Below are 57,671 nucleotides of genomic sequence, written 5' to 3' on the forward strand. Positions count from 1 at the left end.
AACAGTACGAGAATGTAGGTGGTTTTTAACGACATAACGCGTTGTCTTTTGGGTTCCATGGGTGAGTCGGCACGAGGAACCTTGCCTGAGACTTTACTCTCCAGGCTCGTGCGCTTTATCCCTGCTCTTCTGCCGTCTCTATGGCGCGTTTAAACCGTTCGGTTGAAAGACGCAGTTGGCAACCAGGGCAGCATGTACCCGGTTTTTTGAACCAACTGACAGGATTGGTGATTTTGATACCGCATTTGGGGCAGGTCACGGTGATTATCTTGTCGTCCATCTTTGTCATCCTCCTTGGCAGAAAGAAAAAACCTGATAACCGCAGTACGCTCCTTGATCGTTCTATTGGCTAGATGCAGCCGGTGGTAAGGCCGTCTGCAGCGATGGAGTATGGTGAACTGTATAAATGGCACATTATCGATCATTTTAAGTTGCGTCAAGTACGATGGTACCGTGGTTTTGTTTCTGATCAGCTACGATATACTTTTCCGCAGACAGGATGCAGATATCAGCTGTCTCTGGTACAAAAATTTCACAACAGCGGTCCTGCCGCCATGGACCGGGAACACGTTTCGTTCTTCATCGGCCTGGATTCAGGCACAGTGACCAGCGCGTATCATGGACTGCGGGTGGCTTTTTGTGCACCGATATGATGAGAAAATCCGGTTATTTTTTTTTGAAGCGGAGCAGCACCTGGTAATTTTTGGTGTCCAGATCCTTTGGCAGGACAGCACTGTCAGCGACCAGCAGCGTCAACACCTTGCCCTTGAACGGATCCTGTCGTGGTTGCCGACGTCGTTCCTGGCCGATGGGGCCGATGACCCGTTGGCGGGGGTTGCGGATATGCAGGAGTTCGGCCGTGATGAAGCTGCTGCCGGTGCCGGGTTTGCCGGCCGGCGGGCCGAGAGGTTCAATGGAGCCGATGATGATATCCACCATGATGTGACCTCCTTACAGGATGTGCATAGAGAGAGGGTTTGTTTGGGAACGCGTTGGAGCTGCCGGACAGTGTCTTGTTGTACAGTTAACGAAAAGGCGGACAGGAGGGGTTCGCTTGACTCGTATCATAGTGGAATACACTTGTTTTGCCCAGCTCCTTCTGCAGACCAGACCGCTTGACTTGACAGCCTTGTTTACGACGTGGCTTCAGCTTTTGGGCAACCCTTTTTGCCGGTGCCGGAAAACAGAAAACGCTGTTCAAGATTAAGCAGGGTCTGTTTCATGGGCAGGCCGCCGCCAAACCCGGTCAACCGGCCTTTGGCACCGATCAGACGGTGACAGGGGATGATGATGCCCAGCGGGTTGGCGTGGGCTGCACCGCCAACAGCCCGAGCCTTGTTCCGGTTCCCGATCCGCTCGGCCAGCTGCCCATAGGTCATGGTATGGCCGTAAGGTATGGCACAGAGCTGCATCCAGACCTGCTGTTGAAAGGGTGTGCCATGAATGGAGAGCGGCAGGTCGAAGGTGTGAAGGCGACCGTCCAGGTATGCCAGAAGCTGCCGGCCGGTTTCCATGAGAAGCGGATGGGTTGTGATATCAACAGGTGATGTCGAGACAGGGGAGGCTGCCTCATCGGGGAACAGAAGTCCACAGAGACCGGTTGTATCAGCCTGCAGGGTGAATTGACCAAGGGAAGTGGAGAGAACGGTGGTGCTCAACATGACTGGGTATACCTTACAACTGTTGAAGTTCCGGAGGTGCTGCAGCCAGAGATCGTGCCCTGTCAGTGCTGTTGCAGCGTATCTTTCTTGATGTGACCATCTTTGATCAGGGTGTGTAATTCGGTAAGCAGGAGGTCTTCTATAATCGCCTGTTGGCGAAGAACAGTGTTTGCCAATTGGTAGAGAAGGGCAAGGGACTGTGGAGATACTCCCCGGAGGATGTGCGTACAGTTGTAGTTGAGACAGAAGATGGGTTTGAGACGAAACTGACAGCCGTATGGACCTAAGAAACCACAATTCTCCGTGCTCTGGTGATCAAATGTCACCGGAATGCCCATGAGCAGGTTCAGCAGAATCTGTATCACATCGCAGTTGTCTGCCATGTACGCGCTGCAGCAGCCACCGCCCGCACCGGCGGCACAGCGGCTGCAGAGCTGCCCGAGCCCCATGGCCTGCATATGCTGTTCCAGAGCCATGACATGGGGATGTACTGTGGTCAACGCTGAGGCTGACTGTGACATCAGTGGTAATTGATCGTCAAAAATCGCTTGCAGCCTGCGGGCAATGATCAGCTTCTCGTCAGGGCTGCCGTCATACAGACTGGAAAGGAATAAAGTGTTCAGAAGAGTCATAATACTGTGTTTAGTGGAGAGCATTGAACATGAACTGTTTCCATACCGGAGCCGCTGTCTGGCCCCCGGTTTCGCCGATACCAAGCGGCATGCCGCGATCGTGACCAAACCAGATGCCGGTGGTGAGATCACCGGCCGAGCCGACAAACCAGGCATCAATATGGTTGTCAGTGGTTCCGGTCTTGCCGCTGGCCCCATGTATTCCAGCCGCATTTCTTCCTGTACCCCGCTGAATCACCTGGGTAAGCGTGGTGTGCAGCCAGTGGGCTGTTTCCGGTGCGAGAACCTGTTTTGCCGGCGGTTGCGGCCAGGGGGTGAACTGCCCTGCCTGTTGACTGACCCGGGTGATACCCACCGGCGCATGGTAGACTCCCTGATTGGCAAAAGCGGTGTACGCGGCGGTGAGTTCGAGCAGGGAAACCGGGGCGGTACCGAGAGCCAGACTGAGGTCAGGGGTCAGGGGGGCACTGATGCCCAGTTGTTGAGCAGTTGTAAGAACCGGCTGTACGCCGATCTTCTGTATGAGACGGACAGCCCCTACATTGCTGGACTGAATGAGTGCTTCGGCAAGTGAGATGGAGCCGCGATATTTTCGGTGGTCATTGTGCGGCTGCCATGATTTACCGTCGCCTCTGTTTAATGTGATGGGTGTATCGCTGACAATGGTTTTGGGCGAAATGCCGTGGATCAGCGCCGCGGCGTAGAGGATCGGTTTGAATGCCGATCCCGGCTGCCGGTTTGCCTGGACTGCCCGGTTGTACTGGTTGTCTGCAAAGTTTATCCCGCCGATCATGGCCCGGATCCGGCCGCTGCCGGTGTCAAGTGTCACCAGTGCACCCTGGGGTATGGGGTCACCGGGGTGTCGCTGGGCAACTGTAACGGCCCCTGCCTGAATCGCCCGGGCAGCCTGTTCCTGCAATTGGTCATCAACGGTGGTGGCCACGTTCAGTCCCTTCTGATAAAGATCGGCTTCCGTATAGGTGTTCAGCAGCTGACTGCGCACATAAAGCCCGAAATAACCGTTCAATGCCTTTCGCCAGTTACCGGCAAGGGGGATTCCCTGTTCATAGGCGCTCCGGGCCGTGTCAGCGGTGATGATACCGTCTTCAGCCATGCGGTTGAGTACGTAGCGTTGCCTTGTTCGGGCAGCCTCAGGTTGTTTTATCGGGGAATAGGTGCTGGGCGATTGCGGCAGGCCCGCTAAAATTGCAATCTCTGTCAGGGTGAGTTGTGCCGCCCGTTTGCCGAAGTAGGTACGGGCCGCCGCTTCAACCCCATAGGCGCCTTCACCCAGGTAGATCTCGTTGAGGTAGATATACAAGATCTCTTCTTTTGTCAGTAGCCTCTCCAGCCGAAAGGAGAGCACTGCTTCGGCCATTTTGCGCAGGAACGTCTTTTCCCGGTTGAGCAACAGGGCCCTTGTCACCTGCTGCGTAATGGTTGAACCGCCCTGACTGCGCCGTCCGGACCGGAGATTGTTAAACGCCGCTCGGGCAATCGACCATCCGTCCAGTCCCTCATGTTCCCAGAAACGACGATCTTCAGCCGCAACAAAGGCCTGAGGGAGCAGGGGCGGGAGGCTGCGGTACGGAACCAGGATCCGGAACTCTTTGGCAAGGGCATCAATGGGACGATTGTTTCTGTCAAGGATGAGCGTTGCCACCAGGGGTTGATAGTCGTCTACCGAACGGATGTCAGGCAGGCCCATGAACCATGCCAGTACCGTACCGATCAGCACTATGATCACTGCGGCAATGGTCAGCAGCAACCCGGCCAGATGATGCTCGTTCAGCTGCCGGCCCTGAAAGATCGGTGGCTGGGCTGGAGGTTCTGTTTGTGCTGAGGGTTTGGTGGACAAGAACACGAAGAAACAGTACTGTAGAATTCATACTCGATACGATCCGGTCTGTGGCCGTTGCTCGGCCACAGGTCAGGGTCGACACTTTCTTGCAGTTGTTACCATGATTTGAGTATTTCAGCATCGCTAAAGCAAAACGAATGGTTGTAGCCCTTGTCACACATACGAATTCTTGCAGATCATATAGCCAATCAGATCGCAGCCGGTGAGGTGGTGGAGCGACCGGCTTCGGTGATCAAAGAACTGGTGGAAAACAGCCTGGATGCCAATGCCGCCTTTGTTGATATTGAGGTGAGGCAGTCGGGAGGTTTTCTGCGAGTCACCGATGACGGTGACGGCATGGGCAGCGATGATGTCCTGTTGTGTATTGAGCGTCATGCCACCTCCAAGATCCGCGATGAGAAGCAGTTGAGCGCTCTGTCCACCCTGGGTTTTCGGGGTGAGGCCCTGCCGAGTATTGCATCGGTCTCATGGATGGTCATTCTTTCCCGGCAGCAGGACCAGGAGCTGGGGACCAGAGCCGAGATCCGCCATGGTGTCCTGCGGAGTGTTCACCAGGATGGATGTCCCCGGGGCACGACAGTTGAAGTGCGACATCTGTTTGGGAATGTGCCGGCTCGCAGGAAGTTTCTCAAGTCTGTGCGCACTGAAATGTATCATGTTGAAGAGGTGGTGCGCAATCTGGCCCTGGCACATCAGCATGTCGGCTTTACGTTGAAGATTGAAGGTCGAACCGTACTCAATCTCCTGCCGGATACCGATGTGGAGCTGCGAGTACGTGAGATCTTTCAGTACCAGGGACCGCTGTTGCCGATACCCCCGCAGCCGGCTGATGCAGAGAGCACCATGGCGGTGGAGGGCTACCTGTTGCTGCCTGAGACAGCCCCTGCCGGCCGTGCCCAGCTCCGACTTCTGGTGAACGGCCGACCCGTGCAGGATGGCATGCTTCGTCATGCTGTCAATGAAGGTCTGCAGGGCTTTCTGATGAAAGGGTATCGACCGGCCGGAGTTTTGTTGCTTACCATTGCACCTGACCAGGTTGACGTGAACGTTCATCCTGCCAAACGGGAGGTCCGTTTTCGTCAGGCAAATGTTGTCCATGGCATGGTTGCCGGTCAGGTGCGCCGTGCGATGAATGACTATCAGCAGCAACTGCGCACCAGTCTGTTTAGCCGTCCGGGTCCATCGTCGGATCAAGAGGCTGTTGAGCGTTCGGAATCTATCAATATCCTGTTGCCGTCATTTTCACAGCTCACCACCGCCGAGCCGGGTACTGCCCCATGTCTTGCCGTTTCGCCGCCACAGGCAAGGGTAGAGCATCAGACCAGCGAAACTGCTGCGCAGGAGACAGTACAGATCAGCTCTGAACCAACGGGTAGCTATGGAGGGCTCACGCTCATCGGGCAGCTGTTTTCGCTCTATCTTCTCTGTGAAAAAGACGGCCGGTTTATAGTGATCGATCAGCACGCTGCCCATGAACGGCTACTCTACGGGAAGTTGTTACAGGAGTTTCTGGCAGCACGTGTCCCGCAACAGAGCCTGCTGTTTCCGGTGACTATTGAGTTAACCCCTGTGCAGGCAGAGACTCTGGAGGAGCATGTGGATGAGGTTGCTGCCCTTGGGGTAGCGGTGGAGCACTTTGGCGGGACCACCTGGCTTGTCAAGGCAGTGCCGGCTTTAACCAGCCATATTGAGCCGCAGGGACTGCTGCGGGAAATCCTTGATGCCCTGCGTGGACCCATGCGGCAGGAGGATGGCCGACCGGTGCCGCCGGCAATTGATGAGCTGCTGGCCTCCATGGCCTGTAAGGCGGCAATCAAGGCGGGTAACCGGCTCCAGCCTGTAGAGATGCTCAAGTTGCTGGCCCAAATGGAAGAGGGGACGATCTTTTCGCATTGTCCCCATGGTCGTCCGGTACTGAAAACGTTTACTGCCCAGGAGGTGGAACGCTGGTTCCATCGTCATGGCGGGTAAGGTGCCTGAATATCGGTATCAGGAGTTCATCCTAGGCTGCTGCCCGCCGCAGGACCGTTAAAAAACGTGAACGGAGACGATCGCTGAGCAGAGCACGTTTGACCGGAGAGAGCCGGAGGAAGCCGCCGACCAGGGCACGCATGAAGGCCTGTGATCGACTGTTCGGATTGTCGAAAAGCAGAGTCTGCAGTGTGTCACGTTCCAGGGCCTGGAGGATGACCCGTTCAAAGGTGTCCTCCGGATGCAGGACCTGCTGGGGCCGTGGGTGGAGACGGAGAGCACCGGTGGGACAGCGCAGGGCACACACACCACAGCCCAGGCAGATGGACCTGATGTGTGCCTTTCGTCTGGGAGCGGATGCGGCAGTCGTCTCTGCAGATTCAATCAGGTCGATGGCCTCCACCGGGCAGGCCTTGGCGCATAGACCACAACCGGTGCAGGTGTCACTGTCCACTGCAGCAATGCAGCTTGATGTCACCAGAATACCCGGGTAACCGGTTTCTCGCACGCCCTGCAGCAGGTTGCAGCAACAGCCGCAGCAGTGGCAGATAAAACCGATATCCCGGCGTACATTGTCTGTGGACAGGGTCAACCCCTGTTCCTGTGATCGTGCCAGAATTTCCCGCATCTCACTCTTGTCGATGGCTCTGGCAAAACCGTTTCTGATCATGAACGCAGCGCCAGACCCCATGGAGGTGCAGGTTGCCATCGGTGTCCGGCAGGGTGCATGGCCGAGATGGTGTTTTTCATGGCGACAGGAACAAAGGCCCAGGGAAAATTCGTTCTGCTCATCGATAATGGCCGAAGCCTTCTCATAATCAAGGATCTCAACATACTCGTCAAGGGCAGCCTCATGGGGTAGGGAGCGCATGATGGAGATCTGTTGCTGGTCGCCGAAGTTGGCGGCAACAAAGGCGGTATCTCCAAACATGTACGCCTGAAACAGCTCGGCCCACTGTTCTCTGGGCAGATCAGGGCCGGTACGCATCATGGTGAATTCAAAAAATCCGATCACCAGGGGGCTGACCAGGTAGCGGTACTCGTGACCGTCCCAGATATCGAGCACCAGTCCTTTTTTGCAGAGCGCCTCCAGTATCTTTTGCAGGGCACGCTCATCTGTTCCGGTGATGGCGGCGATACGGCCAAGGGTGGCAGGCCGGTAAGGGAGACGGATGATCAGTTCAGCCTCAGCCGGTGTGTAGAGCGAACGCAGCAGTTGTGCAAAAACAGGTGTCCACGGGGTACGGATCGGTGCCTGGTCAAGGCGCGCACCCAGACGGCGATACAGATCTTTGCCTGCAAGATGTCCCATACTGTTTTCTCGTCTTTTTTTCTTGTTGGCCGTGCCTGGAGATGGCTTATAATAAAGAGCAGTTACCAGATCCTGTAAAGAATTTTATTGCACTGGTCTTTATCGTTGCCGGGATTTGCAGCAAGTGTTGTCACGTATGTGTTTTTTTAGCCTGAGCGTATCACGTCTGCTGCCGGCAGTTTATGACCTGGTCGCCATGCAGCTCAAGGTGATTCTTTTTAAAGAGATCATGTTAAAGGAGAGGCAGTCTATGTGCCTTTTTTTAGCGATACGATCTGCAGCAGTGCAGATGTTTGTGTTGTGCATCTTCCTGATGCTGATGCTGTTTCTGCAGTCGCCGCTCTCTGCCTCCATTGCCGGTGACCCGGCACAACATGGGCTGAGAGTGGTCATGGACAACAACTATCCTCCTTACAGCTTTGTCAACAGCAACGGGCAGGTTGCAGGCATACTGGTTGATCAGTGGCGGTTGTGGCAGGACAAGACCGGTGTCCGGGTGGAAATAGTTGCAGTGGACCGGCAGGCTGCCCTTAAAGGTATACAGGCAGGCGAGTACGATGTTCTGGATACTGTTTTTACAACCAAGGAACAGAAGACCTGGTATGACCTTGGTCAGGCCCATGCCCGTATAGACGTAGTCGCCTGTTTTACCCCGGAGATACGTACCATCACCACCGTTGAATCGCTCCAGGGATTTGCCGTTGCTCTGAAACAGGACGATGCTGCCGTTAACCTCTTACGCGACCACGATGTCAACAACCTGGTGTTGTTTGACGGGTATGGGAAAATAGTTCAGGCAGCTAAAGATCACAAGATCAATGTCTTTGTCGGTGATGGTCCGCCGCTTCTCTATTACCTGCATAAGTACGGCCTGCAGAACGATTTCAAGGTGTCGGCACCGCTGACTGCCGGTGCATTTCATCGCGCCGTGCGCAAAGGTAACACCGGGGTGCTCAGCACAGTTGAGACAGGGTTTGCTTTGCTCACCTCGGAGGAGCTGGTGCATATCGATAGAAAATGGTCGGAGCCATCCCTTTTTGACAGGTTTTCGCTCTCGTCTTTTCTGATAGGTTTCGGAAGCCTTGGTTTGGTACTGGCTCTGTTTTTCCTTCGAAACCGATCGCTGCTGCCGATCGTGCGTCAACAGAGACCTGAGCCGGAGAAAAGTGGAGAAACGCTGACAGAAAGTGAGGTCCGGTACCGTGAGTTGGCTGAACAGGCCCTGCAACGTGAACAGGGTCGTCTGAACTTTGTTCTTGACGGCTTACGGCTCGGGTTCTGGGAATGGAATGTGCAAACCGATGAAACCGTGTTCAGTCCGCTCTGGGCAGAACTGATCGGCTATGAGCTTGAGGAACTGCTACCGATGGACCATCCTTCCTGGGAAAGGATAGTCCATCCCGATGATGCTGATCGTGTTCGAGAGGCTCTGTCCGCCTATGTGGAGGGACGGGCACCTGCCTATGACTGTGAATATCGGATGCGTCATAAAGACGGGCACTGGGTGTGGATCCTGGATCGTGCCCGGATCTTCACCCGCGACGGCAGCGGCAAGCCGATGTGGCTTTTCGGTGTTCATGCCGATATAACCCCGGCCAGGCGGGCCGGCGAGACCATGCTGGCTGACAGCGGACTGCTGGCACAGTTTATCAGAAATTCACCGATTTATGCCTACATCAATGAGGTGAGCCCCACGGAAAGCCGGTGTCTCAAGGCCAGCGACAACTTTCAGGATCTGCTGGGAATCCCTCTTGCCGACATACCGGGAAAAACCATGACCGAGCTTTTTGAACCTCCGCTGGCAGATCAGATCACGGCGGAAAACTGGCAGGTCATTTCTCTGCGAAAAACCATGCAGTCGACAGATGTGTGGAAAGAGCGAACATACTCGACTATCAAGTTTCCCATTGTTCAAGGAGAACGAAGACTCCTTGGCGGGTATACCATCGATATCACGGATATTATTCAGACCGAAGCAGCTCTGCGGGAGAGTGAGGCCACCTTCCGTAACATTGTCCAGGCATCACCGATAGGTATCCATCTCTACCGGTTAAATGCAGATGAGGGGTTTGTCCTTTTTGGAGCCAATCCGGCGGCGGATCGAATCATCGGGATAAACAGCAGTCAGTATTTCGGCATGACCATGGAAGAGATCTTTCCCATCCTTCGCGGCACTGATTGTCCCGATCACTACCGCAAGGTGGCCCGTTCCGGCGAAACCTGGCAGGGTGAGTACGTGTTGAAGGCTGATGGTCGGATTGACAGAGCTTTTGAAGTACATGTCTTTCAGATTACTCAGGGCAAGGCAGCCGTGCTGTTTAATGAGATCAGTGCCCGTAAACAGGCGGAGGCGGAGCGGGAACGACTGCAGGAACAGTTGATTCAGGCTCAGAAGATGGAGTCAGTGGGACGATTGGCAGGTGGGGTTGCCCATGATTTTAACAACATGCTCAGCGCCATTCTCGGGCACTGTGAACTGGCAATGGGCAAGTTATCTGCACAACACCCACTTTTCAGTAACCTGCAGCACATCCGGACCGCGGCGGAACGTTCTGCCGATCTGACACGGCAGCTTTTAGCCTTTGCCCGAAGACAGCCGATTGCACCAAAGGTGCTTGATATCAACACAACTGTAGCCGGGATGTTGCAGATGCTGGAGCGGCTCATCGGTGAAGATATTCATCTGGTCTGGCAACCGGGCAATGTCGGGCAGGTGCGTATTGATCCCTCGCAGCTTGATCAGATCCTGATCAATCTCTGTGTCAATGCCCGTGACGCTATCCGCGATACAGGTACAGTCACCATTGAGACGAAAACGGTTACCATTGATCAGCAGCAGGACGGCAATCATTGCGAGGCTGTTCCGGGTGCCTACATCATGTTATCCGTCAGTGATGATGGGTACGGTATGGATGCGGCCGCGTTGTCCCACCTGTTTGAGCCCTTTTATACCACCAAGGAGATCGGCAAGGGAACCGGTCTCGGACTGGCGATGGTGTACGGTATTGTTCAGCAGAACAAGGGGTTGATCACCGTTGAGAGCGAGCCCGGACAGGGAACAGCGCTGCAGATTTACCTGCCCTGTCATGAAGCCTGTGCAGGTCAGCCTGTTGAAGATGCCGTCAATCAGGTTGCTGTCACCACTGGTAATGAAACCGTGCTGGTGGTTGAAGATGAGCCCATGATTCTTGAAGTCACCACCACCATGCTGGAGAGCCTTGGCTATACGGTTCTACCGATGCCTGGCCCGGTGGAGGCCATCCGGTGCGTTCATGAGTACTCTGGAACGATCCACCTGATGCTGACGGATGTGATCATGCCGAAGATGAACGGTCGTCTGCTGGCCGAGCGTTTGCAAACCCTGATTCCAGGGCTGCGTTGCGTGTTCATGTCCGGGTATACCGCCGATGTAATCGCCTATCACGGTGTGCTGGATGAGGGCATGCATTTTATCCAGAAGCCGTTCACCGTACAGGTCCTTGCCGGCAAGATCAGAGAGGTTCTGGCACACTAGCAGGCTGTTGAAAAACAGGAAAATACGAGACAAGGGTTGTTTATTTGCCCTTCGATAGCTCTTTTGCAGAGGCCCTTGGCCGTTTGTTTGTCATGATGCGTTGCCGGTTTTCATCTTCCGAGGCACTTCAAGCCGTTCTGATAGGGTTTTCCCTCCTACCCGGAGGCAACTATCCCCAGATTGCGCATGCGGACCATGTTGTAGGCTGCCGCTGAGAGCGTGAACAGCCAGTCAATCTTTTCCACACCTTTGTACCTGGCTTTGCGTAACCAGGCGACGGTTTTCATCCAGCCAAATATCTCTTCCACCCGTTTGCGTTTTTTCCGGCTCACAGCATAGCCTTGATGACGGGTGGTCCGGCCATCGATAGCCGAACCTTTGGCTTTTTGCGCTACATGTGGCGTGACAGTCAGGCTGCGCAGGTCATCGACGAACTCCTTGCAGTCATACCCTTTGTCCGCGCCGATGGTGACCCGATGGACACCTGGAATATCGGAAGCCATGGAAAGGGCGGCCTCGCGCTCCGCCGTCCCGGTTGCCTGGGTCAGGCGAGTATCGACGACCAAACCGTTCCGATTTTCCATCAGCACATGCCCCATGAAGCAGAGCTTGGCCTCCTTGCCTTTTCCTTTTCTGAACAGCCGGGATTCTGGATCGGTGACTGATGCGTGCGTGTCATTGCGGCGCTTCTTCCCGTGGAAATCCACTGCCGGATTGCGGTTGCCGCCGGTAGAGACCGGAGGCTCCTCATCTTTGGGCCGAAAGCTCTTCAGCGATGCCCACGTTTCGATCAACGTGCCGTCAACAGTGAAATGGTCGCCGGACAGGAGTCCGGCTGCCTCGGCTTGGGAACAGATGGATCGCAAGAACATCACCGCAAGATCACTGTGCAGAATGCGCTCCCTGTTTTTGGAATAGACGGAGTGATCCCAAATCGTTTCATCCATGGACAGACCGACAAACCAGCGGAAAAGAAGATTGTAATCAAGCTGTTCCACCAACATCCGCTCGCTACGGATCGAATAGAGAATTTGCAGCAGCAGGGAGCGAAGCAGTTGCTCGGGCGGAATCGATGGACGTCCTGTTCGTGAGTAGAGCTCCCGGAAAACAGGGGAGAGAGTTCCTTCAGCGCTTTATCAGCCATGATTCGGATGGGGCGCAGGGGATGCGTTTGTGGAACCCGGGATTCGGGGGAGAGATAGCTGAACAATTTCTGTTGCTGAATGTCAGGACCGCGCATATTTCCACCTGTTTGTCAGTTATTCCAATTGGTTGAATAATACACGGTATTGTTTTACATGTCCCGTTGTTTATGAGTTTTTCAACAGCCTGATAGATCCTGTTGGTTGATTTTTTATACAATCCGGCTGCTCTAGTCTGTGCTGCTGGTGGAAAGGCGGCGAGTGTGGCCGGTTTTCCTGGTATGAACGACATCACCGTATCAGCATGAGGATACCGAGCCCCATCAGCAGTATATAGACAACCAGCAGATAGGTACGACGGTTGATGCGACCACTGATGGCTGAGCCCAGATAGGTGCCGATAAGTATGAACACCAGGGTGGCGGCGAATACCGACCATGTGATGCGGGTGATAATGCCGGTGGCGGCATGAACCGCAGCGGTGGCATAGCCGTTGAGGAGGAAAAAACCTGTTAAAGCGCCTTTGATCTCGTCTTTTTTCCAGTCTGTCAGGGTTGTGTAGATAATGACCGGTGGACCGCCGGCACCCACGGAGGCCGAGATCGTACCGGAGAAAAAACCGGCGATATATCCCCAGAGGGTTGACGGGTTGATGGGACGTGGCTTAAAGGTCAGGTTGATGACGCTGATAGCGATCAACAACACCCCTATCAGCCGGTTGATCAGCAGCGGATCCGCCGCTTTCAGCAGGAAGGCACCGGCAAAAATGCCCGGCAGTGAACCGATAAGCATGGGGAGGATTTTTCGCCGGTCCATGGCATGGCGAAGTTCCCAGGCCATGACAGTGGTGATGGCCAGACCGCTGAGGATAGAAAGCGGAACAGCCTCCTTGACATCCATGATCAGGCAGAGCAGCGGAATGGCGACCAGGCCGCCGCCAAATCCGGTCAGGCCCTGGATTAAACCGGCAAGGAGAAAGATAAGACAGGAGAGCAGATAAACGGTCATGGGATGATTAGTTGTAGTGTGATCGTGAGTACAGGTCGACTTCCGTGAACAGCAGGCACTTGTAAGGATGCCGAAATGTGGTGGGGCAGAACACCGACTATAGAAGAAAAGTCGAGAACAGTTCAACCTTTATTACAGGTAACGTCGGTCTGCATACACTGTACTGCTGTAGAATCGAGCGGTGGCAGCCGGTGAAAAAATTCCTGTCCACTCGGCAACTGTGTGGCAGTGGAAGGATGAATGCAAAAATAACATGGAGAGGCGGGGTGCATCCACTGCATTTTACCCTTTGCTCCCTGCCAACCGCACGGTAGGATACACAAAAACAGCCTGGAAAACCCTTTGCAGAGATGAGTGAAAGGAGGTCGACCATGGATGCAGCCCGGATCATTGACAGTCATATTCACTGCGGCATACAGTGTTCTCACCTGCCATTTGAGGGTATTGCCCCGCTGCTTGATCAGGCCGGTATTACCGATGCCTGCCTCTTTGCACCGGTTGAGGACATCTACGACCGTGACGATTTCCACTTTGAAGATACCGCTGAATGGCGCCGGATTCGCTGTGCGGCGAATCACTACCTTCTTGACCTGGCCGACCGGGGAGAGTCGATTTTTCCCTATCTTTTTGTCTGGAATGATTTTGCACTTGAGGAGTTGCAGCGCCCCTATCGCGGCATCAAATGGCATCGTCATACGGATGAGCCGGAGTACCATTACGATGATCCCCGCTGTGCAGCCATACTCGCAGAAATTACCAGACGACAACTGCCGGTAGTGCTGGAGGAGAGTTATGCCAACACCCTGCGCTTTATCAGAAAACTGGCACCTGAAGCGGTGATTATTATTCCGCACCTCGGGGCACTCAACGGTTCGTACCGGGCGCTTGAACAGACGGGAATCTGGAAACTGGACAATGTGTATGCAGACTCCGCCCTGGCCACAACCGGCGAGATGCGCCACTTTCTTGAACACTACGGCCCGGACAAGCTGCTGTTTGGCAGTGACTTTCCCTTTGGGGATCCAGGACATGAACTGCGCAAGATCACACGACTGGGACTGTCGCCCGAAGATTTCAACAAGGTGGTCTGCGGAAATATTTTAGGCCTGTTTGATGCTGCCGAAGGCCCCTGATGCCCTGTCATGAGCCATTGTTGCAGACAAAGGCAGCTTGCCGCCATCTGCTCTGCTCCCCTGACACGGCATATGTTCACAGGCAAGACAGTTTTTTGTTTCAACTCTGTTACATTGTGGAATTGCTCTGTCTTCCACCGTCAAGTTGCTGTACTGTAGGTCTTTGTCAATACACTCGCCGGCAGACGCTACAGTGATTGAGTATTGTGTACTGCTACTGCAACACCGCCGGGCAGACCGGATTTTTTAAAAAACAGGTGGAGCCAGCTTACCAGGTGTGTTTTCCAGTTTCTCTGGAGGAAATTCTTGCAAGTCCAGCCTTTTCCAGGCTACATTGACCACCGATTATATGATGATCGGAGACGTTGCTCCGATAGTCGCTGAACAGTTAGAACCAGAAGGTCCATTCACCCCTCAACCATCACAGGAGGTAGTCATGGCATACACCCATCTGATCACCGAAGTCAGCGAACGGTATGTTGGTACCATCACCCTTAATCGTCCGGAACATCTGAACACCTTCAACAGCCTGCTGGCCGAAGAGCTGGCAGCCGCCCTGGAAGCCATGGACAATGATGCCGCGGTGCGGGTGGTGCTGATCAAAGGTGAGGGAAAGGCGTTCTGCGCAGGTATTGATGTCAATGAGCTGGAAGGGAAGACTGCCATGGAGTACCGGCAGTGGATTGAACGCATGGAAAAACCGCTTGTCACTATTTCCAGAATGAACAAGCCGGTCATCGCCCAGGTGCATGGTGCAGCCGTGGCCAACGGGATGGGCGTCGTTGCCGCTGCTGATCTGGCCATTGCCGCCGACAACACAAAAATGGGATTAACAGCAATCAATGTCGGCCTCAACTGTGTTGGCCCTGTTATTCCGGTGGCCCGCTGTGTTGGTCGCAAAAAGGCCCTGGAGCTGTTGTTGTATGGCGACCTGGTTAAGGCGGATGAGGCTCTGGCCCTGGGGCTGGTGAACCGGGTCGTGGCAAAGGATGTTCTGGCGACCGAAGCCATGGCCTGGGCTGAGATCCTGGCCAAAAAGAGTCCGCTGGCTGTCCAGATTGCAAAAACCGGCTACTATGCCTCGGAAGACCTGCCTTACGATCGGCAGTTCGATCTCATGAACGAGGCCTTTGCCCGTCTCTGCACGACTGATGATGCCAAGGAGGGAGTCAAAGCGTTTTTTGAAAAACGTGAGCCCAACTGGCAGGGACGATAAAGAGAGACGGGTTGCATCCGCTTAAACTGTACAGGAGCAGGGTCAGATGACGATAACCGTGACAAAACTTCTCAAGATGGCCAGTGGTTGCTGGAAACCCTGTACCCTCCATGCCGGAGTGAAACTCGATGTCTTCAGTCATCTGACCCGCAGCCCTATGACAGCGGAGGACCTGGCCGGGCTGCTGGAGGTTGATACTCGCGCTCTGGACATGCTGCTCCATGCCCTGACTGCCATGGAGCTGCTGCACAAAGAGGAGAACCGTTTCCGTGTCACTCCATTCACCGGCGAATATCTTGACCGGCAGTCGCCCAACTATCTGGGACACCTTATCTTACACCACCATTTTATAGCGGATGGCTGGAATCGGCTCGATGAGGCTGTTCGACAGGGAGGACCGGTCCGTCACCGGTCGTCCCGCAATACCGGCAATCTCGAACGGGAAAGTTTTATCATGGGGATGTTCAACCAGGCCTTTCGGATAGCCCCGGAGGTGGTGGCAGCGGTCGATCTGAGTAACCGGCGTCGTCTGCTTGACCTGGCCGGCGGTCCAGGTACCTATGCCATCCATTTTTGCCGGCAATATCCGGAGTTGACCGCAACCATATTCGATCTGCCGACCACCCGGCCCTTTGCCGAGCAGACCGTGGCCCGCTATGGTCTTGATGATCGCATTACCTTTGTCGGCGGCGACGTTGTCACAGATCCGATAGGCAGCGATTTTGATGTGATCTGGCTTTCCCATCTTCTGCATAGTGAGGGGCCGGAAGTCTGTGCCGCTGTAGTTGCCAAGGCAGCGGCAGCACTCACTTCGGGCGGAATGCTGCTGATCCAGGAGTTTATTCTTGATAACAGTCGGATTGCACCGATTCATCCGGTCCTTTTTTCCTTGAACATGCTGATAGGTACACCGGAGGGACAGGCCTATACCGAGGGAGAGCTGGCCGACATGATGTCCCGGGCCGGACTGACCAGGATACAACGGTTGCCGCTTGATCTTCCCAATGGTGCCGGTATTATGCTGGCGGTCCGCTGAACATCTGTCACCCTGCAGGAGGCGGTGTTCACCTTCCGAAGGGAGGTATCGCCTCTTGCCGTCCGGAATCTCTGCACATGCTGTCAGGTTTTTACAGACAGTGGCTGTATCCGGGCTACGAGAGAACGGACAGGGTAAAAAAATAGGAAGAAGCACTGCGAGCGGGAAACCCTGTTTTTTAATCCGCTGCCAGCTGGTGCAGATATTGGCTGCTGTTAACGTCGGGATACGGTTGTAAAGAGAAACAATTCGATGCTGAGCGGGGTTTTTTGATGAATGTCAGAAAGTATATGCAGCCGTTACACGAACAGGGGGCATCGATTTTTTTGCTCTTGCTCTTTGTCGGCGATCTACTGTTCATCGGTTTACATTTTGCCAACCTCAAGTTTCCACTTTTCCGAAGTCCTTTTCTTGATATTATCCTCAATCTTGAAGAGGACAGAGGATATGCCGAGATGTTTCAGTATCTGAAGTACTGCTGGGTCCTTATCCTGTTGCTTCTCATGGTGTGGAAAAAGAAGGTGTGGCAGTACAGTGCATGGATGCCTTTATTTGCATACTTCCTTGTTGATGATTTTTTCCAAATTCATGAGTGGGCCGGAAATCTTTTTGCGACTCATTTTACTTTTGTACCACCCTTTGGGTTACGGCTTGAAGATATCGGCGAGTTGACGGCCTCTGTGATCGCGGGCGGCGTTCTTTTTATACCTCTGCTCTTTGCCTATAGGAGCGCTTCTTCAGTCTGTAGAAAGGTGTTTTTTGATATAGCACTCCTCGTTGTGCTGCTGATCTTTTTTGCGGTTGGTGTTGATATGGTGCACGGGGCAATTGATATGGGCTGGAAGGTCAGTTTTATTCTGGGAGTTATAGAAGACGGTGGTGAACTCCTTTCGATGAGCCTTATTGTCTGGTATGTTTTTCTGATGACCGTTCGTTCTGACACGGATAAAGGGCATCTCTGCGATATGCTCTTTGCGATGGTTAAAAAAGATGCGGCCGACCGGTTGTCGGAGCCATCCAACAGCGCCGTGTAAGGACCTTGTAACAGGGGAACAAAGATAGTGTACCCCGGGTCTGATAGGGGCTGGAACAACAGAAGAGGTGAGAACCTGTTTTGTCTTTATCATAGACAGCTCCTGTTAACAGAGCGGTACCTTGTTTATGGCCGGATAGAGTCGCCCGGGGTATTGGCGGTTATCTATCGTACAGCGGTTTATGGCTGACTCCACTGCTCTGCACACACAAGACCACCGGCACTTTTCTGACCGGAACGGTAATTTCCCTGAACAACAGGTCGATCTACCGGAACATCATCCATACTTTTTATTTCAAAACCAGCAACAGGTCATGAGCACTCATCTTACTATTCTTGAAGTTCGTGTTTTGGGCAGCCTGATAGAGAAGGAACTGGCCACCCCGGAATACTACCCTCTTTCACTCAACGCCTTGCGCAATGCCTGTAATCAGAAGAGTAACCGGTTGCCGGTTATGAATGCAGATGAACAGTCGGTGCTTGAGACGGTGCAGGCTCTGAAGGAACAGCGTATTGTCTATCAAAGTGATGCCGGCAGAGTACCAAAATTCTGGCAGGCCTTTACTAAGGATCATGATCTTGACAACAGAGATGCCGCCCTGTTGAGTGCGCTTCTTCTGCGCGGACCGCAGACACCGGGTGAGCTGCGTTCCCGCACGGTTTCACTCCACCCTTTTGAAAGCCTGGAGGAGGTGGCTGCCGCTCTGGAACATCTGCAGGCTCTGGAGTTAGTGGCGCAGGTACCACGCCGGCCCGGTCAGAAAGAACAACGCTATGTTCACCTGCTTGCTGCCGAAGCATCGCCTGTGGACTTGCAACAGACCGAAGTGGTGCAGGTGGAGCATGCAGCCCTGCAGATGGATAAACGCCTGGCAATGTTGGAAGAAAATGTCACTCTTTTGCAGGAGGTACTTGAAGAGCTGCGGAAAGATATACGTTCTCTCCAGCAGAACCGGATCTAGGAGCGGTCTTGCGGATCTCGCTTTTGTTCAGATAAGGTGGTGCATGCACGTTGATATGAACTGTGACATGGGCGAGGGTTACGGCGCCTATACACTGGGCAAAGACAGCGAGATCATAGGTCTGATCTCATCAGTGAACATTGCCTGCGGTTTTCACGCCGGCGACCCGCAGGTGATGGCCGGAACAGTCAGGCTTGCCCGGGACCACGGTGTTGCCGTGGGGGCTCACCCGGGTTTTCCGGATCTCCTGGGATTTGGTCGTCGGAATTTAGCCTGCAGCCCTGAGGAGATTGATGCGTACCTGACCTATCAGATCGGTGCACTGCAGGCGTTTTGTACAGCTCATCAGTGTCGATTGCACCATGTCAAACCACATGGTGCCCTCTACAATATGGCAGTGGGCAATGAGGCGTTGGTACGAGCCATGGCCAAAACCATTGCCCGCCTTGATGCGGGTTTACGTCTGGTGCTGCTGAGTGGCAGTGATAATACCCGCATGGCCGCTCTTACTGAAGCCGAGGGAGTGACAGCGGTTTTTGAGGCCTTTCCGGATCGGGGGTATACTGCCGAGGGCACCCTTGTACCACGCCGACACCCTGCTGCAGTGCTGCATGACCCTGAACAGGTGGCGGCACGGGCAGTGCGCATGGTCACCGCAGGGGCGGTGCAGACCATTGACGGAACCGAGATTTCCCTGAGCGCACAGACACTCTGTGTGCACGGTGACAACCCGAACAGTGTGCAGATTGCACAGGCCATGCGGCAGCACCTGGAAGCGGCCGGGGTGAGCATACGTTCAATGTGATTTTGCATGGAAGCACTCCAGGTACGCGTGAGCGGCGATCGCCTGCTGATCGTTGAGCTCGGCAAGGGTATCGATCCGGTATGTAATGACCGGGTGCATCGCCTGGCCGCCCTGCTTACCGCTGCGCAACACCCGGCTGTTGAAGCGGTGGTTCCTTCCTACTGCACGTTGGCACTGTACTATGATCCGGAAAAGATCACCTGGCACGCCCTGATTGACCTGCTCAGACGGTGTGCGAGGCGGCTGGAAACAGAACCTGTACCGCAAGCGCACGTTGTTGAGATCCCGGTTTGTTACGGGGGCGTGTTCGGGCCGGATCTTGAGGCAGTTGCCGTTCTGGCCGGTCTTGAGGTGGAAGAGGTGATCCGTCTGCACTGTGCAGGGTACTATCGTATCTATGCGATCGGATTTACACCGGGTTTTTGCTATCTGGGTGGGCTTGATCCCCGCATTCATACTCCCCGTCTGAAGACCCCCCGAGTGCTGGTCCCCGCCGGTTCCGTCGGTATTGCAGGTGGACAGACCGGTGTGTACCCACTGGCCGGGCCCGGCGGCTGGCAGTTGATCGGCCGCACACCGCGGCGGCTTTTTACACCGGACAGATCACCGCCTGTGCCCTATCAACCGGGGGATACGATCTGCTTCCGACCGATCTCTGCAGAGCAGTTTGCCCGACTTGGCGGGGAGGAGCAGGGGTGAGACCGGCAATGCGCGTGGTTCGGGCCGGGCTGGCCGCAACGGTGCAGGATCTGGGACGACCGCAACTAAGACATTTCGGGGTGCCGGTTGCCGGGGCGCTGGACGACTATGCCCACCGGATGGCGAACTGGCTGGTGGGGAACAGGGCTGAGTCAGCCACCCTGGAGATACCACTGCTGGGTCCGGGGTTCGAGATGCTGGTTGAGGCGGATATCGCCCTGTGCGGCGCACGGATGGAGTTGCGGATCAACGGGATACTGCAGCGGCAGTGGCAGACCATCCGGGTTCGGGCCGGTGATTTTCTTGATCTGGGCGGGGTTGTTGACGGGTGTCGGTCGTACCTGGCTGTTACCGGTGGTTTTGCTGTTGAGCCGGTGATGGGCAGCCGGTCAACCTATCTCGGCGGCCGTTTGGGCGGCCTGCACGGTCGTGTTATCCGGGTTGATGACATCCTGCCCCAGAAAGCCGGGCCGCTGCTTTCCCGGAGCCGACGTCTCCCCTGGGAACCGATCTATCCACAGACAGCAGTCCTGCGGGCCATTGCCGGGCCGCACGATCATTGGTTTCAGGAACATGGTGCGGATTTCTGGGGTACACCTTTTGCTGTCAGTTCGCAGAGCAACCGGATGGGCTACCGTTTACTGGGCCCGGCCGTGGTGCGTGACAGCGATGCACCGGCAGGCATTGTGTCGGAACCGGTCATTGCCGGTAATGTTCAGGTACCGGCCGATGGCCAGCCGATTATCGTGCTCAACGAACAGACCATGGGCGGATACACTTGTATTGCCACTGTTATCTCCGCTGACCTTTGGCGGATAGCCCAGGTCAGGCCCGGCGACACCGTGGTCTTTGTGCAGGTGTCGCTTGCCCGGGGACAGGATATCAGCCGACAATGGCGGGTCTTTCTTGAAGATTGCCGGCAGCTGTTGACCGGTGATGGCTCCTGTGTGGCGGCTTTTTGATGTTGACAAGTCCGGTGGCAGGGCATATCAGGCTGTCTTTACTGGTCGTCTTTCCATAAAACACAAACGAACAGGTTGAGGAAAGGCCTACCCGCGCCGATCGTTCCCCACAAGGTTCTGTCGTTTTTTACATGAGGTACATTTTATGATATCACCCGTTCTTCTGAAGACCGCAGAAGGTCGTCAGGTTGCGCTGAAGGTCTGTAACCGGTTCAGTGAGGATACCGACGATGGCTGCCAACAGACAGTTGCTGACATACTCACCAGGGTCAGGCAGGAAAAAGATGCCGCCGTCTTAGACTACTGCCGCCGGTTTGATTGTCCGACAATAGAGCTCTCGACCCTGCGTGTCAGTTCCGATGAGCTTGCCCTGGCCCGGGAGCGTGTGGATGAGGCGTTTTATCAGACACTTCGCTTTGCTGCTGAGCGGATTCGTCATTTTCATGAACGGGAGATGGAGGATTCCTGGCTGTTGACCCGGGACGACGGCACGATCACCGGGCGGCTGGTTCGACCGGTGGACTCTGCAGGTCTGTATGTACCGGGCGGCAAAGAGGGCTCGACACCGCTGGTTTCCTCGGTGCTGATGAACGGTATCCCGGCACAGATTGCCGGTGTTGCCCGTCGGGTGATGGTCACCCCGCCCGGTCGTGACGGTGGGGTGAGTCCGGCGTTACTGGTGGCAGCCCAGGAGATCGGTATTGATGAGATCTATAAGGTCGGTTCGGCCTGGGCCATCGCCGCCCTGGCCTATGGTACCGATGTTATTCCCCGCGTTGATGTGATTGTCGGTCCGGGAAATCAGTATGTGGCCGAGGCCAAGCGGCAGGTCATGGGACGGGTGCGCATTGATATGCTCGCCGGGCCCAGCGAGGTGCTCATCGTTGCCGATGAAACCGCTGATCCGGCTTTTGTTGCCGCTGATATGCTCGCTCAGGCCGAGCACGACCCGCAGGCCCTGGCCGTGGTCATCACCACAAGCCCTGCACTTGCCGAGGCGGTGGGCAGGGAGCTGGAGCGTCAGCTGCCTCTTCTGTCCAGGACTGAAATTGCCCGGACAGCCCTGATCGACCGGGGGCTGATCATGGTGGCGGACAGTATGGGCGAGGCTGTTGAGCTTGCCAATGAGATTGCCATTGAACATCTGGAGCTGCAGGTTGCTGATCCCTGGCAGTGGGTTGCTAGGATCCGCCATGCCGGTGCTGTCTTTCTCGGCTCCTGGACACCGGAAGCTGCCGGTGATTATGTTGCCGGTCCGAACCATGTACTGCCGACCATGGGGATGGCCCGGATCTCCTCGGCGCTCGGTGTGGAGACGTTTTTGAAGAAGAGCTCTCTCATCAGCTACAGCAGGGAGGCACTGCAGGCCGATGCGGTTCACATCCAAAGGCTGGCCGAGCTTGAAGGGCTGACAGCCCACGCCAATTCAGTGGTTGTTCGCCTTGAGCGAAAGTAACCGGCGTCTGCTGCTGGACGGAGCCGCACAGCTGGGTATCAACCTGGAGCCGGCTGCCTGTGAGCGGCTGCAGGTATATCTGAACGAGCTTATGAAGTGGAACCAGCGGATCAACCTGATCGCCCGCAACACCGGCGAACAACAGGCCATAGAGATTCATTTTCTTGATTCGCTGGCCCTTCTCCCTCTGCTGACCCGAACGGACGATGCGGTGCATCTGCTGGATGTGGGCAGTGGTGCCGGTTTTCCCGGGCTGGTGTTAGCCTGTGTGCTGCCGGAGGCGCACTTCACCCTGGTGGAACCACGCCAAAAACGGGTGAGTTTTTTACGTCACCTGATCCGCCTGCTGGAGCTGCGCAATGCCGAGGTGGTTGCCGATCGGGTCGAGGCCCATGCTGCGGCCTGGCATGGACGTTTTTCCCATGTCACCAGCCGGGCGGTGGCTGAACCGGGTGTCTTCTTACAGTTGATCCATCCCCTGGTCACACCGGCAACAGGGGTTATCCTCATGCTGGCCCGAAAGGAGCCGTTGACACGTCTGAGCGAGGCCGGTGTCAGTGGTTGGCAGATTGTTGAAACCATCCGCTTTACCCTGCCGTTTTCCGAAGCACCACGTCTGTTGGCTGTTGTTCACTCTGGTTGAGCGTGCAGCCGGACGAAGCCAAACACGAAACACAATGGCTGAGCAGAGCCGGCAGGCAGCCAGGCGGCTGTTTTTCTGCGTGTACTTCGTTCACCGGTTAGTTTGTCAAGGTTGACACCAGGGATGGCAATCTGGTAGAAATTGGTTTCTTTTCCATGAAATTTTAACGGCTATTTCGTTTGCATACAGGGATGAATATGACACACAACATTGCAGTTTTAGACGGTGACGGCATCGGACCGGAGGTGATGGCGGAAACCATCAGGGTGCTGGATGCGGTACAGCAGAAGTTTGGTTTTTCGTTACATTACACCCATGCCGATGTCGGTGGTATTGCCATTGACAACCACGGCGAGGCCCTGCCTGCCTCGACCCTGCAGGTGTGTGAGACCAGTGAGGCGATTCTCTTCGGTTCGGTGGGCGGTCCCAAGTGGGAAGATCTGCCGCCGGAGCAACAGCCGGAACGGGCTGCTCTGCTGCCGCTGCGTAAGCATTTTGACCTGTTTTGTAACCTGCGACCGGCCAAGGTGTTCAAGGCGCTGGTCGGTGCCTGTCCGTTGCGGCCTGATATTGTCGGGAACGGCTTTGATGTCTTAGTGGTCCGTGAGCTGACCTCCGGTATCTACTTCGGTCAACCAAAAGGGCGCGAGGGCAGCGGCCCGGATGAGCGTGCCTGGGACACCAAGGTCTACACTCGCGCTGAGATTGAGCGTATCGCCCGCATGGCCTTTGCCGCGGCTCAGCTCCGGCGCAAAAAGGTAACCTCTGTTGACAAGGCCAATGTGCTGACCTGTATGGTGTTCTGGCGTGAGGTGGTGAAAGAGGTGGCAGGAGAGTTTCCCGACGTTGAACTCAACCACATCTACATTGACAACGCCACCATGCAGCTGGTCAAGGATCCGCATCAGTTCGATGTCATGCTCTGCGGCAACATGTTTGGCGATATCATCTCCGACGAGGCGGCCATGCTGACCGGTTCCATGGGTATGCTGGCCTCTGCCAGCCTCAACAGCTCCAGGTTCGGCCTGTATGAGCCTGCCGGTGGATCGGCTCCGGATATCGCCGGCCAGGGTGTTGCCAACCCCATTGCACAGATCCTGTCGGGAGCGATGATGCTCAAGTACAGCCTCGGTTATGAGCAGGCCGCCACAGCCATTGAAGAGGCTGTTGCTGCAATCCTTGCCAAAGAGATCATGACGCAGGATATCGTCACCCCCGGTGTTACTCCGGTATCGACGTCTGTCATGGGGGATGCGATTGTCCGTGAAATTCTGACCTAGCTGTTCCATATGGAGGTGGGGTGTGGTGCAACGAGAAAATATAGTTCTCATTTCCAACCGTTCGGCAGCCGACATGGCTGTCAAAGTCAGTCTGGAGCTGGGGGTGCCGGTGACGCAGATGGACGTCCGCACCTTTGCCGACGGTGAGCTGTACCATGCCTTTCCCTGTGATATCGCTGGTTGTGATCTGGTGATCATTGCCAACACAGAAGACGACAGCGCCCACCAGGAACTGATCGATCTGATTGCCGGTGCCCGCTACTGGAATGCCCGGTCGGTCAATGTCGTCATTCCCTACCTGGGGTATTCAACCATGGAGCGGGCCAAACCCGAATCTGGTGAAATTCCCAAAGGTATCACCCGGACCCGGCAGATTTTCCGGGCACGGCCGGATTATGTCGCCTTTCTCGATCTCCATTCAGAGTCGGTCATGCACGCCCACACCGGCGAGGTTCGCACCCGCCACCTCTGGACAGAGCAGGTGGCAGCGGCAAAGATCCGGCGGATGGAGCTGACCGATATTGTTCTGGTCTCACCAGACTACGGTTTCTCCAAGAGGGTGGCACGGTTGGCCGGCCTGCTTGACTGTCCGCATACTGCTGCCAACAAGGATCGGTACGACATTGACAAGACCATTGTCGGTCAGCTCTCCGGAGCGGTAAAGGGGCGTCATGCCATTATCTGTGACGACATGATCCGAACCGGCGGTTCTATGCTGCAAACCGTGGATCGTTGTTGCGAGGCCGGTGCGGTGAGTGTCATGATGATGGCCACCCATCTGATTCTGGCCGGTGATGCCCGCGAGCGATTTGTTGACAGGGGGATCAGCTGCATCATCGGCGCCGATACCTATCCGGGACGAACAAGCGACGATCTGCTCCGAGTGTATTCAGTGGCTCCGGTCATTGCCGATGAGTTGAAAAGGTATTTCCGCCTGCACTGAGTCAGGTATAACACGATGAACAACAGCAAAAGGAAGCTATGAAAAAAGTAGGTATTGTTGGATGGCGCGGCATGGTCGGCTCGGTGCTCATGGAGCGAATGCGGCAGGAAGGGGATTTTCAGGGGTATACACCCTGTTTTTTCTCCACCTCCCAGGCGGGACAGGCTGGTCCTGAGGTCAACGGGACGGTGTATGAGTTGCTTGACGGCACCAACGTTGCCCTGCTGGCTGATATGGACATTGTTGTTTCCTGTCAGGGCGGGAGCTACACCGGCGAGGTGTATCCGCAACTGATGGCCGCGGGGTGGTCCGGTTATTGGATCGATGCGGCCTCCAAGTTGCGTATGGATGATGATGCGATCATTGTTCTTGATCCGGTCAACCGTCAGCTCATTGACGAGGGATTGGCCCGGGGAATCAAAAAGTATATCGGCGGTAACTGTACGGTCTCACTTATGCTGATGGCCCTGGGAGGCCTGTTTGAGCAGGGTTGGGTGGAGTGGATCAGCAGCCAGACGTACCAGGCCGCCTCCGGTGCCGGTGCCAAAAACATGCGGGAGCTGGTCAGTCAGATGCGGCTTGTCGGTGAAAATGCGGAAAACCTGCTCGATGATCCGGCCGCCGCAATTCTTGATCTTGACCGGAACGTGGTCGAAACATTACGGAACCCGATATTTCCGGTGAGCAACTTCGGAGCACCGCTGGCCGGCAGTCTTATTCCCTGGATCGATACAGCCATGGAGAACGGGCAGACCCGGGAAGAGTGGAAGGGTGGGGCTGAGAGCAACAAGATCCTCGGCCTTGCTCCAGGAGAAATTCCAGTGGATGGCTGCTGTGTGCGTGTCGGTGCCATGCGCTGTCACAGTCAGGCCTTTACCATCAAGCTGAAGAAAGACGTGCCGCTGGCGGAAGTTGAGCAGGCTGTTGCCGAGCACAACCAGTGGGTGTACCTGGTGGAGAACACAAGGGAGCAGACCCTGAGGGAGTTGACACCGGCCCGGGTCACCGGTACTCTTGATATACCGGTCGGTCGTCTGCGTAAGATGAACCTTGGCACCAAGTATGTCAGCGCCTTTACCGTGGGTGATCAGTTACTTTGGGGAGCTGCTGAACCGGTGCGACGGATGCTGAAGATTGTTCTGGAATATCTGGGGTAGGCCGATACCTGACAGGTGTTGCTGCACTTTTTTTCGCGGTCTGCTGTAAGTCTAAAAAGTCGTTTCCATCGGAAACGACTTTTTTTGTTGGGGCTGTCTGACCAACACCTGGAACAAGCGAGGCATGAAGTCCGGGGCAAAGTTATCTGATGTCGAGTTCGGCCATGGCCTCCTGATCGCCGTTATAGATGCCGCAGCCTATGACAACCTCGGTGCCATTGGCCATGGTGCATCTTTTGACATAAGAGACCTTGCGGGTAAGATTTTTTGTGCCGGGAATCGGCCAGTAGTAATCCACCCAGCCGTGGCCGATCTCATTGGCAATGGTGTTCATCACCGCAAAAAAGGGTTTACCCTTTTCGTCCCTCAGATCGATAAAGTCATTGCCCTCCATCTTGTACTTGATGGGATGCATCAGCATCTTTGCATCCTGCAGCCTGTGAATCCAGATATATGTCCCTTCAAAGATAAATGGACTGTCTTTGCCCTTGAATTTAGGGAAGATCGCCGGGCCCTCCTTTTCCAGGAGTGCACAGGCCTCCTCCACCTTGGTGATAATGGTTGCCGGTGAGGTCGGGGTTTCTTTGGCCGTTGTCCTGATATAGGCCTCAGACTCTGCAGCAAGTTCTTTGGAGCTGAGTTGTGCTCCGCCCGGAATAACGGTCAGGAAGAGTATGAAGAGAGTACAGCTTAGCTTGGCCGGAAAATACTTCACATCAACCTCCATGAACAAAAAGTCGACAGAAAACGACTTCTGCGTTGCGCCTCAAACAGCAGTATTCTGTTATTGCTGAACAGTTCAGTCGACAAGTAGAAGCCTGATTGCCTTATGCACTGTCTGATCATTCGTAGACAGCTCTATTCATAGATACAAAAGACGAGCAGTTGCGTCAAGAAAGCTTAAAGGGCTGCACCACTGGTGGGGGAATGATCCGTGTAAAAGCATGGCTCCATTAGCCCGCACCATGCTTTTAATCGCAATACCGGCGGACAAGATCACCATAGGCGTCAGTACGGCGATCCCGGAAATAGGGCCAGATACGGCGAACCTGCTCACTGCGTTGCAGATCAAGATCTGCCGTCAGTACCTGTTCCTGATCTGTTGCAGCCACGGCCAGCAGTTCGCCCTGGCAACCGGCCACAAAACTGTTTCCCCAGAACTGAGCACCGGCTCCGGCACCGGAGGGATCAGCCTCAAAGCCGACCCGGTTGACACTTACCACCGGAATGGAGTTGGCAACGGCGTGGCTGCGTTGAACTGTCACCCAGGCATCCCGCTGTCGGTTCTGCTCTGTTGCCGAATCGTTGGGATCATAGCCGATGGCTGTGGGATAGATGAGGAGTTCTGCACCGGCCATGGCCATGAGCCGGGCCGCTTCCGGAAACCACTGGTCCCAGCAGATCAACACACCCAGGCAGCCCAGGGAGGTGGTGATGGGGGTAAAGCCGAGGTCACCCGGGGTGAAGTAGAATTTTTCGTAGTATCCGGGGTCATCGGGGATGTGCATTTTGCGGTATCTGCCGGCCACACTGCCGTCAGTCTCCAGTACCACCGCGGTATTGTGATACAGGCCGGGTGCACGGCGTTCAAAAAGCGAGGTGACAATCACCACCCCGAGTTCTCTGGCCGCAGCACCAAATCGGGTGGTGCTCGGTCCGGGGATGGGTTCGGCCAGGTCAAAACAGCTGGTCTCTTCAGTCTGACAGAAGTAGTGGCTTGTGTGCAGCTCCGGCAGTACGATCAGCTGTGCTCCCTGGGCAGCTGCCTCGTGAATGCCCTGCAGGGAACGGGCGATGTTTGCCTCACAGTCTGTGGTGCAGCGATGCTGGACTATACCTAAACGAACGGTTTTCATGATAACACTCCCCGGGGAAGCTGCATGGTGACGCAGTGTAGCGAACCATGCTGATTGATGAGTGGGCGGCAGTTGATGCCGATGGTTTCCCGGTCCGGAAAAAGACGGGCAATGGTTTCTAGGGCTGCTGTGTCCTGAGGAATCCCGTAGGTCGGTACCAGCACCGCACGGTTGATGATCAGAAAGTTGGCATAAGTGGCGGGCAGACGGTGACCGTCCGGAGCAAAACAGGGTTGCGGCCAGGGAAGGGGGACCAGTTGGTAAGGTTGGCCATCAATGGTCCGCAAAGCGCGCAGCTCCTGTGCCATGGCTGCCAGCGTAGTGAAGTGTTCGTCGTGCGGGTCGTCACAGCAGACATAGGCAATGGTGTTGTCGGGACAGAACCTGGCCAGGGTATCGATGTGGGCATCGGTGTCATCACCGTACAGAGACCCGTTGTTCAGCCAACAGAAACGCTTTACTCCCAGTAGGTTGCCCAAGGTCTGTTCAAGGCTGTGCCGGTCAAGGTGGGGGTTACGATTGGCACTGAGCAGGCATTTTGTTGTGGTCAGCACTGTGCCGGCACCGTCACTGTCAATACTGCCGCCTTCAAGCACCAGGCCGGGAACTCGCACCGTGTTTTTACCAAAGGCGCCCTGTGCTGCCAGTTGAGCCGTAACCAGGGTGTCGTGATGTGCGGCGAACTTCAACCCCCAGCCGTTGAAGCCGAAGTCGTACAGCACGGGCTGGTTATTTTCATACACAGTGATCGGCCCGAAATCTCGTGACCAGGTGTCATTGGTGGGTATACGGTAAAGGGTAAACCGGTCGGGGCTGATCCCGGCCCGGCGGAGCTGCTCTTCTGCCGGGATGATGGCAGGTGTCACAATCACCAGCTGTTCATATCGGCTGATGGCTCGGGCAATCTCAACGAACACTTTTTGGACCTGTACCAGGGTATCGTGCCAGTCGGTTTTTGCATGCGGCCAGGCCAGCAGCACGCCGTCCTGTTCTTCCCATTCGGCGGGTAGGCGTCTGTTCAACGTGGGACTCCTGAGTCAGAGGGTGATACGATAGGGTTTGCAGGATGCAAATTTAGCCGATCTGTGGTTACCTGTAAACTGCCACCCCATGCAACAGGAAGCTATCTGCACCGTGCTGTATAAAAGAACAGCAGCCTCTGATACCCAAAGGAGGGAAAAGCCGTCATGAAACAGTCTCTGCTCAGCCACCTGATCTGTCCCCGTTGTCTGCCTGCTGAGCACCGCCTGGCACTTGAAGAGGGATATGCAGCCGATGAAGACATCAAAACCGGCATCCTGATCTGCACACGGCACGGCTGCCGGTTTCCCATTGTTGACGGAGTGGCCATGCTTACTCCGCAGCCGTTGGCCGATCCTGCAACAGTCAACACCTATGAAACCGAGGCGGCTGTCTCTTCCTACCTGTGGGGACAGTACGGTGATCTGCTCGGGGAGGAGCAGGCCTCAACCGCCTATGCTGACTGGGCCGCCCTGATAGAGCCGCAGCACGGCATGGCTCTGGATGCCGGAGCAGCGGTGGGGCGTTTTACCTTTGAGATGAGCACCCGGTGTGATTTTGCCGTGGGTATTGACACCTCCCTTGCCTTTATCCGGGTTGCCCGACACCTTATGCACAAGGGGACGATCACCTTTCTGCTGAAAGACGAGGGACTGCTCCACCGGGAGATGACCATAACCCTGCCCGCACACTGGCGGCGGCAACAGGTGGAATTTATCGTTGCCGATGCCCTGGCCCTGCCGTTTCCCCGCAATTGGGCAACCATTTTTTCTTCGCTTAACCTGGTGGACAAGGTGCCGTCACCGCTTACCCATCTGCAGGAGATGAATCGGGTAGCCCGCGATCAAAACGCTCAATTTCTGCTTACCGACCCCTTTTCCTGGTCAGCAGCAATGGCGCCGGTCACTGAATGGCTGGGCGGCACACCTACAGGCCCGTTTGCCGGTAAGGGGCTTGCCAACATTGCCCGTCTGCTGCAGGGGTACCAGGGCGAACTCACCCCGGCCTGGCAGGTTGCCGAACCTGACCACCTCTGGTGGACCCTCCGCACCCACAGCAACCACTACGAGCTGATTCGCAGCTGGTATATCCGGGCTCACCGGTAGCCTGATCAACGCTGCTCCGGCGTTGACCGGTTGCTGCGTTCCTTCCTCTTGTATTTTCCCTTCCTTCCTTCCTTCCTGCCGCTGCTGAATTCATTTTGCGCAAAAAATAAATTTTTTTGGTACTCACGGATATTTGTGATAGCGTTTCTTAGTAGGAGGTGCTGCAGCAGAGCGACCGCGCGACACAGACACAGCACAGCTCTTCCTTTTTATTAGCAACAGCTGCTGAAAAAGAGCGGCAAAAAATTGCTCTCCTGCCATTTAGACCTGCTGTACGGCTCTGGTCAACAGGCAACTTTCCATCCAGGTACCCTACATGAACAACCCGCCAACATTTCGTCCCCGCGCCTGTACCCTTGCGCTTGAACCGCGTATCCTCTTTGACGGAGCCGCCATGGCAGCGGTGGATGATCATCTTGTTGCTGAGCAGCATCACTATGCAGCCGAGACGATCAACCACCAGGTCACCGAGGCGGTGACCAATCAGGCCGAGGTGCACACCGACCAAGAGGCACCACCCGATGCCGGTGCTGCCGCTTCTGCAACCCTGCTGCTCATTGACGGCAGGGTGCGCGATACAGCCACCCTGCTTGGTGATGTGCCGGCCAATGTTACCGCCATTGTGGTTGAGGCCGGTGAATCGGGTTTTACCGCCGCGGCCGCTGCACTGGATAGCCTTGGTGCAGTTGATTCGATCCAGATCATCAGTCACGGCACCGGCGGCGGATTTTTTCTGGGCAGTGATTACATCAACGCTGCAACCGTGGTCCAGTACAGTGATCAGTTGCAACAGTGGGGCGCCACACTGACTGACGGCGGTGATATTCTCCTCTACGGATGTCACATCGGTGCAGGAGCAGAGGGCGCTCTTCTTCTTTCTCAGCTGGCAGGCATGACCGGCGCTGATGTGGCGGCCTCGCTCGATGCAACCGGTGGAGTGTCTCTGGGCGGTAACTGGACTCTGGAGGTCAGCACCGGTTCCATCGAGGCCTTGCCGGCCATCACTGCTGCAGCACGCGACAGTTACCAGTACCTGCTGGCTGCACCGGTCATCACCGATACTATGACTGCAATTCGTACTGTGGCTGAAGATGAGCCCTTACTCTTAACCGGGCTGAGTGTAACTGATGCGGACAACGACACCCTCACCGTGACCTTCACCACGGATGCCGGAACCTTCCAGCTGGGAACAACAGCTGCAGGGCTGGATGATAGCAGCGGTGACGGTACTGGCACTCTCAGCTTTTCCGGGTCAGCCGTGGCGGTCAATGAGGCCCTGAACACCCTCACCTTTCAGGGACTGCCTGACAAAAACGGTTCGGCAGAGGTTACCATGACGGCGAGTGACGGTGAGAGTACGGTTGAGACCGTCATCGCCATTATGATCTCACCGGTGAACGATGCGCCAACCTGGTCCGGTGGTACCGGTGTTGAGGTTGCCGAAGGGGAGGAAGTCTTCTTCGACCCCGTTCAGCCACTCCCCGGCCTGGGGTTTGAGCAGAGTCAGCTTGGTCTGCGTGAGGTGGATAACTCCGCGAGCCAGGTTATCCTGAAAGTTACCCATTTACCGGGACAGGGGACCCTGCGGTTATCCGGTACAGAGCTTGCCGTGGGCTCAACATTTGCCGCCAGTCAGCTGGGTAGTCTAAGCTATACCCACAACGGTAGCCAGGTTCTGGCGAACACTGGCGACAGCTTCTTCGTGACCGTTGACGACGGTGCCGGAGGACAGCTTTTTGATCAAGAAGTTTCTATTACTGTAACACCGGTGAACGACGCGCCCAGTGTGACCGGCCGGGTGACGGTCATTGAGGGTGAAGCGCAGGTGAACCTTGTCGAGGGAGGCATTATTCCAGCCACCGGCAGTCCCCGGGGCAGCGTGACGGTGAGTGACCCTGATGACTCTTCTGACCGTCTGAGCTATGCGGTCACCGGTCTGCCGGAACACGGCACCCTCTTTTATGGAGGAGAACCCATTGAAAGTGCAGATGTTCCTTTTACAGTTGATGATCTCACCCTGCTTACCTACTCGCACGACGGTTCCGAGGCAAATGGTGTTCCCGACGGTTTTGATCTTCGTGTTACAGACAGCGGCGGCGGAACCGATACCCCGCTGTCCACTGTAGAGAGAGTGGTCATCGATGTGATCAACAATAACGATGACCCGGTTCTGGTGACAAACGTGCCCCAGACCATGCCCTCTGATCAGTCCATTCTCACCATTACCGGGGAGATGCTGAAGGTCGATGATGTGGATTCACCGGCCACTACCCTGACCTATACAGTCACCACAGCACCGGATTTGGCTGAGGGCTATTTCACGGTAGGGGGTCACCGCTTAACGGCTGGATCAAGTTTTACCCAGGCTGATATCGATGCCGGTCGGGTCGTGTATCACAACCATTCCAGCAATGAACATACTGCGGCACTGTCATTCACGGTGAAGGATGGCGATCGTCGTCTGTATCCTACTCCTCGGGATGGGGGCATCTATGATGACGAAACAGGCACCACCTTGACAGTCAACACCTTTAGTGTGGAGATCAACGAAAACTCTCCGGTTTTTGACGGTGACACACCCGGCGCAACTGTAACGTACAGTACGCCGACAGTCAGCGGCGACAACGCTGCAGTACTTCTTGAAAGCGGGTCTGTGGTTCTGACCGATACTGACCTGAGCGCCTCAGATCCCGCAGTTGCAAACAATAATCAACTCGTGTACCGGCTTATCTCTCTTCCCAAGAGCGGCACCCTGTACCTGGGCGATCGAGCCTTGAGCTACTCCGACAGCTTTACCCAGTACGATGTTGATCAGGGACGGATTCGTTTCGAACATGCCGGTGATGAGGTGTTCAGCGACCAATTTACCTATACGGTTTCCAACGGTGTCGCAGAAAGCAGCGCGCATGTTTTTCAGTTAAACATCACTCCGCAAAACGATACCCCAGTGGCCCGGGTGGGTGAGCGGGTATTTGGAGCAGAAGGAGCGATTATTCCTATCAATGCAGGCCATATTGTACTCACGGATGCTGACCGAGATGTTCCAGGTGCCGGGGAATATGCTGTTGACAATGTGCTCAGTTTTCGAATCACGGTACTCCCCGTCCACGGTGGCCTGTACCTGAACGACATGCCCGTTACTGTGGATACCGTGATCAGTGCTGCTGATCTGGCTGCAGGCGGGCTCGAGTATCGGCATGATGGCAGTGAAAACCATACTGATGCCTTTACCCTGGTGCCGTTTGATAACCAGGGAGTTGGAGAAGCTGATATCACTGCGACCAATCAGGCAAGTGTGGGCACACCTCTGATTGTTCCCATAACGCTGACTCCGGTCAACGATACACCTGAATTTGCGGGAAAACAGGATCTTACCGGGAGCAGAGCCGTACGTGAAGGCTCAACCACCACCATTTTGGGAGCGGCCGATTATTCCGGCGCCAACGGTGACGGCAGTGGGGATGCCGTCCTGCACACAGACGATGTGGGCTATCTGGTCTATCAGGATCCTGACAACACCACTGAACAACGACAGTACCGGATAACCACGGCCCCGGTCAACGGTGTGCTGCTGCTGGGTGGTACGGCGTTGTCCACAGGATCAGTGTTTACCCAGGATGATCTTGATGCAGGCCGGGTACAGTACCGGCATAACGGCAGTGAAACATCCTCTGACTTCTTCAATTATGTGGTTAGTGACGGTGATTACAGCGCCAACGAGACCACCTCGTTTACCCAGGGAACCCCCGCTGCTCCGGCTACCTATGTTATTGACATCCTGCCGGCCAACGACCCGCCTACCATCACCGTTTCAACCGGGCGACTGACGGTTGATTCGGCTGTCACTTGGGTGGATCTTCCCGAAATTACCCTGAAAGATCCGGATATCGCTGGTGGCGTGGATAGCGGTGAACGGGACTTCATACAGGTGCGGGTTGAATTCCTCGATGACCAGGAGAACCCGTATGGGGTGCTCAGCTTCAGCGATGATGATGTACCGACAGGGGTGACGATCATCGGTGCAACAGAGGGCTCCTCCCTTGTCTTTCAGGGCTCGCTTGCTGATGTCCAGGCAGCGTTGGGTCGCGTCCAGGCCAGGTTGGCAACTGATACTGACCCCAACAGTGATGCCTATGCCATCACAATCTCAGTTGATGACCGCCTTCGTGACGATGTTGGTAATCTGACCAATGGGGCCAACGGCGGCTCGGTCAATGAAAACGGGTCGGCAGTGGGTGATGAACACAACGTAGCCAGGACGACCATTCAGGTTCTTGCCTCCAGGGCCAACGACCCGCCGGTTATTACTGCACCGGACCCGGTAACTGTCCAGGAAGACATACGTACCCAGATCACCGGGCTGTCGTTTACTGATGTCGATACCTTTGACAGCAATACCACTACCCTTACCCTGTCCACCATGTCCGATCGTGAGGGGGAAATCTATTTCAGTGCTTCCGGTTCGAGTCTGCCTGCAGGGGTTACTCTTTATGCTGGGGCAGTGGGATCGTCGAGTATCACCCTCCAGGGGACAACAGCAGCCCTGAATGCAGCCTTAGCCACGCTGTACTACCAGGGGGCCACCGACTACAACGGCGATGATAGCCTGACCATTGAAGTTAACGATCACGGGAACACGGGTCAAGACGGAGGATCCTCCACAGCATCTGCCACAGTTGCTCTAGGCATTACTCCGGTGAATGATCCTCCGAGAGTGACAATGCCGGTGGGTGACCGCTATTTAACAGGTGCAGGAGTCTTCAACTTCACCGATGGTGATGCATTGGGCTTTGATGATCCCAGCGACATACGTCACACCTTACCCGACTTCGACCTATCATCTGATAGGTACACCATTACCCTGGAGGCTGTTGATCCGAACGGTGATTTCCATGGCCGTATTGAAGTGGCCACGACCACCGGTTTGGAAGTAGTAAGCGGTCTTAATACGGGTTCTGTCACCCTTACCGGTACCAAGGCAGATCTGGATGCAGCTTTGGCCACGGTCAGTTACCACCTGGATAATGCAAATGCCGATAGCGCCATCACTTTCCGCATGACTGTTGATGATCTGGGCAACGGTGGTACGGCCATTGGCGGCTCTGTAGGTTCCCTTACTGCAACAGGTGAGTGTACCTTTTATGTCACTGATACGAACGATCCCCCAGGTTTTGCAGATCTGGACGCGGTTTCCGTGAACACCTATGTTGAAAACAATGATCCGGTGGTCATAGACCCGGATGCCACACTGTTTGATCCGGAGCTGGACATGTACCCCAGCTGGTCAGGTGGCCAGGTAACCGTTCACCGCACTGATGGCCCCAACCGTGACGATGTCTTTGGTTTTACCGGATCTGGTGCAACCGGAATTAATCAGAGCGGCACCGACCTTCGCAACGGTACGACTGTAATCGGTAGCATCACCAATGCAGACGGTAGGCTGCACATTACCTTTAATGCGAACGCCACCGCAGACGTTGTTGATCGTGTGGTCCAGTCCATCACCTACCGTAATACCAGTGAGGCACCACCGCCTTCAGTGGAGCTGACCTTTACTGTCAACGATCAGAATTCGAATGATGACGGTGGGACGGCCGGATCAGGTCAGAATCAGGGAAGCGGCGGGCCAAAGTCTTTCTCACAGAATGTGACAGTGAACATCACGCCGATGGTTGACCACCCGGTCCTCTCCACTGGCAGTGAGATAGAGTATACCGAAAATGACCCTCCACAAACTGTGGATTCCGGTCTGACCATCACTGATCTTGATGACGACCAGATGGCACGTGCCCGGGTGGCGATCAGCTCTGGTTTTGTCAGTGGTGATGTACTGGCTGTTGATGTGAGCAACACAAACATCTCTGCTCACTATGATGCAGACACCGGTCTTCTCACTTTAGAGGGAGTGGATACGATAGCGCATTACCAGCAGGTACTACGTAGCCTGACCTATGCGAGTACGAGTGACGATCCCACCGATGATGCCACCAGCACCAGCCGCACCCTGACGTATACAGTGCAGGACAACGGATCCAGCGGCGCCGGCCCGGGTGAGGGTAGCACCACCCGGACAGTCAACGTGGTGGCTGTTAACGATGCACCGGTTGTATCCGGAGCAGAATCAACTCGGGTGTTTACGGAAAATGATCCTCCTCTGCCCCTGGAACCGGCTGGTTGGTCATTAAGCGATGTGGATGATACGCAGATGACGGAGGTGGAGGTACACATCGTCTCCGGCCGGAGTGATGACGATGTCCTCAGCGCTGAAGACACGGCTCTGCCTTCCGGATGGTCGCAGAATTACAATTCCATCACAGGAGTTCTGACACTAAGCGGACCTGCAGCAGATATTGCTGCGGTGATCACAGCGATGCAGTCTGTGACCTACTTCAACAGCAGCGAAGATCCGACAGTGGATGAGCGGGTCATCGAATGGCGGGTGCGTGATGCCAACAGTGATCAGGCAGGTGCAGAGTGGTCAAATGTTGTGGAGACCAGACTGCAGGTGATCTCTGTTCCTGATCCGCCGGTGGCGACGGATGATCAGGCTGTGATCAATGAAGATGACGTTTCAGTCAGCGGCAATGTTAAAACCAACGATTCAGATGTGGATAACACCAATGACGAGCTGAGCATCACCGGCATACGTCGTGGTACAGAGGCGCAGGGTGGAGTCATGACCGATGTTGCACCTGCGACAGACAGCGCCAACGGAACGGAAGTTATCGGGCTTTACGGTACATTACGTCTCGGTGCCGACGGCAGCTGGACCTACAGCCTTGATAATGACAACCCGATTGTCAATGCCCTTAAAACCGGAGACACACTGCAGGAGTACTTTACCTACGAGTTGACGGATCCCACTGATCTTCCCGATACTGCTCAGCTGACAGTTACCATCAATGGAGTCACCGACGGTGCCCCAACCATTGAGCCGGTGGATGAGAATGGGGCGGAGCCTGGTCATCTGACTGTTTTTGAGGCTGGATTGACCTCAGAGACCGATACCAGGGAAACCAATGAAGGCCACATTTCTCTGGCAACAGCTGATGGTTTAAGTACAGTTACGATCAACGGTACCACACTTTCCTTAAGCCAACTCCAGAACCTTGGTGATCATCCGGTCACGATTCCCACTGCAAATGGACTGCTGACGGTAACCGGGTTCACCCCAACGGCCGAGATCGGCGGCGTACCGGTGCGCGGTGAGCTGACCTACACCTATACCCTGCTGCAGCCGCCATCCACCCCAGGTGCTGATGCATGGCTGGAAACCGTGCCCCTGGTAGTGACGGATGCGGGCGGTGAAGAAGGACATGACAGCCTGATCATTCGTGTGATCGATGATACGCCCACTGCCGAAGACGATGTCAACAGCGTTGTGGAAGGGGTGGGCGATGAGATCTCTGTTGCCACGGGCAACGTTGTCACCGGAGGATCACCGGGCGATGTTGCTGACCGCATCGGTGCGGATCATACCGACACACCGGTGGTTGGGGTAGCATTCGGGGCAACTGTGGGAAGCGTGGGCACACCACTGTCCGGAGCGTACGGTGAGCTGTTGCTGGCAGCGGACGGCAGCTACACCTACACGCTGGACAACGGCAACCCGGTGGTCAATGCGCTCCGTTTCGGAGAGACGTTGACCGAAACCTTCACCTATACAGTTAGCGACCAGGACGGTGACCAGGATACCGCCTCCCTGACGATCACCATCCACGGCACCAACGATCCGCCCGTTGCACGAGATGACGGACCCTACGATATTCTGGAAGATACCCCCCTGGACAGCATCGATGTCCTGGCAAACGATACTGATCCTGAAAATGATCCGTTAACCGTGGTTGATGCGACCGTTGATCCGAGCCAGGGGAGTGTATCCATTAATGCGGACGGCACCCTGCGTTTTGTTCCGGCGCAGGATTTTCACGGCACCGCTGTTATCAGCTACACGATCAGTGACGGCGCCGGCGGCTTCTCTTCCGCCCAGGCAGTTGTTCGGGTGGCACCGGTGAACGATCCGCCGGTGGCGGTGGATGATTATGGCGCCTCACCCGACGGCCGCAGTGTGGACATCTCCCTGTTGACAAACGATTATGATGTTGACGGCGATCCGTTGACTGCCACCCATATTGCCGGAGTGCCTCTGCTCCCCGGTCAGTCGGTTGTTCTTCCTGAGGGAGTTGTGACCCTCCAGGCCGATGGCGTTGTGACCTTTGCACCCAATCCGGGCGTTCAGGGAACCGTGCGGTTCTCCTACACCATCAGCGATGGGCAGGGAGGATCAGCCGAGGGATGGGTCGCGGTACAGGTCACACCGGAGGCTGTGATTGTTCCACCGGCCCCTTCTTTACCGCCGCTTGGGGAGCCGCCGCTGTTTGGTGACCAGACTGCTCTGCCGGGTGTTTGGTTTGGCGAAGATCTGCGTCACGGTGTCATCCGCAGCTCTGTTGCCATGGGCCCGACCATGTATGTTCTGCAGGCTGTGGAGCAGGCCCAGGAAGAGAGTCGGGCTGATCAGTGGCGGAGTCTGAGCCGTCCCCAGGAGGTACAACCGGCGGAGATCCGGAGTATGTCCCTGGGCAGTGGTCTGGGTATGGATCCGGCAATTTTTGTGACGCCTGCCGTGCGGCAAGCACAGACCCAGGGCGGTTTCATTGATCAGGTTGTCCAGGGCCGGGTAACCCGACTCTCCCTGGGGAGTGATCGGTTGCTGCCGGTTCCTGATTTGGGCGCCTCTGACCCGCAGGAGCTGCTCCCTGCCGGCAAGTTGGTCGAGCAGGCGGGTGTTGACCGTACCACCGCCGAATCAGTACCGCGACCCGGCCGGGTTGCCGGTCTGGCGTCGCCACATCCAGCACCGCAGAGAGGTGCGCTGTCTTTTGGTGAACAACTTCGTGCTGCAGGGACGCAGGCACCGTTGACGATCGGTCGGGGCCAACCGGCTGCGACCTCTTCCAACCGATAATTTTTACTGTGTATTGTGCGATTATGAATGTATCTACCAGGTGTTCCTTCTTTCAGTTTCCCATGGTTCGCCGTCTGGTGAGTCTGTGCGGTGTTGCCCTGATAGTGAGCGGATGCGGTGCAGTGCAGCCGAAACCCTATACCGAGGATGAGATTAAAACCCGGGTCGATCTTGATCATCAGCTGATGTACGCCGACCAGGAACCGGTCACCAGACCGATCACCTTTTACGATGCCGGTGCCAGGGCACTGAAGTACAACCTTGATTATCGCCTTAAGCTGATGGAACAGGCCCTGGCCAGGGATCTCCATGATGCGGCGACCTATGAGATGTTGCCGAAGGTGGTGGCCGGTGCCGGTTATGTCAACCGCAACAACGATTTCGGCGGTCGTTCCATCGGTATTGAGGACGGGATTGAAACCCTGCGGCCCTCCACCTCCCAGGAGCGGGAACGTACGCTGGCCGACCTTACCTTTTCCTGGAATGTGCTTGATTTCGGTGTCTCCTATTACCGGGCCAAACAGAAGGCTGATCAGACGTTGATGGCTGAAGAGCGGCGACGCAAGGTGGCGCAGAATGTTCTGCAGGACGTGCGCAACAGCTACTGGCGCGCCCTTGGTGCGCAGCGGTTGGTCGGCCGGGTTGATGTCTTGCTTGACCGGGTCAACCATGCCCTGCGCCGTGCCAAACAGGTGGAAAAGGACGGTTTGATGCCCCAGGTTGAGGTGTTGGCCTACGAGCGTGCCCTGTTGGATGCCGTCAGCCTGCTCACCCTCCGTCGCCAGGATCTTGATCTGGCACGAGCCGAACTGACCGCACTCATGTCGTTGCCGCCGGGTATGCACTATACCCTTGCCGATGACAAAGAGCAGCCCCTGCCGTCATTACCGGTGAACCTGGAGACGTTGGAACGCCTGGCTCTGGAAAAACGACCGGAGATCATGGAAGAGTGGTACCGGAAACGGGTGACGGAAAATGACATCAAGGCCGCCAAGTTGCTGCTCTGGCCGAATTTTGGTGTGGATGCCGGGGTGCATTACGATTCCAACAAGTACAACTACAATGCCAACTGGGCCGATGTCGGTGCCCGCCTGAGCTGGAACGTGATGAAGCTGACCCAGTGGCCCGCCCTGGAAAGATCTTTAGAGCATCAGAACAAGACCGATGACTTCCGCCGTACTGCTCTGTCCATGGCAGTGCTGACCCAGGTCCGGATCGGTGCACAGCGCTACAGCCTGGCTCTGGCCGAGTTGGAGTTTGCCGAGGAGAGTCTGCGCGTTGATCAGCGGTTGTTAACCTATGCCCGCTCTGCGGCCAAAGCGCAGTTCGATTCTGAACTAGAGGTCATCCGTACCGAAGCCCGCGCCCTGTTGGCCGAGTATCAGCGGTATGCCTCCTATGCCAATGCCCAGGCTGCCTGGGGACGGCTGTATAACTCCATTGGTCTGGATGTACTCCCCGAGGCGCTTGAGAGTTCCGATGTGCACACGGTGTCCGCGGCCATAAAAAAGACCATGGGCCAGTGGCAATCCCTCACCTTTGCAGGTAGCCGTCATGACTCTGAAAAGTAAACAGTTTGTTCTTTCCGTCGCCGTGACCGTTTTGCTGTCGATTCCGGCCGCTGTCTGTGCACAGACAGAGCTCGGAGCCGGGGGGGTCTCTCCGGATATGCTTGTCAACCCTAACGCCATCCGGGTGCTGTTGAGTCCTGAAGTGGAAACCACCCTGGCCGCCCAGATGACCGGTACCCTGACCAGTCTGAACGCCACACTCGGTGGTTCGGTCAACAGGGGAGATGTACTGGCCGCCTTTGATTGTAAGGAGCAGACTGCCCGGTTACGCATGGCCCAGGCCGAACAGACCGCTGCCCGGGAAACGCTGACAACCAAAAAGCAGTTGCGCAAGCTCGATGCCGCCGGTGATCTGGAGGTCCTGCAGGCATCGGCTGCTGCTGAAAAGGCAGCCGCAGCTGTGAGTCTGGCCCAGGCCCAGGTGTCGCAGTGTACGGTGACCGCACCGTTCACCGGACGGGTTGCCAAGGTGCATGCCAAGGCCCATCAGGGGATGCAGGTCAGTGCGCCGCTCATTGATCTGGTTGGCAGCGGACCGCTTAAACTTCGCCTCAATGTGCCGTCCAGGATGTTGATGCACCTGCAGGAGGGCACCCCCTTTGAGGTTGATATCGATGAGACCGGTAAAACCTACCCCGCCAGGGTAACGGCGGTGAACGCCCGGGTTGATGCCGCGGCACAGACCGTGGAGCTGGAGGCGGGACTGGATAACCCGGCAAAAGAACTTCTCCCCGGCATGACCGGTGTGGCCCGTTTTTCCACAGCTCCCTGATGTCGATCAGTATACATACCGATACCGCGTCGCCTGATGCCGTGGCAACGGCGCTGGAGGCCCGTGCCCGTCGGGCCCTGTCTCTGGAGGAGCTGACCTTTTCCATTGCCAACGATGCCTTTGCCGCCCTGGCCTTTCGACAGGCACTTGTCCTTTCCAGTGCAGCCGGGTCTGGTTCGCTGCTGACGGTTTCCGGTTTGGCCAGACTTGGCGAAGACACCCCCTATGTACTCTGGGTCCACCGTCTGTGGCCCTGGCTGCGGCAACAACTTGCCGATTCTTCCGGCTGGCTGACGCTGGAAGAGATGGCTGAGGTTTTACCGCCCGACCTCAGACAGGGATGGGAGGAGTGGTGGCCGGGCGGCGTGTTTGTAGTAGCGTTACCCAGTCGCGCAGGCGATGTGCTCGGCTGGGTCTGTTTTCTGCCTGAACATCCACCGTCTCCGCTGCAGGAGGCGCTTCTTCAGCGGGTGGCCCAGACCTGGGGATACTGCTGGGAGATGCTCACCAGCAATCGCTCCGACGGTTGGCTGAACAGATTGAAAAAGACAGGCCGTCGTCAATGGATGGTGGCGGGCGTACTCATCCTTCTGTTACTGATCCCGGTGCGACAGAGTGTGCTGGCCCCGGCCGAGGTTGTCTCCCTGGATACAACTGTCGTGGCTTCGCCCCTGGATGGTGTTATCAAAAGCATGCACGTTCGACCCAATCAACCGGTCAGGAGTGGTCAACCGCTCTTTTCTCTGGACGATACAACGTTGCGCAGCCGCTGGGAGATTGTCCAGCAATCGGTGGCTGTTGCTGATGCCGAACTGCTGGCAGCCACCCAGAAGGCCTTTGACACTCCGGAGGGTAGAAGCAGTCTGTCGCTGTTGTCCGGCCGTGCCCAGGAAAAACGTGCTGAACTGGCAGCTATCCAGGCACAGTTGCAGCGTGTGAATGTCGCTGCTGAACGCGACGGTGTTGTTGTTTTCACTGATCCTGACGACTGGCTGGGGCGTCCGGTAAGCACTGGAGAACGAATTATGCAACTGGCCAATCCCGACAGACCCGGTGTGCTGATCCATGTACCGGCAGCGGAAGCAGTGGCCTTTGAGGTGAATGCGCCGGCCAAGTTGTTTCTGACCGTTGATCCGCTCCATCCGCAGAAGGCTGTCATCAGTGAAAGCAGTTTTCAGGCGGTGGTGTCACCGACCGGTGTGGCCGGCTATCGGGTGCGGGCCGAATTTATCGACACCACGGTTTCTGCCCGTCTCGGGTTGCGCGGAACCGCCAAGATCTATGGTGAACGGGTCCCGCTTGTATACGGCCTGCTACGCCGACCGTTGGCGACCCTGCGTGAGTGGACCGGATGGTGAGTTCTGCCATGCCGCTGTTGCCTCCCCTGCGACAGGATCTGCAGCTGCACCCTGTAGCACCCAATCGGGACGGCTCCCCAGCCTGGACCATCCAGGATCCGGTGGCCAATCGGTTTTATCGTATCGGTTGGCTGGAGTTTGCATGCCTGCAGCACTGGTCGCCGCAAGCAGACCGCATTGCTGCTGCGGTGGCAGCCTCGACCCCCATGCCGGTGGCAACTGAACAGGTGGAGGCCTTTGCCCGTTTCCTGGAACAGCATCAGCTGTTGCGTCTTGATGGCGAAGCCATGGCCCGTATGGCAGCCTCTGCCAGGGTGTTTACCTGGCACCATTGGCGCTGGTGGTTACGTCATTACCTGTTTGTCCGGATACCTCTGGTTCGGCCGGAACGTCTGCTCAGGGCGATGCTTCCTCTGTTGCGACCGCTGGCCGGCCGCAGTGGGCTTATCACCTTGGTCTTTGCCAGTCTGCTGGGCATTTTTCTCACCACCCGCCAGTGGGATGTCTTTATCCACAGTGTGGCCGGACTGTTAACACCGGCCGGCCTGGCTGGTTTTATACTGGCGATTATTGTCTGCAAGACCTGTCATGAGCTGGGGCATGCCCTGGTGGCAACACATTTTGGTGTGCGTGTCGGGCATATGGGAATAGCCCTGATGGTGTTGTGGCCAATGCTGTACACCGATGTCGGTGAATCGTGGAAGCTGCGTTCCGGCCGGCAGCGTTTGGCGGTTTCTGTTGCCGGGCTTGGCAGTGAGCTCGCCCTGGCCGGTCTTGCAACTCTGGTATGGGCACTGTTGGACGACGGCCTGGCCCGGCAGGCCGCCCTCTATGCCGCCACCACCGGATGGATTGTCTCTCTGGCCATCAACGCCAGTCCGTTTATGCGTTTTGACGGTTACTTCATTCTCTCCGACCTGCTCGATATTCCCAACCTGCACGAACGATCCGGTCTTTTGGCAAGACACTGGCTGCGTAATCGGTTGCTGGGCTGGCAAGAGACCGATGCCGAGTCTTTTTCCCGGCGGATGCGTTCTGGGTTGATCATCTTTGCCTTTATGACCTGGTGCTACCGTCTTGTCGTGTTTGCCGGTATTGCTGCTGCGGTCTACTTTTTCTTTTTTAAAGCCTTTGGTGTGGTCCTGTTTGTTGTGGAAATAAGCTGGTTTATCTTTCGGCCCATTGTCATGGAGATTGGTTTGTGGGTACGGCGTCGCCGCGAGATAGTCCGTGGTCGTCTGATGGGGATCATCTTGCTGTTGATGACAGCAGGAACGGTCCTGGCCTGGCCGTGGGCCTCTCATATCACGGCTCCGGCTGTGGCCCATCCCGGTCGTCAGCAGCTGGTGTTCAGTCCCTTTGCCGCGCAGGTGGTCCGTCTGCATCCACCGGGCCAGGTCCACGCAGGCGAGGTGCTGGCCTTGTTTGAGTCGCCGGATCTCGTTGCTCGAAATCAACAGAACAGGGCCCTGGTACACGGACTTCGGCAGAAGTTGGCCGGGATAAGTGTGCAGGCTGAAGAGATGGATCAGCGACCGGTGGTCAGCGAACAACTGACCATGCAACTGGCCGAGGTGGCAGCTGTGCAGGACGAGCGTAACCGGCTTGAGGTGCGTGCCGCCTTCACCGGCCTGTGGCTGGATACGGATCCGCTTTTACGGCAGGGGACATGGATCAGCCCGCAGAGCCGGATTGGTCTGCTGGTTGCCCCCCGGAGGTGGATCGTTGATGTGTACGTTGAGCAGCACCAAGTGGAACAGATCCGTATCGGGGCAGTGGCGATGTTTCATCCGGAACGCGGCTGGCAATCGTTTCGTGGTAAGGTGACAGACATCGAAACCAGTCCCTGCAGTCAGTTGATTTCGCCCCTCTTTGATGCCCGACGGGGCGGCCCTGTCGCCACACGGGAAGATGCTGTAACCATGGAGCCAGTGGATGTGCTGTACCGGGTTCGGTTGGAACTTGCAGAGCCGTTGCCGATCAACAGGGAGATCCGTGGCTGGGTTCGTATCGATGCTCCGGGAAAGAGCCGACTGGCGGAAATGGGTCGGCAGTTGTTCGCGGTTCTCATCCGGGAAAGCGGTTTTTGATCTGTTTGTCCTGGTGAGGTAACACTCCATGCAATCCGCACAGACCACATCCTTTAAGGAGGCCCTGCCGTCTCGCGAGCTTGTTGCAATCCGGCGTTTGAAGAGCAGATTCACACTACTGCTGCCGGGCCGCGTAAAAAGCTCATCTCATGTACCGGTTGGTCAAAGGGGATGGCTCTTTTATGTGCCTGTTGTCCGCCGGATTTCGGAGCAGGTCTGTCATGCCGGAGAGAGGTGTTGTACGTATGGGTCCGATTGTAAGCGGTGCCGGAGTATCATCGTAACAAGGCGGTCAATCGGGCAGGTACATGACAGACCTGCAGCCAGACAACAAGATCGTTTTGTTCACTCCCGGTTCGTTGTCGAACGTTGATGAAGTGCTCCAGTATGGGGCTGGCTTTTCACTGGCGGTAATCGCAATGAGCGTACAGTCTGTCAGGGTAAACGGATCCGTCTTTTGGGGCTTGGTAGCAGGCTGATCAACAGGGCTGTTTTAATGACCAAAGATTAAGTCGGTGCGTATCCAGCCAACGGTGGCTCCACTCTCGTAATACCCGAGTTTAACCCAGTTTTTGGCCCTTGCCTGGATAGTATAGATTTCTCCAAATTCCGCATTGGCAACAACGCTCCCACTCGTGTTGGAGGTGCTGCGGATGTTTGCCTTTTCAACAATGATGACCGCTGTGTCTATGTTGGAGATCAACGGTTTGTGGACCCAGCCGTTGTTGTTCTGCCAGTCTTTAAAGTACACCCAGCCGTTGCTTTCTTTGACTATTTTGATCGGGTAGCCAAGGGGAGCAATGAACAGCACCGGGCTGTTGGTGTTGGGCTGTTCACGAATATTGACCTGGTCTTTTCCGATACTTTTCGCATTGACCGATCCGGCCAGGCTGAAAATCAGGGGTGTCGCCAACAGGCAGGTACGCAGTATTTTAAATGGTGCAGTTTTGTTCATATTCATTCCTTTATCAACAAATAAAAGTTCAACGGTCAATTCAGATTGTTTGACGTTGTAATGGTTTGGTTGTGCTGCTTCTAACAGGTGTCATTTTGACACCTTGTCGTATATTTGCACGTCTGGCATAAAATTTCAACATGAGTCGGACAATAATATGCATCCTCCAGAAAGGTATCGGGGTGCGGGAGCGAAACAGGTCAGGCTGCCTGCATGACTGTCCAGGCTGCGTTCACCGTTGCGACGAAATTGTATTTAACCTGTCATTGTATCTGGTTACATAGTTTTTTTTGGATTATCTTGAAGAGGAGAAAAGAGCGGGTTTTTTTCAAAGACACGGTTTGTATACAGGTACAAACTAATCAGCCGGTTTGTGGATATTTTTACGGGATATCTTCCTGTTTTGAACACTCGCTTCTGTTGTCCTGGGAGCTCTGCTGAGACAGGTAAACGAAAAAATGATTCCGGCAGGTTCCTTCAGGTGGTAATGGCAGACTTTATTGTTCCGCGATTCTCTGGTTGCAGGTGAATTTTTGCTGTTGGTGGAGATTATTTTTAACGTAGATTTCACAAAAATAACAGAGTTTTGCCATGGGTTTTCATTTTTTTAGATCCTGTCGGCATACGTCGTCAGTGATGGTGTTTTTTTGGGTGCTGTCAGTTGTCGGCACTGCCTTTGCCGTCGAACAGTGGCGCACACCACAGCCTCGTGATCCGGAACGGGCGCAGATTATAGATGCCCTGCGTGCCAGACTGGCACATTTTGATCCACAAGCTTATCAGATGGTGTTTGTGGTGCGGGAGTTGTGCATCTCTTCCACCAAGGGCTGGCTGAGTGTGGATCCCCGTTCTGCTGATGGGAGGAGTCACTATGAAACGGTCAACGCCACTTTAAAGCGTCACCGGCAACAGTGGGTTGTGGAAGAGATTGCCTGTGGAGAGGAAGACTGCCCTCCAGGGACGGATGCCGAGGCGCTGCGTCGTCATATAGATCCGAAGTGCCCGTGAAAATACGTACCAGCCGGACCCATGGATGGTGCAGCTGTTGTTGCGTACAGAAAAATGGACCAGGAGTGTGACGTATACCGGTTGGCAACCCCGGGGCATTTTTGTAACTGGTATCAAGGGGAATAGTCGCTCTCTCCGGTTCCTGTCCAGAGCATATCCTACAAGCCCGCCAGCGTTACATATTTGATTTCCAGGTATTCTTCCAACCCTTCCCGGGCTCCCTCTCTGCCGATACCTGATTGCTTGACCCCGCCGAAGGGGGCGACCTCGTTGGAGAGGAGGCCGCTGTTCACGCAAACCATACCGGCTTCAATGGCAGAAGCTACTCGCAGTACCCGTCCGATGTCACGAGCGTAAAAGTAGGCGGCCAGACCGAACTCACTGGCATTGGCCATGGTAATGACTTCCTCTTCGGTGTGAAAGCGGAACAGGGGAGCTATCGGACCAAAGGTCTCTTCGCGAGCTATGCGCATCGATTGAGAAACATCGGTGAGAATGGTGGGCTTGAAAAACAGGCCGCCCAGTTGATGTAATGTGCCACCCACCAGCACTTTGGCACCTCCTGCCAGCGCATCTGCAATATGTGCCTGTACTTTGTTCAGGGCAGCCGAATTGATGAGAGGTCCAATCATGACTCCCGGCTCGGTGCCTATGCCGACTGTCATCTCCTGGACCCGGGCAGCGAGCTTTTCCGCAAAGACCTGATATACAGTATCCTGAACATATATTCGATTGGCGCAGACACAGGTCTGTCCTGCATTACGATATTTGGAGGCCAGGACACCTTCAACGGCTGCATCCAGATCAGCATCGTCAAAAACGATGAAAGGGGCATTACCACCGAGTTCAAGTGAAAGTTTTTTGATGGTAGGCGCTGACTGTTGCATCAGCCGGCGACCCACCGCAGTAGAACCAGTGAAGGAGAGTTTTCGTATCACCGGACTTTCACAAAGGGTCTGACCAACCTCCGGCACATGCGAGGCATCGCAGGGGACGATGTTGAATACACCGGGTGGTATGTCTGCCTGATCTGCCAGCACTGCCAGGGCAAGAGCGGTCAGCGGTGTGGCTTCTGCCGGTTTGCAGACCACGGTGCATCCGGCGGCCAGGGCCGGGGCTACTTTACGGGTGATCATTGCCAGGGGGAAGTTCCAGGGAGTGATGGCCGCACAGACACCAATGGGTTGCTTGATGGTCAGGAGCATGCGGTCGGCAAGTGGACTCGGGATGACACTGCCGTAGGCGCGTTTGCCTTCCTCAGCAAACCATTCTATAAAAGAGGCACCGTATCCGACTTCGCCTTTGGCTTCGGCCAGAGGTTTGCCCTGCTCAAGGGTAATGAGCCGGGCCAGGTCTTCAGCATGGATTTTGATACGTTCAAACCAGCGTTTAAGTATTGCAGCACGGTCTTTTGCGGTCAGCGACCGCCAGGCCGGCCAGGCCTGGTCGGCAGCCTTAATTGCTGTTTTGGTTTCCGAGGCACCCATGTCAGCCACCATGGTTATGGTCTGACCGGTGGCAGGATTGATCACCGGATAAACCCGCTGCTCATCGGCATCCTGCCATTGTCCGTTAATGTATCCCTGGTTTCTGAGTAAGGATTTTTCATGAAGCGGTATAGGCATGATACATTCTCCTTCAGGTCGGGGCTCAAGATGGACGATGTTCACGATCAGGTAGCACGGACAGGTTGACAAGAGAAAGTATACCTGATTGTTCTACGACTGTATGTACAATCTTATCTTCAAAGCGGTAGAAAAACTTTTCCGGCTGTCTTTGTTTGCTGTCGGGGTCAGGCAGAAACAAGGGCGCTTGCCGATGAAGCGTTTCCGATTTTTTCAGATACAGAAAGTCACCGCTGACCGGCGGATGGTGCGGTGGCGGTTCAGGAAAACCAGTGAAGCCTGAGCATGATCTGCGGGTTGTTTGCGGGTCACAGAAGAGATGGTGCAGGTGAGCAGGATGTTGTCACCGCATGGGCACCTGACAGGTATGTTGGGTCGCGGAAAATCGGGATGCGAAACACTTAAGTCCCAACAGGATACTTTGGTCGCAGCAGCTGTAGTGAACACCGCTGACGGTGTCAGCGGTGTTCAGGTTTTTGCGATCAGAAGGCGATCTTGACTGTCGTGGTCCATGTGGTGGTTTTATCGACGTTCTGTCCCCAGAAATCCTGCTGGACTCCCAGGTTGACCAGCCAGGTTTCATTGATCGGCATAACAAAGCCTGCCGTGACAGCCAAAACCTGCGCATCTGATTCATCTTTTAAATAATCATGGCTGTAGTTCAATTCCACTTCAGGCTGCAGCCAGGGGAGTATCTGATACCCCAGCGCCAGGTCGGCGTTCAGCGTTCCGCGGACATTTTCCCGCTTGTTGCCGATGGGTAAGGAAAAACCGATATCGCCGTTAAGGGTCCACTGTCCCCAGTCCTTGGTTGCGACCAGGGTCTGATCAAAGCTCCAGTACTCCTGGCTGGTGCCTATTTCATCCCGGTCCGAATCGCTGCCGACCGGAATGGTTACTCCACCGATATAGGCGATTTCCAGATGCCGGGCCTCATCGTTGAAAAAGCGATACCGGCCGCTCAGTTCAAGGTCGGTGAAATCTTCGCCGCGAAACGGTCCGAGCAGTTCAGCGTCTTCATCGTAGACGTTGTCATTGTCTTTGATCCAGCTGTAGCCACCGCTGATGTTGGCATCCATGTTCTCAATGAGACCTGCAGTGAATGAGAAACCAAGGGAACGTTCACGAAACGTACCGCGGCCGTGGGTATTACCGCTGCCGCTCCAGCTTCGGTCAGCGCGGGTTTGCGCAAAGGTGGTTTCGAACTCAAACGCTCCGGGGTCAACCGGAGAGGCGTCAGCAGTATTAATTTTACCGTGTTCAATCTCAAATGGCGCATCAGCAGCCTGAACCGGAAGAGTAAAGCCAAGCAGGCAGGCAAAGGCAACAGCAGCTGTGGTCGTGGGACGTGATGACATAGACAACTCCTTCATGAATGGTTGTTATTGTGCAGCAGGATAAAAAACGTTGTTGCGTTGATACATCGGCTGGTAGTCACATCTGTGCAGTGCATGATCACTTGACTTTCCTCTTGAAAAGATTTCAGGAAGAAGGCGTGTATGCACATGCTCAAACTGTCTGTTCCACCATATCAGCAGTTGCAGACGTGCCACTACACTGTACAGGGCAGACGTTGTTGCCCTGACTTATCCACGTATCAGTGTTTTCTCTGATCCAGAGAAAAAAAGTCTTCATTTCTCAGGCAGATCTTTCTCCTTCCTGCGTTTTCCCAATCTCAAGATCAGTGACCCTGTGCAGTGTCCGTTCCCGGTCACAGTGGCGGGCCTGTTTTTGAGACGTGTAAGGAGTTTCCCGGCTGCCCAGAAAGCCTGAGAAATATATGGACGCCTACAATACTTTGGCGCGTCTAATTTTGCCAGTATAATCTCAATAAAAATAAAAATATACTGGTAGACAATAGACCATCGCTAAGCAAGCTAAATTCTATCATGTCATAAAGAAAACACACAGTCATGTAAGAAAATCGGAATTCGGTTGTCTTTATAAAGGATCTATGGCACACCGATTTGCAGGTATTTTTATTCTTTTTTCTATTGTATGTGTACTGTGCAGCGATAACCTGACTCCCATGTAATTTACCAGAGAGGGCTATGATCCCTATGGTTTTGAGAATGCTTAAAAGAGTGTTTTTTCCAATAGCACTGACGCTCCTTGTTTTTCTGAGTTATAGCCCGGCCAGCGGTCGTCAGCTTTTCTGCGAATCCATTGACGGTCAGTCCCGATACTGTCGTGCAGACACAAAGGGCGGGGTTCGTCTTGTTCGACAACTCAGTAAATCAGACTGTCATGAAGGGCGGACCTGGGGATACGACCGACGAGGCGTTTGGGTGGCAGGTGGGTGCCGGGCACAATTTGAACTTGGCGGCACTTCCCCGTATCCGCCTCAGGATCGTCGTTTTAATGAGGGGAATCGTTTTCGCGAGGAACGTCAACACCGACGTTCTCAACGGACGCTCACCTGTGAATCCTGGGGGGGACGTCCGAATTACTGTCGTGCCCCTGTAAATCGCGGTCATGTCCAGATTGAACGACAACTCTCATCAACCCGGTGCCGCATGGGGGAGAACTGGGGATGGGATCGTGGCGGCATTTGGGTCAAAAAGGGGTGCCGGGCGGTGTTCTCAATTTATTGAATGGGGAACGTTTGATGTATCTCTTCTTGCCGGCATGCCGAAATATAGAGTCAACGGCATGTTGCGGTATATGATAAGAGTTGTCAGAATAAAAGGTGAAGGAAATGAATAATATTCAAGAGATGGATTGGGCTGATGATCGTTGGCACGGGCACACCGGCATGGACAGTACCAGTGAATACTGCAGGGTTGAAGAGGGAACGGTCCTGCCATCTGCAGAGGAGCAGGAACCTGCCGCTGATCAGGATACAACAGTTCATTCCAAATAGCTGATGAATCTTTTCTCATACGCAAGCGTTGGTTGTTTGTGAGAAAGGGGTCTGTTTTTTTGTCATGGTTCTGCATTGCTGCCACCAGTGTCCACCCCCCTGAAAAAGATACCGGTTCCCGGCCCTGTCAGTATTGATACGCTGTGCCCGTAAGAGTTTTTCCATCAACAGGACGTTACACTGTCTCTGCCATACTGTCTCGCCGGTCCAGCCTGTTGATCTGTTCGGCAGATAGTCACCTGTGGTCAGCTGCTCCTCTTGTAAACGTGACAGTCTTTCAGGAGGTGTACTGTTGGCAGTGTATTAAGAGTTGCCGGCCTGTGAGAGAACGCGCGACCAGACACCAGCCCCATCATGATCCTGTTGTGCATGGATCACGTCTCTGTCCGGAGGTTGGTTTGCGCTATCAGTGATCAGTGCATACCATGTAGGCATACAAAAACAAGCAGGACAGAGCCGGCTTTGATACCGGGCTGCGCCAAGATGTTTGGCGATACTCTGCTGTCAGAATCAGCCGGGCCTTCTTTTTCACTCTGCCCACGACTGTTACGGAGATGTTCATGAAAAGACGTGATTTCATCAAGATGCTTGGACTGACCGCCTTAAGTACCGGCATTCCCTTTCCTGCACTTATGGCTATTGCCGCCGAGACCACCCGGGTGTTGCCCATTGCTCCTTTGCTGCGTCCGGAAGACGGCCGACTCCTGTTAACGGTTCAGGAGGGACAGACAACATGGTTTGGCAGAAAGGTGAAGACCTGGGGGTATAGCGCAGACATTCTCGGCCCTACGCTTGCCCTGCGGAAAGGGGAGCTTGTCGCCATGAACGTGCAGAACCGGCTGCCGGAATCAACTGCTCTGCACTGGCATGGCCTGGAAGTGCCGGGGATAGCCGACGGTGGACCACAGGCCATGATCCCGGCCGGTGGTTCTTGGAAGCCGACCATCCGTGTCGACCAGCCTGCATCCACCTGCTGGTACCACCCTCACCCGCACCAGCGCACAGGTTTTCAGGTTGCCATGGGATTGGCCGGGATGATCATTGTGGAAGATGAGACCAGTGACGCGCTGGCACTCCCGAAAACCCATGGTGTGGACGATATTCCCGTTGTTATCCAGGATAAACGACTGGATGAGAATTTTCAGATCAGCTATGCAATGGATGTTATGACCGCCACAGTGGGCTGGTTTGGTGATCTCATGATAACCAACGGTGCGTTTTATCCGCATCATGAGGCACCTCAAGGCTGGGTGCGGTTACGCCTGCTCAATGGCTGCAATGCACGGTCTCTGCGTCTGGCCTGCAGTGATAATAGGCCGATGTATGTGATCGCCAGTGATGGTGGTTTCCTGGAAACACCCATACAGGTGCATCAGCTGGATATGCTGATGGGTGAACGTTTTGAGGTGCTGATTGATCTTGGCAGTGGTCGTGATGTTGATCTGCTGTCGTTACCGGTGCGTCAGCCGGGTATGAATATCCCTCCCTTTGACCAGAGTGTGCCTGTGCTGCGTTTACAACCAAACAGCAAACCCGGTCACAGGAGCATGCCCAAAGCCCTGGTGAAGCTGCCTGCCATTCCCAGCCATCAGCACCTGCCCATTCGTTATATTGATCTTTCCATGGATCACTGGATGATGATGCAGGGAATGCGTGAGTTGCGTGATCGTTTCGGCGGCAGTATGGGGCCGATGATGGGCGGTGGTATGATGGGCGCTGGTATGATGGGTGGTGGTATGATGGGTGGCGGTATGATGGGGCGCGGTCGGGGCATGATGGGCCGGGGAATGATGGGTGGAAGTGGGGGTGACATCTGGAAGAGCAATATGATCAACGGCCGAGCGTTCACCATGAACTATGCGTCGTTTGATGTGAAGGTGGGACAGTATGAAAAGTGGATTGTCAACGGGTCAGACATGATGCTGCACCCCTTTCATGTCCATGGGTGTCAGTTCAGAATTTTGCAGGAAAACAACCGTCCACCTCTGCCCCACAGGAGAGGGCTGAAGGATACGGTTTTAGTGCAGGGTGGTGAAAGTGTTATCCTTGTTCGTTTTAAACATCAGGCACCCCCGGAACGTATGTACATGGCTCACTGTCATCTGTTGGAGCATGAAGATACAGGCATGATGATGTCTTTTACAACCAGTGCGGCAAAGACCCGAAGATAAGAGATGACGGTTTGTGGTGCAGATGGTATCCGGGTTTGCTGTTGCTTTGCCGCTGCCGATGATCTGCAGCAGCACGTGGCAACAATGCCCCTGATTTGACGAGGCGCCAATCGGCCGTTGTTCAACTTCCGGAAGAATGAGAGGCGTACTTATGAGTACATTGTTCAAAGTTGGTGATCATGTGAGATGGAATTCCGAGGCCGGCTGGGTAACAGGCACCATCATTGCCTGCCATACGGAAGACTTTGCCTTCAAGGGGTATACGCATCACGCCTCCCCGGCTGATCCCCAGTACGAGATCAAAAGCGACAAGACCGATCATATAGCCGCGCACAAGGGTCGTGTGCTCGAGCGTATCTGAGTGCCCGACTGAGCAGGATCAGGAGCAGTCGATTGGCAGCGACCTTTTTCACCATCGGCCATTCAAATCGCAGTTGTGCCGACTTCCTGAGTCTGCTGCGTGAGCACAAGGTCACATGTCTGGTGGATATCCGCAAAATAACCCGTTCCCGGGCAAACAGTCAGTTTGATGCCATCCCCCTGTCCCTGGCGCTGGGTGAGGTCGGCATCACTTATCAACAGATCCCTGAGTTGGGCGGTTTCCGGGGCAAGAGTTACGATGTGCCGCCTGAGCTGAACGGTAACTGGCGTAATGCCGCCTTTCATCGCTATGCCGACTATGCACTGTCAGAGTCGTTTCAGCAGGGGCTGCTGCGTCTTTTACAGGCAGGCCTCAGCCAGTGTTGCGCAATCATGTGTGCTGAAGTTCTCTGGTGGCGCTGTCATCGTCGTATTGTATCCGATTACCTGCTTGCCAACGGACAGACGGTCTTTCATATTATGGGGCCGAAACACGTTGTTCCTGCCCGACTGACCGATGGCGCGGTGATCCGGGAGGATCGATCGGTGGTGTATCCTGTTGCCGCTGTCGAGCCGGTGGAGGCAATGAAAAAGAGTGTGTCTGCCTGATGAAGAACAGACAGCACAGCTTACCCCCTCATCCATCCTGGCCTTCACTCGATGCCCTGGTCAGGGCGGTGCGCAAGTGCCGAATCTGTCGGGACGAACCGTGGTATGGCCGGCCGCTGGATCATGAACCACGACCGATTGTCCAGGTGTCGGGCACAGCCCGTATCTGTATTGCCGGTCAGGCCCCCGGGATTCGCGCTCATACCAGTGGACGTCCCTTTACCGATCCATCCGGTGTTCGTCTGCGGCAGTGGATGGGGATCGATGAGGAGACATTTTATGATGAAACCCGTATTGCCGTCCTACCCATGGGGTTTTGTTTCCCAGGTCTGACTGCCGGCGGCAGTGATCTGCCGCCCCGCCGGGAATGTGCGCCGACCTGGCGTGCCGCTCTTTTCACCTGGCTGCCCCGGCTTGAGCTGCTGCTGCTGGTCGGCCGACATGCCCAGCAGTGGCACTTGCCGCAGCTCTCCTTGCCGTCTCACTGTATCAGACAAAGCGTGCACCAGACCGTACGCTGCTGGCGGGAGATATATGAGGCTGATACCCGGCTACGGCATGTGGTGCTGCCGCATCCTTCGTGGCGTAACAACAGCTGGCTCAAGAAAAACCCGTGGTTTGCAGCTGAGGTACTACCTGTGCTGCAACATCAGGTGCATACTTTGCTGGTTAGTTGAGGATAAAAGACTCCGATGCCACCTGAACAGGGGTACTTCAGGGGCAGACGACCTGCAGCCGGGACGGTTACCTGGTGTGGGGGCCCCTGTCTGTTCTCCGCCGGCCTGTTAAAAGACCTTCCCTTCCTTCTGAAACTCCCGTTCAATACCGGTTTTGAGAGCCTCAAGGGTGATCTCTGTTGTGTGGTTGGCCAGAGCGGATAGACAGCAGAACTGAACGATGTTGACAATGTTGGCACCGGTCAGTTCGTACTTCTTGGCGATTGTGAGCAGCTCCTTTGGGTCCGGAGTCTGTACATCTCTGTGCTGCGGCATCACTTTCTGCCAGAGGGCATACCGTTCCTCCGGCCCGGGGAGGGGGAAGTAGACCACGGATTGGAAGCGGCGGAGAAAGGCTTCGTCAATGTTTGTTTTGAAGTTGGAGGCGAGAATCACGAGACCATCATGATTTTCGATCCGTTGCAGCAGGTAGGCCACCTCCTGGTTGGCATACTTGTCATGGGCATCCCGGACATTGGTACGTTTGCCGAACAGGGCATCCGCCTCGTCAAAGAAGAGGATCCAGTCCTTGCTGCGGGCGCGTTCAAAGAGCTGGGACAGATTTTTTTCTGTTTCCCCGATGAATTTTGAGACCACCATCGACAGATCGATCCGAAAGACATCTTTGCCGGTTTTCTTGCCAAGGACAAGGGCGGCAAGGGTTTTACCGGTTCCCGATGGGCCATGGAACAACGCCCGGTATCCGCGCCGGATCCACTTTCGCATGTGCCACTGCTGCATCATGACCGCCTGCCAGTTGATCCAGTGCTCGAGTTCGTTGAGTTGGCTCCAGGTTGTCTCCGGTAACACCAGTTCTTCTTCACTTAGTTCAGTGGAGATATATTCGGCGGGAAAGTCCATGGACAATCGGGGTCGCAGGAACCTGCCGGAGATGAAGAGTTCAAGATAGTCGCGGGCCATGACGATCCGGCCGCTTAACAGCGGTTCACCCGGTTCGGGTTCGTTCAGCCGGAGGATGTTCTGTTGTGCAAACAGGTGTTCAGAGTCAAAGATGTGCTGCAGTTCAAACCGGCGGTGCAGGTTGTCACCGGCAAGCAGGAACAGGGCGGTTTCCCCGGTGGGCATGAAGCCTCGGGACTGTTTGCCGCGAGTGCCGCCGATCTGGGGGAAGTCGCCGGCCTGGGGCAGGGTCTGACTGAGTATGATATCGAAAAACTCCGGGCGGACATGGGGTGCCAGTGCCAGCAGCACCACGATGATCTCCTCCGGTGTCAACTTATGCCTGCGAATAAAGATCGACAGCTCGGAGTCATCCCTGGCTGAGACGAGTTTTTTGATATCGTCGAATTTTGTCGGGCCTGGATGGGCCTCAAAGTACCGGCTCAATCGCTGGTGGAGCATGTCGGCCAGAAACTTGAGGTACTGATCAATGGCCAGGGCATTTTTAGCAGAAGGGGTCATGGGTGGTTCATCAGGGTGTGTGGCTCTTACTGCTGCGGTGCCTGCTCTTTATCTTCCTGTCCCTCGGTCTGGCGCATAACCGGCATATTTTCCGTCTTCTCCTCAATATCAGCCGCACGCTGGACGGTTTCGTTTTGTTCCTCCTGTTCAGCCCGGCGGACAGTCTGCACCTTTTCTTCGTTCTCCTCAGTCTTTGCCTGTTTCTGGAAGAACGGTCGACTTTCGCCTTGTTGTACACGGCTGCGGTCTGAGGTAAAGAAGGGGTGGTGCGGCTTGTTGTCCTGTTGTCTCTGGATGGGGCGTTTGATTCGTTTCATGGCATTCCTCATGGGAGTGTGCTGAGCAGTGACTCGGCCTGGGCCTGATATTCGCCGGGTGCAGCGACGACTGTTTTTTTCAGGAGCTCCCGGGCAGCCTCTGTCTTGCCCTGCTGCAGCAGCAGAAGACCTTTGTAATAGAGCGCCTTGCTGTTGCCCGGGTCCTGTTCAAGGGTCAGATTAAAATGCTCCAGTGCTGAATCCGGTTCACCGGCAGCCAGTTCAATGACGGCCAGGTTGTTACGGGCCTCGATATGGCCCGGCGCCAGGAGCAGGATGCGACGCAGCTCCATGACAGCCTCCTCACTCTGGCCTGTCTTGAGGTAGGTCATGGCCAGATTGTGCCGGACTTCCGCGTTTTCCGGTTCCAGACCAAGGGCGCGTTTAAAGTGTTTGCGGGCGGAGCCGAAGTCGTACTGGGCAAAGGTGATGATTCCGAAGAGCGCATGCAGCCGGGC

45 protein-coding genes and 1 pseudogene (2 of these 46 running past the window's edge) are annotated in these 57,671 nt (G+C 55.4%); 28 read left to right on the top strand and 18 right to left on the bottom strand.

Annotated features, from left to right (window positions below; all coding sequences use genetic code 11):
* The 6 genes from HP555_RS08055 to HP555_RS08080 form a co-directional block, all read right to left on the bottom strand.
* Positions 1 to 35, bottom strand: partial view of a lysozyme inhibitor LprI family protein gene (locus tag HP555_RS08055; RefSeq protein WP_199261353.1) — the 5' portion only. The gene continues 421 nt to the left of window position 1, outside the view; only the first 35 of its 456 coding nucleotides appear in the window; its start codon is at positions 33 to 35; its stop codon lies beyond the left edge, outside the window.
* An 80-nt stretch (positions 36 to 115) separates the two neighbouring features.
* Complete coding sequence (locus HP555_RS08060; RefSeq protein ID WP_199261355.1) at positions 116 to 280, bottom strand: hypothetical protein; 165 nt, start codon at positions 278 to 280, stop codon at positions 116 to 118.
* 386 nt (positions 281 to 666) lie between these two features.
* Positions 667 to 939 (bottom strand): hypothetical protein, encoded by a 273-nt coding sequence (locus tag HP555_RS08065; protein WP_199261357.1) that lies wholly within the window; start codon positions 937 to 939, stop codon positions 667 to 669.
* Positions 940 to 1,133: 194 nt separating this feature from the next.
* Positions 1,134 to 1,661, bottom strand: coding sequence for a methylated-DNA--[protein]-cysteine S-methyltransferase (locus HP555_RS08070; RefSeq protein ID WP_199261359.1), 528 nt, complete (start codon positions 1,659 to 1,661; stop codon positions 1,134 to 1,136).
* 62 nt (positions 1,662 to 1,723) lie between these two features.
* Complete coding sequence (locus HP555_RS08075; RefSeq protein ID WP_199261361.1) at positions 1,724 to 2,293, bottom strand: hypothetical protein; 570 nt, start codon at positions 2,291 to 2,293, stop codon at positions 1,724 to 1,726.
* Positions 2,294 to 2,303: 10 nt separating this feature from the next.
* On the bottom strand, positions 2,304 to 4,151 hold the full coding sequence (locus HP555_RS08080) for a penicillin-binding protein 1A (protein ID WP_199261363.1): 1,848 nt from the start codon (positions 4,149 to 4,151) through the stop codon (positions 2,304 to 2,306).
* A 153-nt stretch (positions 4,152 to 4,304) separates the two neighbouring features.
* On the opposite strand from HP555_RS08080, the gene mutL reads away from it, so the two are divergent.
* A complete protein-coding gene (mutL, locus tag HP555_RS08085; RefSeq protein WP_199261365.1) occupies positions 4,305 to 6,125 on the top strand; it encodes a DNA mismatch repair endonuclease MutL in 1,821 nt (606 codons plus the stop codon).
* Positions 6,126 to 6,156: 31 nt separating this feature from the next.
* Here mutL and HP555_RS08090 read toward each other — a convergent pair whose 3' ends face one another.
* On the bottom strand, positions 6,157 to 7,437 hold the full coding sequence (locus HP555_RS08090) for an ATP-binding protein (RefSeq protein ID WP_199261367.1): 1,281 nt from the start codon (positions 7,435 to 7,437) through the stop codon (positions 6,157 to 6,159).
* A 136-nt stretch (positions 7,438 to 7,573) separates the two neighbouring features.
* On the opposite strand from HP555_RS08090, the gene HP555_RS08095 reads away from it, so the two are divergent.
* On the top strand, positions 7,574 to 10,951 hold the full coding sequence (locus HP555_RS08095) for a PAS domain-containing protein (protein WP_199261369.1): 3,378 nt from the start codon (positions 7,574 to 7,576) through the stop codon (positions 10,949 to 10,951).
* Between the two features lie 155 nt (positions 10,952 to 11,106).
* On the opposite strand, the pseudogene HP555_RS08100 reads toward HP555_RS08095, so the two are convergent.
* A pseudogene (locus tag HP555_RS08100) lies at positions 11,107 to 12,191 on the bottom strand (IS5 family transposase).
* Positions 12,192 to 12,384: 193 nt separating this feature from the next.
* Positions 12,385 to 13,101: a sulfite exporter TauE/SafE family protein gene (locus HP555_RS08105; protein WP_199261370.1), complete on the bottom strand. Its 717-nt coding sequence runs from the start codon at positions 13,099 to 13,101 to the stop codon at positions 12,385 to 12,387.
* 371 nt (positions 13,102 to 13,472) lie between these two features.
* Between HP555_RS08105 and HP555_RS08110 the strand changes: the two genes are divergently transcribed.
* From HP555_RS08110 to asd, 13 genes are all read left to right on the top strand, one after another.
* The gene (locus HP555_RS08110; protein WP_199261372.1) at positions 13,473 to 14,234 is read left to right on the top strand and encodes an amidohydrolase family protein; all 762 of its coding nucleotides are present in this window, start codon (positions 13,473 to 13,475) and stop codon (positions 14,232 to 14,234) included.
* Between the two features lie 436 nt (positions 14,235 to 14,670).
* A complete protein-coding gene (locus HP555_RS08115; RefSeq protein ID WP_199261374.1) occupies positions 14,671 to 15,450 on the top strand; it encodes an enoyl-CoA hydratase/isomerase family protein in 780 nt (259 codons plus the stop codon).
* A gap of 46 nt (positions 15,451 to 15,496) precedes the next feature.
* The gene (locus HP555_RS08120; protein ID WP_199261376.1) at positions 15,497 to 16,486 is read left to right on the top strand and encodes a methyltransferase; all 990 of its coding nucleotides are present in this window, start codon (positions 15,497 to 15,499) and stop codon (positions 16,484 to 16,486) included.
* A 290-nt stretch (positions 16,487 to 16,776) separates the two neighbouring features.
* Positions 16,777 to 17,520, top strand: a complete 744-nt coding sequence (locus HP555_RS08125) for a hypothetical protein (RefSeq protein ID WP_199261378.1) — start codon at positions 16,777 to 16,779, stop codon at positions 17,518 to 17,520.
* Positions 17,521 to 17,833: 313 nt separating this feature from the next.
* Positions 17,834 to 18,481 carry a DUF480 domain-containing protein gene (locus HP555_RS08130; protein WP_199261380.1) on the top strand — a complete coding sequence of 216 codons (648 nt, stop codon included), beginning with the start codon at positions 17,834 to 17,836 and terminating at the stop codon, positions 18,479 to 18,481.
* Between the two features lie 43 nt (positions 18,482 to 18,524).
* Positions 18,525 to 19,286 (top strand): LamB/YcsF family protein, encoded by a 762-nt coding sequence (locus tag HP555_RS08135; RefSeq protein WP_199261382.1) that lies wholly within the window; start codon positions 18,525 to 18,527, stop codon positions 19,284 to 19,286.
* Between the two features lie 6 nt (positions 19,287 to 19,292).
* On the top strand, positions 19,293 to 19,985 hold the full coding sequence (gene pxpB, locus HP555_RS08140) for a 5-oxoprolinase subunit PxpB (protein WP_199261390.1): 693 nt from the start codon (positions 19,293 to 19,295) through the stop codon (positions 19,983 to 19,985).
* Positions 19,986 to 19,993: 8 nt separating this feature from the next.
* Positions 19,994 to 20,947, top strand: coding sequence for a 5-oxoprolinase subunit C family protein (locus tag HP555_RS08145; protein WP_199261392.1), 954 nt, complete (start codon positions 19,994 to 19,996; stop codon positions 20,945 to 20,947).
* A 145-nt stretch (positions 20,948 to 21,092) separates the two neighbouring features.
* Positions 21,093 to 22,403, top strand: a complete 1,311-nt coding sequence (gene hisD, locus HP555_RS08150; protein ID WP_199261394.1) for a histidinol dehydrogenase — start codon at positions 21,093 to 21,095, stop codon at positions 22,401 to 22,403.
* Positions 22,390 to 23,046, top strand: coding sequence for a 16S rRNA (guanine(527)-N(7))-methyltransferase RsmG (gene rsmG, locus HP555_RS08155; RefSeq protein ID WP_199261396.1), 657 nt, complete (start codon positions 22,390 to 22,392; stop codon positions 23,044 to 23,046). Before hisD ends, rsmG begins: the two co-directional genes overlap by 14 nt.
* A gap of 197 nt (positions 23,047 to 23,243) precedes the next feature.
* Entirely contained in the window at positions 23,244 to 24,326 is a 1,083-nt protein-coding gene (leuB, locus tag HP555_RS08160) for a 3-isopropylmalate dehydrogenase (protein WP_199261398.1), read from the top strand.
* A gap of 25 nt (positions 24,327 to 24,351) precedes the next feature.
* Positions 24,352 to 25,269 (top strand): ribose-phosphate diphosphokinase, encoded by a 918-nt coding sequence (prs, locus tag HP555_RS08165; RefSeq protein ID WP_233249112.1) that lies wholly within the window; start codon positions 24,352 to 24,354, stop codon positions 25,267 to 25,269.
* A 38-nt stretch (positions 25,270 to 25,307) separates the two neighbouring features.
* The gene (asd, locus tag HP555_RS08170) at positions 25,308 to 26,426 is read left to right on the top strand and encodes an aspartate-semialdehyde dehydrogenase (protein WP_199261401.1); all 1,119 of its coding nucleotides are present in this window, start codon (positions 25,308 to 25,310) and stop codon (positions 26,424 to 26,426) included.
* Between the two features lie 142 nt (positions 26,427 to 26,568).
* Here asd and HP555_RS08175 read toward each other — a convergent pair whose 3' ends face one another.
* The 3 genes from HP555_RS08175 to HP555_RS08185 all read right to left on the bottom strand — a co-directional run bounded on the left by HP555_RS08175 (position 26,569) and on the right by HP555_RS08185 (position 29,304).
* Positions 26,569 to 27,141, bottom strand: a complete 573-nt coding sequence (locus HP555_RS08175) for a cache domain-containing protein (RefSeq protein WP_199261403.1) — start codon at positions 27,139 to 27,141, stop codon at positions 26,569 to 26,571.
* 256 nt (positions 27,142 to 27,397) lie between these two features.
* Positions 27,398 to 28,282 (bottom strand): carbon-nitrogen hydrolase, encoded by an 885-nt coding sequence (locus HP555_RS08180; protein WP_199261405.1) that lies wholly within the window; start codon positions 28,280 to 28,282, stop codon positions 27,398 to 27,400.
* Complete coding sequence (locus HP555_RS08185) at positions 28,279 to 29,304, bottom strand: agmatine deiminase family protein (RefSeq protein ID WP_199261407.1); 1,026 nt, start codon at positions 29,302 to 29,304, stop codon at positions 28,279 to 28,281. Before HP555_RS08185 ends, HP555_RS08180 begins: the two co-directional genes overlap by 4 nt.
* Before the next feature lie 165 nt (positions 29,305 to 29,469).
* On the opposite strand from HP555_RS08185, the gene HP555_RS08190 reads away from it, so the two are divergent.
* The 6 genes from HP555_RS08190 (at position 29,470) to HP555_RS08215 (ending at position 45,167) form a co-directional block, all read left to right on the top strand.
* On the top strand, positions 29,470 to 30,408 hold the full coding sequence (locus tag HP555_RS08190) for a class I SAM-dependent methyltransferase (protein ID WP_199261409.1): 939 nt from the start codon (positions 29,470 to 29,472) through the stop codon (positions 30,406 to 30,408).
* A 316-nt stretch (positions 30,409 to 30,724) separates the two neighbouring features.
* A complete protein-coding gene (locus tag HP555_RS08195) occupies positions 30,725 to 39,376 on the top strand; it encodes a cadherin-like domain-containing protein (RefSeq protein ID WP_199261411.1) in 8,652 nt (2,883 codons plus the stop codon).
* Positions 39,377 to 39,438: 62 nt separating this feature from the next.
* Positions 39,439 to 40,947: a TolC family protein gene (locus HP555_RS08200; protein ID WP_233249113.1), complete on the top strand. Its 1,509-nt coding sequence runs from the start codon at positions 39,439 to 39,441 to the stop codon at positions 40,945 to 40,947.
* Positions 40,931 to 41,719, top strand: a complete 789-nt coding sequence (locus HP555_RS08205; RefSeq protein ID WP_199261415.1) for an efflux RND transporter periplasmic adaptor subunit — start codon at positions 40,931 to 40,933, stop codon at positions 41,717 to 41,719. Before HP555_RS08200 ends, HP555_RS08205 begins: the two co-directional genes overlap by 17 nt.
* Positions 41,719 to 43,077: an efflux RND transporter periplasmic adaptor subunit gene (locus HP555_RS08210; RefSeq protein ID WP_199261417.1), complete on the top strand. Its 1,359-nt coding sequence runs from the start codon at positions 41,719 to 41,721 to the stop codon at positions 43,075 to 43,077. Before HP555_RS08205 ends, HP555_RS08210 begins: the two co-directional genes overlap by 1 nt.
* Before the next feature lie 8 nt (positions 43,078 to 43,085).
* A complete protein-coding gene (locus HP555_RS08215; protein WP_199261419.1) occupies positions 43,086 to 45,167 on the top strand; it encodes a hypothetical protein in 2,082 nt (693 codons plus the stop codon).
* A 493-nt stretch (positions 45,168 to 45,660) separates the two neighbouring features.
* On the opposite strand, the gene HP555_RS08220 is transcribed toward HP555_RS08215, so the two are convergent.
* A complete protein-coding gene (locus tag HP555_RS08220) occupies positions 45,661 to 46,122 on the bottom strand; it encodes an SH3 domain-containing protein (RefSeq protein ID WP_199261421.1) in 462 nt (153 codons plus the stop codon).
* 636 nt (positions 46,123 to 46,758) lie between these two features.
* Between HP555_RS08220 and HP555_RS08225 the strand changes: the two genes are divergently transcribed.
* The gene (locus tag HP555_RS08225) at positions 46,759 to 47,130 is read left to right on the top strand and encodes a hypothetical protein (RefSeq protein WP_199261423.1); all 372 of its coding nucleotides are present in this window, start codon (positions 46,759 to 46,761) and stop codon (positions 47,128 to 47,130) included.
* A 158-nt stretch (positions 47,131 to 47,288) separates the two neighbouring features.
* Here HP555_RS08225 and HP555_RS08230 read toward each other — a convergent pair whose 3' ends face one another.
* Positions 47,289 to 48,755 (bottom strand): NAD-dependent succinate-semialdehyde dehydrogenase, encoded by a 1,467-nt coding sequence (locus HP555_RS08230; protein WP_269846837.1) that lies wholly within the window; start codon positions 48,753 to 48,755, stop codon positions 47,289 to 47,291.
* 482 nt (positions 48,756 to 49,237) lie between these two features.
* Positions 49,238 to 50,113: a transporter gene (locus HP555_RS08235; protein ID WP_199261424.1), complete on the bottom strand. Its 876-nt coding sequence runs from the start codon at positions 50,111 to 50,113 to the stop codon at positions 49,238 to 49,240.
* Positions 50,114 to 50,827: 714 nt separating this feature from the next.
* Here HP555_RS08235 and HP555_RS08240 point away from each other — a divergent pair.
* The 6 genes from HP555_RS08240 to HP555_RS08265 all read left to right on the top strand — a co-directional run bounded on the left by HP555_RS08240 (position 50,828) and on the right by HP555_RS08265 (position 55,435).
* Positions 50,828 to 51,349: a DUF3011 domain-containing protein gene (locus HP555_RS08240; RefSeq protein WP_199261426.1), complete on the top strand. Its 522-nt coding sequence runs from the start codon at positions 50,828 to 50,830 to the stop codon at positions 51,347 to 51,349.
* A gap of 104 nt (positions 51,350 to 51,453) precedes the next feature.
* Complete coding sequence (locus HP555_RS08245) at positions 51,454 to 51,618, top strand: hypothetical protein (protein ID WP_199261428.1); 165 nt, start codon at positions 51,454 to 51,456, stop codon at positions 51,616 to 51,618.
* A gap of 560 nt (positions 51,619 to 52,178) precedes the next feature.
* Positions 52,179 to 53,789 (top strand): multicopper oxidase CueO, encoded by a 1,611-nt coding sequence (gene cueO, locus HP555_RS08250; protein ID WP_199261429.1) that lies wholly within the window; start codon positions 52,179 to 52,181, stop codon positions 53,787 to 53,789.
* A gap of 151 nt (positions 53,790 to 53,940) precedes the next feature.
* Entirely contained in the window at positions 53,941 to 54,150 is a 210-nt protein-coding gene (locus tag HP555_RS08255) for a hypervirulence associated TUDOR domain-containing protein (protein WP_199261431.1), read from the top strand.
* 32 nt (positions 54,151 to 54,182) lie between these two features.
* A complete protein-coding gene (locus tag HP555_RS08260) occupies positions 54,183 to 54,758 on the top strand; it encodes a DUF488 domain-containing protein (RefSeq protein WP_199261433.1) in 576 nt (191 codons plus the stop codon).
* Positions 54,758 to 55,435 carry a uracil-DNA glycosylase family protein gene (locus HP555_RS08265; RefSeq protein ID WP_199261434.1) on the top strand — a complete coding sequence of 226 codons (678 nt, stop codon included), beginning with the start codon at positions 54,758 to 54,760 and terminating at the stop codon, positions 55,433 to 55,435. The genes HP555_RS08260 and HP555_RS08265 overlap by 1 nt, the downstream gene beginning before the upstream one ends.
* 108 nt (positions 55,436 to 55,543) lie before the next feature.
* Here the strand turns inward: HP555_RS08265 and HP555_RS08270 are convergent, their stop codons facing one another.
* The 3 genes in view from HP555_RS08270 to HP555_RS08280 are tightly spaced (at most 26 nt apart) and all read right to left on the bottom strand, a layout consistent with a single transcriptional unit that may run on beyond the window.
* Entirely contained in the window at positions 55,544 to 56,896 is a 1,353-nt protein-coding gene (locus tag HP555_RS08270) for an ATP-binding protein (RefSeq protein ID WP_199261435.1), read from the bottom strand.
* Positions 56,897 to 56,922: 26 nt separating this feature from the next.
* Positions 56,923 to 57,213, bottom strand: coding sequence for a hypothetical protein (locus tag HP555_RS08275; protein ID WP_199261436.1), 291 nt, complete (start codon positions 57,211 to 57,213; stop codon positions 56,923 to 56,925).
* 8 nt (positions 57,214 to 57,221) lie between these two features.
* A protein-coding gene (locus HP555_RS08280) for a tetratricopeptide repeat protein (RefSeq protein ID WP_199261437.1) crosses the window boundary here: on the bottom strand, positions 57,222 to 57,671 show its final stretch. Its footprint extends 522 nt past the window's final position; only the last 450 of its 972 coding nucleotides appear in the window; its start codon lies off the right edge, out of view; the stop codon is at positions 57,222 to 57,224.

Source organism: Desulfobulbus oligotrophicus (genome assembly GCF_016446285.1).
Taxonomy (GTDB): domain Bacteria; phylum Desulfobacterota; class Desulfobulbia; order Desulfobulbales; family Desulfobulbaceae; genus Desulfobulbus; species Desulfobulbus oligotrophicus.

What these genes read in the sequence shown, in the direction of transcription:
- leuB (WP_199261398.1), top strand. Translation starts at nt 23,244, where the DNA reads ATGACACACAACATTGCAGTTTTAGACGGTGACGGCATCGGACCGGAG.
- HP555_RS08135 (WP_199261382.1), top strand. Translation starts at nt 18,525, where the DNA reads ATGCACGTTGATATGAACTGTGACATGGGCGAGGGTTACGGCGCCTAT.
- HP555_RS08120 (WP_199261376.1), top strand. Translation starts at nt 15,497, where the DNA reads ATGACGATAACCGTGACAAAACTTCTCAAGATGGCCAGTGGTTGCTGG.
- HP555_RS08255 (WP_199261431.1), top strand. Translation starts at nt 53,941, where the DNA reads ATGAGTACATTGTTCAAAGTTGGTGATCATGTGAGATGGAATTCCGAG.
- HP555_RS08110 (WP_199261372.1), top strand. Translation starts at nt 13,473, where the DNA reads ATGGATGCAGCCCGGATCATTGACAGTCATATTCACTGCGGCATACAG.
- cueO (WP_199261429.1), top strand. Translation starts at nt 52,179, where the DNA reads ATGAAAAGACGTGATTTCATCAAGATGCTTGGACTGACCGCCTTAAGT.
- HP555_RS08105 (WP_199261370.1), bottom strand. Translation starts at nt 13,101, where the DNA reads ATGACCGTTTATCTGCTCTCCTGTCTTATCTTTCTCCTTGCCGGTTTA.
- HP555_RS08125 (WP_199261378.1), top strand. Translation starts at nt 16,777, where the DNA reads ATGCAGCCGTTACACGAACAGGGGGCATCGATTTTTTTGCTCTTGCTC.
- HP555_RS08225 (WP_199261423.1), top strand. Translation starts at nt 46,759, where the DNA reads ATGGTGTTTTTTTGGGTGCTGTCAGTTGTCGGCACTGCCTTTGCCGTC.
- HP555_RS08180 (WP_199261405.1), bottom strand. Translation starts at nt 28,282, where the DNA reads ATGAAAACCGTTCGTTTAGGTATAGTCCAGCATCGCTGCACCACAGAC.
- HP555_RS08220 (WP_199261421.1), bottom strand. Translation starts at nt 46,122, where the DNA reads ATGAACAAAACTGCACCATTTAAAATACTGCGTACCTGCCTGTTGGCG.
- HP555_RS08265 (WP_199261434.1), top strand. Translation starts at nt 54,758, where the DNA reads ATGAAGAACAGACAGCACAGCTTACCCCCTCATCCATCCTGGCCTTCA.
- HP555_RS08190 (WP_199261409.1), top strand. Translation starts at nt 29,470, where the DNA reads ATGAAACAGTCTCTGCTCAGCCACCTGATCTGTCCCCGTTGTCTGCCT.
- HP555_RS08115 (WP_199261374.1), top strand. Translation starts at nt 14,671, where the DNA reads ATGGCATACACCCATCTGATCACCGAAGTCAGCGAACGGTATGTTGGT.
- HP555_RS08075 (WP_199261361.1), bottom strand. Translation starts at nt 2,293, where the DNA reads ATGACTCTTCTGAACACTTTATTCCTTTCCAGTCTGTATGACGGCAGC.
- HP555_RS08095 (WP_199261369.1), top strand. Translation starts at nt 7,574, where the DNA reads ATGTGTTTTTTTAGCCTGAGCGTATCACGTCTGCTGCCGGCAGTTTAT.
- HP555_RS08065 (WP_199261357.1), bottom strand. Translation starts at nt 939, where the DNA reads ATGGTGGATATCATCATCGGCTCCATTGAACCTCTCGGCCCGCCGGCC.
- HP555_RS08275 (WP_199261436.1), bottom strand. Translation starts at nt 57,213, where the DNA reads ATGAAACGAATCAAACGCCCCATCCAGAGACAACAGGACAACAAGCCG.
- asd (WP_199261401.1), top strand. Translation starts at nt 25,308, where the DNA reads ATGAAAAAAGTAGGTATTGTTGGATGGCGCGGCATGGTCGGCTCGGTG.
- HP555_RS08195 (WP_199261411.1), top strand. Translation starts at nt 30,725, where the DNA reads ATGAACAACCCGCCAACATTTCGTCCCCGCGCCTGTACCCTTGCGCTT.
- HP555_RS08060 (WP_199261355.1), bottom strand. Translation starts at nt 280, where the DNA reads ATGGACGACAAGATAATCACCGTGACCTGCCCCAAATGCGGTATCAAA.
- HP555_RS08240 (WP_199261426.1), top strand. Translation starts at nt 50,828, where the DNA reads ATGCTTAAAAGAGTGTTTTTTCCAATAGCACTGACGCTCCTTGTTTTT.
- pxpB (WP_199261390.1), top strand. Translation starts at nt 19,293, where the DNA reads ATGGAAGCACTCCAGGTACGCGTGAGCGGCGATCGCCTGCTGATCGTT.
- HP555_RS08270 (WP_199261435.1), bottom strand. Translation starts at nt 56,896, where the DNA reads ATGACCCCTTCTGCTAAAAATGCCCTGGCCATTGATCAGTACCTCAAG.
- HP555_RS08130 (WP_199261380.1), top strand. Translation starts at nt 17,834, where the DNA reads ATGAGCACTCATCTTACTATTCTTGAAGTTCGTGTTTTGGGCAGCCTG.
- hisD (WP_199261394.1), top strand. Translation starts at nt 21,093, where the DNA reads ATGATATCACCCGTTCTTCTGAAGACCGCAGAAGGTCGTCAGGTTGCG.
- HP555_RS08070 (WP_199261359.1), bottom strand. Translation starts at nt 1,661, where the DNA reads ATGTTGAGCACCACCGTTCTCTCCACTTCCCTTGGTCAATTCACCCTG.
- HP555_RS08235 (WP_199261424.1), bottom strand. Translation starts at nt 50,113, where the DNA reads ATGTCATCACGTCCCACGACCACAGCTGCTGTTGCCTTTGCCTGCCTG.
- HP555_RS08205 (WP_199261415.1), top strand. Translation starts at nt 40,931, where the DNA reads ATGACTCTGAAAAGTAAACAGTTTGTTCTTTCCGTCGCCGTGACCGTT.
- HP555_RS08215 (WP_199261419.1), top strand. Translation starts at nt 43,086, where the DNA reads ATGCCGCTGTTGCCTCCCCTGCGACAGGATCTGCAGCTGCACCCTGTA.
- HP555_RS08245 (WP_199261428.1), top strand. Translation starts at nt 51,454, where the DNA reads ATGAATAATATTCAAGAGATGGATTGGGCTGATGATCGTTGGCACGGG.
- HP555_RS08200 (WP_233249113.1), top strand. Translation starts at nt 39,439, where the DNA reads ATGGTTCGCCGTCTGGTGAGTCTGTGCGGTGTTGCCCTGATAGTGAGC.
- HP555_RS08145 (WP_199261392.1), top strand. Translation starts at nt 19,994, where the DNA reads ATGCGCGTGGTTCGGGCCGGGCTGGCCGCAACGGTGCAGGATCTGGGA.
- HP555_RS08230 (WP_269846837.1), bottom strand. Translation starts at nt 48,755, where the DNA reads ATGCCTATACCGCTTCATGAAAAATCCTTACTCAGAAACCAGGGATAC.
- HP555_RS08210 (WP_199261417.1), top strand. Translation starts at nt 41,719, where the DNA reads ATGTCGATCAGTATACATACCGATACCGCGTCGCCTGATGCCGTGGCA.
- HP555_RS08090 (WP_199261367.1), bottom strand. Translation starts at nt 7,437, where the DNA reads ATGGGACATCTTGCAGGCAAAGATCTGTATCGCCGTCTGGGTGCGCGC.